The sequence below is a fragment of the Sphingomonas sp. BE138 genome (assembly GCF_031456125.1).
In the GTDB taxonomy this organism is placed as follows: domain Bacteria; phylum Pseudomonadota; class Alphaproteobacteria; order Sphingomonadales; family Sphingomonadaceae; genus Sphingomonas.
Genome location: NZ_JAVDUC010000008.1, coordinates 1 through 54371 on the forward strand (window position 1 = coordinate 1; position 54371 = coordinate 54371).

Consider the following 54371-nt stretch of genomic DNA (forward strand, 5'->3'; position numbering starts at 1 on the left):
ATAGCTTCTATCGACCCCCATGCACCTTGAATGCACAAGACCCGCAGAGCCGCCGCCCACATGTCCCTTCATCTTAACCTACAATGTCAAAGAGCCTGCCGACAACAAACCGGACAACCGATCCTTCCCGCTATCCCTAGCGAAAAAACCGCTGTCCGTCCATGTGGCGACCGCTGCAACCGCTCCGAAAGAGCAGCACCGCTGCGGTGACACGCCCTCTACGGATACCCACCACATCGGTCAACCACTTTTTGCAATTTTATGTCGAGATCGATCGAAAACCGCGGAAATCCGTCATTCTTTATCAGGTCGATCCGACTCCGACCTGTCACAAACCGCGAATCACGCCTGCTGGATGTAGTCGCGCATCGCGCTTGCATCGGCTTCGATGCGGTCGATGCGGTATTTCACCAGGTCGCCGATCGAGACGATCCCGATCAGCACGCCGTGTTCGACGACCGGTAGGTGCCGGATGCGGCGATGGGTCATCAGCGAGAGCGCGGCGAGGACCGAGTCGTCGCGGGTGACGGTCAGCGGCTCGCGCGTCATCAACTCGCCGACCGTTATGCCGAGCAACTGCGCCGCGTCACCCTTCGCCAGCAAGCGGATCACGTCGCGTTCCGAGAAGATGCCGTGGACCGCGCCGCCGTCAACGACGGGAACGGCGCCGATCCGGTGTTCGGCCAGCAATGCGACGACGGTGCCGAGCGGCGTATCGGGCGCGACCGCGATCGTGTCAGAGCCCTTGCGGCCGATGATGGCGGCGATGGTCATGATCCTCTCCCCTGCAATGCGATCGTTGTCGCGGGGCGAGCATCCCATATTCGCCCGCAAAGACAAGCCGATGAAACGACAACGGCCGGCGTTCGCGAACGAACGCCGGCCGTTGGGCGATACGGTGAAGGGGATGGGCCTTATTCGGCCGCGGCAACCTCGGTCGGGGCGGCGCGGACGCGACGGCGGCGCGGCTTGGGCGCCTCCTCGCCAGCCGGCGCGTCGGCGTCGGTGTTCGCACCCAGAGCCGGCGGGAGCCGATCGGCGTCGAACGCGGGGGCGTCGGCCGGGGTGGCTTCCTCGCGGGGCTTGCGCGTACGGCGACGACGCGGCGCCGCCTCCTCGTCGCCCTGCACCGCCGCAACCGGCGCTTCCTCGACCACGGCGACCGGCTGCTGCTCGTCGCTCACGATCGCGGGACGCTCGGCGCGCGGGCGGTCGTCACGCTGCCGCTCGCCACGCGGGCGATCGTCGCGCTGGCGGTTTTCGCGGAAACGTTCCTGGCGCTGCGGCTGCTCGGCCTCGACCGCGCGCGGCTGATCGTCGGCGCGGATCGGCTCGCCCTCGTCGCCATAATCGTCGGCGTCGTCGAAGTTATCGAAATCGTCGCGCTGGCGGCGCATCGGCTGCTGATCGTCGCTGCGACCGCGCTGGTCGGCGAGGACACGGAAATAATGGTCCGCGAACTGCAGGTAATATTCGGTGTTGACCCGATCGCCCGCCATCTGCGCGTCGCGCGCGAGGTTCCGGTACTTTTCGAGCAGCTGGGCGGCATTGCCGCGCGCGCGGCTGTCGATCCGGTTGCCGCTGTCACGCTGCCCGTGACCACCGCCGCCACCCTGACGCTGCTGGCCACCACCACGGCCGCGACGGCGACCGTTCTGACGGTTATTGATCAATTCACTGTCCTCGTCCTGGAACCAAAACCGGCATTCGCTCCCGATGCACGGGTTGCAATCGTTCCCCGGCACCACGACGCCGTTCGCATCGTGGGCCTGCCATGACCGCCGGACCGCAGCGGTTGATGACGAAGGGAGGGCAGGCACGCCATCCAACGCATGTCGGTGAGTTCGCGAGCCCCTGCGCCGTCTCTAGACGCACGGCAGGCGTTCTCAAAGAGAAATGTTGGGGCGCGCGCCGCCAAATTCAACCCGTGACCACGAGGCAACGATCGCGATCTCCCAGATCGCGGCGCACGGCGACCGATAACTCCTGCGCCCGGAACAACTCGGCGGCGGAGCAGCCCTGGGTCGCGCCGATCTCCACGCATGCCACGCCGCCGGGGGCGAGCAGCGCCGGGAGCTGCACGGCGATGCGGCGGTAGTCGTCGAGACCATCGCTACCGGCGAACAGCGCGGCGGCGGGTTCGTAGCGGGCGACCTCGTCGGGGAGCATCGCGCCCGTCTCGATATAGGGCGGGTTGGCCAGGATGACGTCGAAGCGCTCCCCCAATCCCTCCGCCCAGTTGCCGACGGCAAAATGTGCGCGGTCCGCAATGCCGAGCGCGGCGGCGTTCCGGCGCGCATAATCGAGCGCGGCCGGCGAGGCGTCGACGCCCTCCCCGGTCGCCTCGCGCCACTGGTCGAGCGCGGCGAGCAGCAACGTGCCGGGGCCGGTGCCGAGGTCGAGGATGCGGCGCGGACCGGGGGTGCCGGCGAAATGGTCGACCGCCGCCTCGATCAGCGTCTCGCTGTCGGCGCGTGGAATGAGGACGCCCGGGCCGACCTGGAGGTCGATCGTCCAGAAGGCGCGGGTGCCGGTGATATAGGCGACCGGTTCGTGCCGCGCGCGGCGCTCCACGAGGTCGGCGAAGGCGGGCGGCACCGGCTGATCGTCGAGCGTGAGGAGCAGGCGTTCGCGGGGAAGGCCGAGCGCGTGGGCGAGCAGCAGCTCGGCGTCGAGCCGCGCGGTCGGGGAGAAAGCGAAGCGCCGTGCGGCGTCGCGGAGGGCGTCGCGGGGGGTCATGCGCGGCCGGCGAATGTTGCGAATGTTGAGACGATAGCGCGTTGGAGATTCGGGGCGACGGCGGACGAAGTGGTAGAGGTTCTGGCAATAGGCAATTGGTTTTGCCCGTTAGCGCGCGTCTGGCTTACCAAAATGCTGCTGGACCGCATGGTCGCGAATGTTGAGACGCGGGCGCGGCGACTCAACATTCGGAAATGCGCCGCGCGGGGGTGCCTGCGCGGCATGGCGGGCGCGGCGCCGTACCCCGAGGTGAGGGCCCGGACGCTCTGGATTGCTTCGCTGCGCTCGCAATGACGGGAGGGCATATGATCCGCTTAGCAGGAAAAGATTGAGGATAGCGTGAAGCGGGGTGTGTAGGACAGCGCCGCTGTTAGCCTTCCCTTTGTTGGGAAAGGCGCTTGGAGCAACGCCGCGGCGAAGCCGCGTCGTCGTCGGTCGGGTGGCAGGCCACCCGCCGGCCGGCTTTCGCCGAGTCCCGTCGCGGCACGCGACAGGCCGGCTCAAGCCTCGATCGTTGCCAGCCGTTCCGCTTCATCCTCCGCGATCAAGGCCCCGATCAGCTCGTCCATCTCGCCCTGAAGGATCTCCGGGAGCCGGTGGAGGGTCAGGTTGATGCGGTGGTCGGTGACACGGCCCTGCGGGAAATTGTAGGTCCGGATACGCTCCGACCGGTCGCCGGAGCCGACCATCGCCTTGCGCGTCCCCGAGCGTTCCGCCGCCAGCCGTTCCCGCTCCGCCTCGTAGAGCCGGGTCCGCAGCACCTTGAGCGCCTTGGCCTTGTTCTTGTGCTGCGACTTCTCGTCCTGCTGGATCACGACCAGCCCGGTCGGCAGGTGGGTGATCCGCACCGCCGAGTCGGTGGTGTTGACCGACTGGCCGCCGGGGCCGGACGAGCGATAGACGTCGATGCGCAGGTCGCGCGCCTCGTCGATCTGGACGTCGACCTCCTCCGCCTCCGGCAAGACCGCGACCGTCGCGGCGGAGGTGTGGATGCGGCCGCCGCTCTCGGTGACGGGTACGCGCTGGACGCGGTGGACGCCGCTCTCGAACTTCAGCCGAGCGAACACGCCTGGGCCGGTGATGCCGATGACGGCTTCCTTATAGCCGCCGAGCTCGGCCTCCGAGGCGGAGATCAGCTCGACGCGCCAGCCCTGCGTCTCGGCATAGCGTTGATACATGCGCAGCAGGTCGCCCGCGAACAGCGCCGCCTCGTCCCCGCCGGTACCGGCGCGGACCTCGAGCATCGCCGAACGCTGATCGGCGGCGTCGCGCGGGAGCAAGGCCAGCGCGAGCTTGCGGTCGGCCGCCTCCAGCGCGGTGCGGTTGTCGCGAAGCTCCTCCTCGGCCATCGCGCGCAGCTCGGCATCGGCATCGGTCGCCATATAGGCGAGGCTCTCGGCCTCCTGCCGCAGCCGGCGCACTTCGGTCGCGGCCTGTGCGACGGGTTCGAGCTCGGCATATTCCTTCGACACCGCGACGAAGCGGTCGCCGTCGAGATTGCCGGTCGCCATCTGCGCGGCGAGTTCGTCGCGGCGCGCCTCGATCTGGCGGATGCGGTCGATTGAGATGGTGGTCATGCTGACTTCAAAAGATAAACCTCCGGCGCGCCTTGGATGTCGTCCGAAAGCGAGCCGGAGGTGGCACCAAATGCGTCCTGCAAATTCTGCAAGACACGAGCCTTTAGGTCGCGAGTCTCCGCTAGAAGATCCGACACAGGCCTTACCCTGACACGAGCAAAAGCCTCAGGAATAAGGCCATCGCAGTTCACGTTGACCAGCACCGAAGCTCCGGCCTTCTTTGCAACCTCGTACTCCCGCGAAGCCTTCCGCTTGAAGGCCATCGACGCGATTATACCTCTGCGACGTAAGGCGCTTAAGATGCGCGTACCCGCTTCTTCGTCAATTGGACGATCGGGTATAACTACGACCTCGCGCCGCGCCGCCGCCGGTTCCTCCAGCAGCATCGCCAGCCGCTCGACCCCCGCCGCCCAGCCCACGCCCGCGGTTGCCGGACCGCCGAGGCTCTCGACCAGCCCGTCGTAGCGCCCGCCTGCCAGCACCGTGCCCTGCGCACCGAGCCGGTCGGTGACGAACTCGAACGCGGTGTGGCGATAGTAATCGAGCCCGCGCACCAGCCGCTCGTTACGCTGGAAGGCGACGCCCGCCGCCTGCAATCCCTTCTGCACGCTCTCGAAGAACGCGCCGGCCTCGGCGCTCATGAATGCGTCAATGCCCGGGGCGGCGTCGGCGATCGGGCGGTCGCGCGGGTCCTTGCTGTCGAGGATGCGCAGCGGGTTCTTTGCGAGGCGGGTCAGGCTGTCCTCGCTCAGCTCGCCGCGATGCGCCTCGAAATGCGTCACCAGCGCGTCACGCCACGCGTCGCGGGTCGCGGCATCGCCGAGCGTGTTGAGTTGCAGCGTGACGCCATCGGCAACGCGCAGTTCGTGGAGCAACTGGTCGGCGAGCGTCAGCAGCTCCACGTCCGCGGCCGGTTCGGGCGCGCCCAGCACCTCGGCATCGATCTGGTGGAACTGGCGGTAGCGGCCCTTCTGCGGGCGTTCGTAGCGGAACACCGCGCCGCTGGTGACCAGCTTCAGCGGCGCGAACTGCTGCCAGCCGTTGGTGATATAGGCGCGCGCGATTCCGGCGGTGAACTCGGGGCGCAGCGTCAGCAGGTCGTCGCCCTTGTCGGGGAAGGTGTACATCTCCTTGGAGACGACGTCGGTGGTCTCGCCGATCGAGCGCGCGAAGACCTGCGTGTCCTCGAACACCGGCACCTCGACCCGTTCGAAGCAATAGAGCCGGCGGACGCGGTCGAAGGTGTCGAGCACGTGCGCGAAGCGGCGCTGCTCGTCACGGAAGATGTCCTGCGTGCCGCGCACGCGCTGCGGAGTGGGAAAACGGGCCATAAGAAGGTGCGCTATCTAGTCGCGCGCGTCAGGGAGCGCTAGCGGCTGATCGCATGAGCGACGGCGCGCGATGGTGGGGATTGGGACAGCGTGTCGCGCCGCCGCGCTTCGTGCTGTTCGCGGTGGTGCTGGTGGCGGCGGTCGCGCTGCTGTGGGAGCCGCTGGGACGCGGGCGCGCCGCCATGGCGGGGTTCGATGTCGCCGCGTTCGTCTTCCTGGCCAGCATGGCCGGGCTGCCACGCCGCGACAGCCCGGCCATGCTGCGGCGGGTGGCGCAGGACAACGACGCGAACCGCACGCTGCTGCTGGCGATCACCGCCGGGGTGATGCTGGTGATCCTGACCGCGGTCCACGAGGAGTTGCAGGGGCGAGAGAGCGACGCGACGCGGGTGTTGGTGATCGTGACGCTGGCGCTCGCCTGGCTGTTTTCGAACATGATCTATGCCCTGCACTACGCGCACCTGTTCTACATGCCGGGCGACGACGGGCAGGATGCGGGCGGCATCGACTTTCCGGACACCGGCACGCCCGACTATTGGGACTTCGTCTATTTCAGTTTCACGCTGGGGATGACGTTCCAGACCTCCGACGTGACGATCCGGTCGGCCGCGGTGCGGCGGGTGGTGCTGGGGCAGAGCCTGGCCGGGTTCGTCTTCAACATGGGGGTGATCGCGTTCAGCGTGAACGTGCTCGGCGCGGGATGACCGGATAGGGCTGGACGGGGGCCATCGGGGCCGATTAGTCACGACAGTCCCTCTGTCGTACCGGAGCCCTGATGATCCGTCGTCTCGCCTGTGCCGCTCTTCTCGCCTCCGCCAGCCTGTCCCCCACGATCGCGCAAGTTCCCGCCGGCAACAGCGCGCCGCAACCGGTGCCGTTCACCGACACGATCCCGGCACCGCGCGACGTGCGCTTCCCCGGCACGATCAAGCTGAACGTCGACGCCAGCGACCCCTCGCAGGGGATCTTCCGGGTGACCGAGACGATCCCGGTGCCGCAGGCCGGGCATATGGTGCTGCTGTTCCCGAAGTGGCTGCCGGGCGCGCACTCCCCGCGGGGCGAGATCGAGAAGCTGGCCGGGCTGATCGTCACCGCGAACGGCAGGCGCATCGAATGGACGCGCGATCCGGTCGACGTCTTCGCCTTCCACCTCGACGTGCCGGCGGGCGCGAAGACGATCGAGGCGCGGTTCCAGTTCATCTCCGCGACGCAAGGCAATCAGGGGCGCATCGTCATGACGCCGACGATGATCTCGCTCCAGCCCAATTCGGTCAGCCTGTATCCGGCCGGCTATTTCACGCGGCAGATCCCGATCCAGATGACGGTCACATACCCGGACGGCTGGACCGCCGCGGACGCGATCCCGGCGAAGAAGGCCGGCGCGACCTACACCTACGACACCACCAATTACGAGGTGCTGGTCGATTCGCCGGTGCTGGCGGGCCGGTACGGCAAGGTCTGGGCGCTGTCCCCGCGCGTGAACCTCAACGTCTTCGCCGACGACCCCGCCGAGCTGAACGCGACGCCCGAGCAGATCGCGGCGCACCAGCGGCTCGCGGAACAGGCGGTCAAGACGTTCGGCTCGCAGCATTACGATCATTACGAATTCCTGCTGTCGATCACCGACCAGCTCGGCGGGATCGGGCTGGAGCATCACCGCTCGAGCGAGAACGGCGTGACGCCTGGCTATTTCACCAAGTGGAACGACGGCCCGGGCCGCCGCAACCTGCTGCCGCACGAGTTCACGCACAGCTGGGACGGCAAGTTCCGGCGCGGCGCGGACCTGTGGACGCCCGATTTCCGCACGCCGATGCGCAACTCGCTGCTGTGGGTCTATGAAGGGCAGACGCAATTCTGGGGCTATGTGCTCCAGGCGCGCTCGGGGCTGGTCAGCAAGCAGGACACGCTCGACCAATATGCCGCGATCATGGCGCTGTACGACAGCCAGCCCGGCCGCCAGTGGCGGTCGCTGGTCGACACCACCAACGATCCGATCATCTCGGCGCGGCGGCCGAAGGGGTGGACCAGCTGGCAGCGCAGCGAGGATTATTACAACGAGGGCCTGCTCGTCTGGATGGACGTCGATTCGCTGCTGCGCGAGAAGTCGGGCGGCACCAAATCGATCGACGATTTCGCGCGCGCGTTCTTCGGCATCCGCGACGGCGACTGGGGCGAGGTGACTTACACGTTCGACGACGTGGCGAAGACGCTGAACGCCATCGTGCCGTGGGACTGGGCGGGGTATCTGAACCGTCGCCTGACCGAACATGCCGCCGGCGCGCCGATCGAGGGCTTCGCGCGCAACGGCTACCGGCTGGTCTATACCGAGACGCCGACCGCGTCGTTCAAGGCGGTGGAGACCGCGGCCAAGTCGACCAATCTTACCTATTCGGGCGGGATGGTGCTCGACGGGTCGGGCGAGTTGACCGGCGTCACCTGGGACGGTCCGGCGTTCAAGGCGGGCTTCGCGGTCGGCGACCAGATCGTCGCGGTCGACGGGCAGGCGTATAGCGCCGACCGGCTGAAGGCGGCGATCACGGCGGCGAAGGGCACGAAGACGCCGATCGCGCTGACCGTGAAGCAAGGTGAGCGCTACCGCAGTGCAACACTCGACTATCACAATGGCTTGCGTTACCCCCGTCTGCAGAAGGTCGGCACCGGCGATGCGGGGCTCGACCGTCTTCTGGCGCCCCGCTGACGCGGGGCGTTCGCACCTCAAGAGGGGAAGAGCATGCGTATCGATCTGATCCCGGTGGGCAAGGGCCCGCCCGACGACCTGAACGTGGTGATCGAGGTGCCGACCGGCGGCGAACCGGTGAAGTACGAGTTCGACAAGGCCTCCGGCGCCTTGTTCGTCGACCGCATCCTGCACACGCCGATGCGCTATCCGGCGAACTACGGTTTCGTGCCGCACACGCTGTCGCCCGACGGCGATCCGCTCGACGCGCTGGTCGTCGCGCGCTCGCCGTTCATCCCGGGCTGCGTCGTGCGCGCGCGCCCGATCGCGGTGCTGAACCTGGAGGACGAGGCCGGCGGCGACGAGAAGCTGGTGTGCGTGCCGGTCGACTCGACCTTCCCGTATTACGCGAACGTCGGCGAGAAGGACGACCTGCCCGAGATCGTCTTTGCGCAGATCGAGCACTTCTTCACCCACTACAAGGACCTGGAGAAGAAGAAGTGGGTGCGGATCGGCACCTGGGGCGACCGCGAGGAAGCGCGCCGGATCGTGCTGGAAGCGATCGACCGCTACGACGCCGCCCAGGCCGAGGGCGTCGAGCCGCACGACCACGACGTGCCGGGTCGCTGAGGTTACACCATATCGTCCGTAAGGGATGCGTCTGACGTATCGACCGGATCACGCCCTCGCTACTTTTTCCGTCCAAGTACAGGAGAGTAGCGAACATGGCGTACCGGCGTCGTAACGGCAAAGACACGTGGCACTTTTGCACCAATTGTTCCTTGTGGCCGACGAGCGATTACAAGGAACAGCAGAGCAAGCCGACCACCGGCGAATTGTGCAACCAATGTCGGTCGAAGGATAGCGACGGCACCTGCCGTAAGTGACCCATGGGGCGGCGCCTGCACAGCGTCGCTCCATTTGCCGTGTCACCGTCGATCAATGCCCGGCGGTCAGCTTCAGCCCCGCGATGCACGCCACCGCCCCGAGGATCAGCAGCAGTCGGAGCGGCGTCGCCGCCTCGCCGTAGAAGGCAATTCCGATCACCACGGTGCCCAGCGCGCCGATCCCGGTCCAGACCGCGTAAGCGGTGCCCATCGGTATGCTGCGCGAGGCGATCTCCAGCAGCAGCATCGACAGCGAGACCGAGGCCAGGAAGCCGAGCGTCCAGCCGATATGCCGAAAGCCGTCGGCGTTGCGCAGGCAGGTGGTGAACCCGACCTCGAACAGCCCGCCCAGGATCAGCCACAGCCACGCCATCATGCGCTCCCCGCCAGGACGCGCAGCGCATCGCCGTCGACGCGCTGCACCGTCCATTCGTCCTGCGCCACGGCCCCCTTGGCGCGGTAGAAGTCGATCGCGGGCGTGTTCCAGTCGAGCACCCACCATTCGAAGCGCGCATAGCCGCGATCGACCGCGATGCCGGCCAGCGCCTCGAGCAACGCCGCACCGGCGCCCTGTCCGCGCGCCTCCGGCGCGATGTACAGGTCGTCGAGCCAGAGGCCGCGCTTGCCGGTCCACGTCGAGAAGGTGAGGTAGAAGATCGCGAAGCCCACCGCCTGACCGTCCAGATCGGCGATCAGCGCCTCGGCCGCGGGATGCGCGCCGAACAGCGCGTCGTGGAGCGTCGCTTCGGTGGCCTGGACCGCATCGGGCTGCTTCTCGAAGGTGGCGAGATCGCGGACGAAGCCAAGCATGACGGGGACGTCGGCGGGGGTCGCGGGGCGGATCGTAACGGTCATGGGTGGGGGTGTATCGTGTCGGGCGTCGGTCCCCAACCTCTCCTCTTCGTCATTCCCGCGACGGCGGGATTCCAGACGCGCAGGTCTTCGCAAGGGCCGCGCCGTCAGAGGTTCTGGATTCCGCCTTCGCGGGAATGACGATGTGGGTGTGGGTCAGGCCGCCCCCTCCAGCGCGCCTTGCGGCACCGTGCGGCGACGCGCGGCGTAAAGGCAGGCGGCGACGATCACCCCCGCCCCCACCAGCGTCGTCGGCGCGACCATCTCGCCGAAGAACAGCCAGCCGAGCACCGCGGCGTAGACGAACGACGTATATTCGGTCGTCGCCAGGAACCCCGCCTCGGCATGCGCATAGGCCCAGCCGAGCAGGAACAGCGATCCGCTCGCCAGCGCCGCGGCGACCGCGATCTTCCACCAAGCGTCCGGGGGCGGCGTCACCGCCAGCCAGGGCGCGGCGCACAGCAGCAGCGTCGCGGTGACCGCCCACTGCACGAAGGCGATCTCGCGCGGCGCGGCGGCCTGGCTTTGTAGCCGCGCGACGATCAGATTGGCGGCGTAGAGGACCGCCGAGACGAGGATCGCTCCCGCCCCCGCCAACGCCTCCGGTCCGAGTGCCATGCGCGTCTGTCCGGCGAGGATCACCGCCACTCCGCCCAACGCCACGATCGACGCGCCGACCACCCGCGCCCCGACCCGCTCGCCCAGCAGCCACGCGCCGAGCAGGAGGGCCAGCAGCGGCGCGATGTAGGTGAGCGCGATCGCCTGCGCCATCGGCACCCGCGCCAGCCCCCAGAAGAACAGCAGCGCCATCGCGGTGGTGATCGTGCCGCGTGCGACGTGCAGCCCGAGCGCGCGCCTGCCGATCCGCCGCCCGCCGCCAACGCGCCACGCGATCCCGCCGATGACGGTCGACAGCATCGTGCGCCACAGCAGCGCGTTGTAGACGCCCAGCGCGATCACCAGCGACTTCATAAACGCGTCCATGACGGAGAACAGTCCGATCCCGCCCGCGGCAACGCCGAGCGCCAGCGCGGGGGAGAGGTGGCGCGGGATGGTCACCGGATCAGGCGGATGTCGATGCCGAGCGCGGAGTCGATCTCCGCCAGCCGCCGGTCGCTGGTCATCACGGGCAAGGCGTAGCGACGGGCGAGCGCGAGACAGGCCCGGTCGCCCAGCGACGCACCGAGGGCGCGGGTCGGCGCGCGCAGTTGCGCCGCCGCCAGCGCATCCTCCAGATCGAACGGTTCGACCCGCACCTCGTAACCGCGGATGATGGCGAGCACCGCGTCGGCGCTGGCACCACGCTCGACGCCGCGCGCACAGCATTCGGACACGTTGACGGTGGACATCAGGCTGCGCCGGATCACCGCCATCACCTGTTCCGCCCCCGGTTCCCCGAGCATCAACGCCATGACCGCAGAGGCGTCGACGACGACCGTCATTCCTCACCCCAGTCGGCGCGACGCTCCCGCAGGAATTGATCGATGGAATAGCTCTCGCCGAAGATCGCGCGTGCACGCCGTTGCGAGTCGCGTACCGACTGCTCGAACGTCATGATCGACAGGCCGCCTTCCTCGTCCTTCTCGAGGATCAGCGTGTCGCCGTCCTTGATGCCGAACTCGCGCCGCAGGTCGGCCGGGATGACGATCTTGCCGCCGGCAATCACCTTCGCATGATAGGTCATGTCAGGCCCTCCAGGACCTGACATGTAGCACGGGACCTATGCCGCGACCAGCTTCGCCGCGGCGTCGGCTGCCTCGATCTCGGCGGCCTTTGCTTCCACCAGCTTGACGATATGGTCGATCATGTCGGCGTCCTGGACATGGTGGTCGGTGACGCCCGACAGATAGACCATGTGCCGGCCGTTGCCGCCGCCGGTGATGCCGATGTCGGTCTCGCGCGCCTCGCCGGGGCCGTTGACGACGCAGCCGAGCACCGACAGGCTCATCGGGGTGCGGATGTGCTGGAGCCGTTCCTCCAGCGCCTGTACGGTGCGGATCACGTCGAAGCCCTGCCGCGCGCAGCTGGGGCAGCTCACCACGCGCACGCCGCGGTTGCGGATGCCGAGCGCCTTCAGGATCTCGAAGCCGACGCGCACTTCCTCCTCCGGCTCGGCGGACAGCGACACGCGGATCGTGTCGCCGATCCCGAACCACAGCAGCGAGCCGAGCCCGATCGACGACTTCACGGTGCCGCCGATCAGCCCGCCCGCCTCGGTGATGCCGAGGTGCAGGGGGCAGTCGGTCGCCTCGGCCAGCCCCTGATAGGCGGCGACCGCCAGGAAGACGTCCGACGCCTTCACCGCGACCTTGTATTCGTGGAAATCGTGGTCCTGGAGCAGCTTGATATGGTCGAGCGCGGATTCGACCAGCGCCTCCGGGCAGGGCTCGCCGTATTTCTCGAGCAGATCCTTCTCGAGGCTGCCGGCGTTGACGCCGATGCGGATCGCGCAGCCGTTCGCCTTGGCGGCGCGCACCACCTCCGCCACGCGATCGGACGAGCCGATGTTGCCGGGGTTGATGCGCAGGCAGGCCGCCCCCGCGTCGGCGGCTTCCAGCGCGCGCTTGTAGTGGAAATGGATGTCGGCGACGATCGGCACCTTCGCGGCGCGCACGATCTGGCCGAGCGCCGCGGTAGAGGCGACGTCGGGGCAGCTGACGCGGATGATGTCCGCGCCCGCCTCTTCGCAGCGGCGGATCTGGTCGATCGTCGCGGCGGCGTCCTCGGTCGGGGTGTTGGTCATCGTCTGCACGGTGACGGGCGCGTCCCCGCCGACGGGGACGTTGCCGACCATGATCTGGCGGCTGGGACGACGCGCGATATCGCGCCACGGACGGATCGACATGCGTCGCCCTATACGCCGGTCGGATGGCAGTTCAAAGTCGCAGGAAACGACTGACGATGCTAGGCGGCGGCGGATGCAACGGCACTACGGCCTGGACTGGCTCCGCATTGGGGCGTTCGCGATCCTGATCCTCTATCACGTCGGCATGGTGTTCGTACCATGGGACTTTCACGCCAAGCTGCCGGGCGCCTGGTGGGTGGCGGTGCCGATGATGGCGTCGAACCCGTGGCGGCTAGCGCTGCTGTTCCTGGTCTCGGGCTATGCCAGCCGGGCGCTGATGCTGCGCAACAAGGCGCCGTGGCGGTTCGCGCGGCAGCGATCGCTGCGGTTGCTCGTCCCGCTCGTCTTCGGCATCGCGGTGATCGTGCCGGTGCAGCCGTGGGTCGAGCTGCGCGAGAAATACGGCTATGCGATGAGCTTCTGGCACTTCTGGTGCCACGACTATTTCCGGTTCACCACGCTCGGGACACTTTTCCTGCCCGCCTGGAACCACCTTTGGTTCGTCGGGTACCTGTGGGTGTACACATTGGCGCTCGCCGCCGGCGCGGTGCTGATCCCGCGAGCCGTGCGGCGGGGCGCGCAGGCCGGGTTCGCCGCGATGATGCGCGGGCCGGCGCTGCTGGTCGTGCCGATCGGGTGGATGGTGGTCGTCAACTTCGTGCTGTTCCCCGGCGCGCGCGAGACGCATGCGCTGGCGGGCGACTGGGTCGCGCACTTCAGCTACTTCCCGTTCTTCCTGTTCGGCTATGCGCTGGCCTGCGCACCGCACACGCTGGCCGAGCTGGTCAAGCGGTGGCGGACGTCGGCGGCGATCGCGGTGGCGGCCTATGCGCTGGTCGCGGGCATCGAGATCCGCTGGCCCGGCAGCACCATGCCGCATCCATGGGGGATCGTCTTCTCGGCAGCGCGCGCGGTCGAGGCGTGGGCGGCGGTGGCGGCGCTGATCGGCTATGCCGACGGACACTGGAACCGCGACCGGCGGTGGCGGCCAATGCTGACCGAGGCGGTGTTCCCCTTCTACCTGGTCCACCAGTCGATCATCGTGCTGGTGGCGTTCTGGCTCGCGCCGCTGCGGCTGCCGGGTTGGCTGGCGTTCGCGGTGCTGGTCGGCGCGACGGTGGCGGGGTGCTGGGCCTTTTATCTCGTCGGGCGGCGGATCGGGCCGCTGCGGCCGCTGATCGGGCTCAGGCGACATGCGTCGCGGCGGACGCATGTCGATCCGCGGCCGGCGATCGTGTGAGGGGTGCTCACAACCAAGCGCGGGCTCCGGGGCACGTGCTTCGACAGGCTCAGCACGAACGGGCCGGGGGAAGCGAACGGGGTTGGAGACGCGGCGAGCTTACTGACCGAAGGAGCCCGCGCGGTACAGCAGGGTGATCGCGACGCGGCGGTTGCGGGGGTCCTGCGGGTTGTCGGCGATCATCGGCTCGCGGTCCGCCACGCCCTCGATGCGGTTGAAGCGCGCCTCGGGGATGCCGCCCAGCGCCAGACGGCGGCGGGTCGATTCGGCACGGCCCGACGACAGCATCCAGTTGTTCATCGCACGCGGATCGCCGAACGGCAGGCTGTCGGTATAGCCGCGGATCATGATCGGGTTCGGCGTCTCGCGGATTCCCTGCGCGACCAGCCCGATCAGCGCCGAGGCATCGGTGGCGAGCGCGGTCGTCCCCAGCGCGAACATCGAATAATCGGCGTCGTCGACCAGGTCGATGCGCATCCCGTCGGAGGTCATCGAGAAGCGGATGTGCTTGGCCAGCTTCGCCAGCTCGCGGTTGGCCGCGATCTTCTGCATCACCTGCTGGCGCAGCTTGGCGAAGTTCTTCGCATCCTCCTTGGCGATCTGCGACGAGCTGCGCAGCGACCCCTTGGTCCCGAAACCCTTCATCTCGCCGACCGGGTCGGTGGTGACCAGCGCCAGCGCGTGCAGGTCCGACGTGCCCGCCTTGGGCCCGATCTTCTCCTTGGAGGTCAGCGACTCGCCACCGAACATGCCGTTGCCGCCGATCCCGACGCGCTTCTTGTCGATCAGCGTCGGCGCGAAATAATCGGCGATGCCCTTGCGCTGCTTCTCGGTGGTCGCGCCGAGCAGCCACAGCAGGAGGAAGAACGCCATCATCGCGGTCACGAAATCGGCATAGGCGACCTTCCACGCGCCGCCGTGGTGCCCCCCGGCGACCATCGTGATCTTCTTGACGATGACGATCTTGGGCGGCTCGTTCTTGCCGTGCGGTGCCTTGGCCATTTCACTTGGTTCCTTCGGAACAGCGGCACCGGCCCGCTCCCCCACCCGACCGCCCACGATCGTACCCTGATTGGGCGGTCGGGTGGGGGAGCGGGCCGGTGCCGATCATCGGCGTGAGCCGATCGAACATCATTTGCCGCGCAGGCCGTCGAACACCTCGGCGAAGCCGGGCTGGTTCTTGTGGTCGATCCCCGAACGCGCCGCCTCGATCACCAGCGGTTGCGGGTGACCATGGAGCGAGGCGATGATGATCTGCTTGACCACGTGGTAGATCGCCGCGTCGGCCTCCACGACCTGCTTCAGCCGGCCGGCGAACGGATTGACGATGCCATAGGCGAGCAGCACGCCCATGAAGGTGCCGACCAGCGCCGAGCCGATCATGCCGCCGAGCACCGAGGGCGGCTTGTCGATCGAGCCCATCGTCTTCACGATGCCGAGCACCGCCGCGACGATGCCGAGCGCGGGGAGCGAATCGGCGAGGCTCTGGAGCGTGTGCTCGGGGCCCTCCACCTCGTGGTGGTGGGTCTTGATCGCATTCTCCATCACTTCCTCGACCGCATGGACGTCGAGCGTGCCCGAGGAGACGACCACCAGCCGCAGCGTGTCGGCGATCAGGTTGACGAGCGTATGGTCCTTCAGCAGCCTGGGATATTCGGCGAACACCGCCGAGGACTTCGGGTCCTCGACATGCGGCTCGAGCGCGATCGGCCCTTCCATCCGCAGCATCTTCATCAGCTTGCTGACGAGGAAGATGACGTCGAGATAATCCTGCTTCTTGTACTTCGGCCCCTTGAAGACCTTGCCGAGGCCGCCGCCGAGCGCCTTCAGCTCCTTGCCCGAATTGCCGATGACCAGCGCGCCGACCGCGGCGCCGCCGATGATGAGCATTTCGTGCGGGATCGCCTCGAAGACGGGCTCGAGGTTGCCGCCGGTGATGGCGAAACCGCCGAACACCATGCCGAGGAGGATGACGAGGCCGATGGCCGGGAACATGGCACTTTTCCCCAAATGCTGGCGGGATGATTCTTCGGGGGAGTGGTTAACCCGGCAGCGGTGGAGAAGTGGTTACCGGGGAGGGCGTTATGTGCGGTTTACCGGTCGCGAGGTGGTGTGGCCTACCAACCCGTTTCTCCTGCGCTTGGGCGGTCGGTCGACTGACGCGCCATATCGGCTGGGATCGACCGACGTTTAGGTAAGCGACCCAAGATCGCTCCCGCCGTCATTCCCGCGCAGGCGTGAATCCAGACACGCTTTGCCCGCTCATAGAGCCGCAACGGCGGAGGTTCTGGATCCCCGCCTGCGCGGGGATGACGAAACCGCCGTGGAAGGTGAATATCGAGCGGTCCTGGAAACGGATCAGCGCAGGTAGCTGAAGAGCGACAGCTGCGACAGTTTCGAGAAGCTCGATTGCGTCGCGTTGAGGATCGTCATCGTCTTGGCGAATTCCGCCGCCACCGCGGTCATGTCGGTGTCCTCCAGCGACGAGCGCAGCTCCTCGCGGTCGGCCGAGACATTCTCCTGCAACGTCTGTTGCAGGTCGACGCGTGCGGCGCGCGCACCGACCGACGCCTGGACGATCGACACCTGATCGGTGGCGGCGTTGACCTTGTCGAGCATGTTACGCGCCGACTCGCCGGTGGCGTCGCCCTGTTGCAGCGCGGTGGCGAGCTGGGTGAGGATTTGGAGCGTGTCGCCGGCCGGGCCCTGGAAGATCCGTGCCGCGGTCTCGGTCGGCTGGATCGACATGTTGTCGGCGATCGGCACCTCCGACAACGACGGCGCGGTGTTGTAGGTGAAGGTGCCGTCGTCCTTCCTGGTGATGGCGGCCTCGCCGGTCGCGCTGCCGAACAGCGCGCGGCCGTTCGAATCGTTGACGTTGCCGAGCCCCATCAGCGTATCGACGACCGCCTTCAGCTCGTCGCCGATCACCTTGCGGTCCTGGACGCTGAGCGACCCGTTGCCGGCGCGTACCGTCAGTTCGGTCGCGCGCTGCATCTGCTCGGTGATCGAGTTCAGCGTCGTATCGGCCTGCGACAGCAGCGACGACGACATGTTCATGTTCGAGGTATAGGCCTCGGCATCGATGCTCTTGCGCTGGAACTCGGCGAGCTGCTGCCCGACCGCGACGTTCTCGGACGGCGAGGTGAACTTCTTGCCGGTCGCCAGCTGGGTCTGGAGCTTGACCGCGTTCGACATCAGCGATCCCATCCGCGCCGCGGACCGATCGAACATGAGGCTGCTGGAGATCTGCATCGCGCGTTACCTGATCTCGAGGATCGACTGGAAGGTTTCCTTGGCGACCTGGATGACGCGGCTGGACGCCTGATACGCCTGCTGGAACTTCAGCAGGTCGACCGCCTCGTTATCCAGGTTCACGCCGGTCAGCTCGGAGCGCGTGGTGATCGCGCCGTCGCGGATCGTGGTCTGCGCATCGGCGACCAGCCGCCGCTGCTTGAGCGTGGCGGCATTGTCGGTGACCAGCGACTGGACGCGACCCTCGAACCCGACGCTGCTGCGCTTGGCGCCGAGCGCGGCGAGGTTCGAGGCGTCGCGCGTGCCCTTGTCGCGCCCCGCCGCGGCGATCCCGTCGCCGCTGGCCAGCGCGACGGTGAACACGGTCGGGTCGGTGGCGCTGGCGGTGAAGAAATCCTTGCCGTCGTCGCCCTTCAGATCGTCGCCGGCGGCCTGTTGCGCGTTCACCGTCTCGACCAGATCCGTGGCGATGCGGCCGAGCGCGTCGCGGTTCGACGCGATGCGCTGCGCCCCCTCGACCATGCCAGCGAGCGTGCCGCCGTCGGGATCGAACAGGGTCGGCGCGCCGGTCGGCGGACGGACGGCGAGTGCGACATTGTTGCCGGTGCGGCCGTACGCGACTTCGCTGGCGTCGCGCGGATCGACGAGCACCGGGCCGTTGGGGCCGGTAGCGCGCACGGTCGCGCGGCCGACGTCGTCGATCTTCACGTCGATGTCGGTCAGCGCGCTCATCTGCTGGAGCAGGTCGTCGCGCTGGTCGAGCAGCCCGGCCATCGCCGAGGTGCCGGGCGCGGTGCGCACCAGCCCCTGGTTGACCTTCAGCACCGCCTGGTTGAGCCGCGTCAGCTCGGCGGCGGCCTGCCCGGCCTGCCCGTCGAGCTCGGCGGCGGCATCGTCGAGCGCGCGCGCGGTGACGCCGAACGCGTCGGCGACCGAGGTGCCCGCGCTGAGCATTCCCGCACGCAGCGCGGTGGAGGTCGGATCGGCCTGAAGCGCGGTGCCCGCGGCGAAGAAGGCGGTCATGCGCGACGACAGCCCGCCGCTGGCGAGCGCGGTTTCGACCCGCTCCAGCCAGACCGACCCCGCCTCGGTCCGCGACAGGTCCGACGAAGCGGTCCGCAGCGACTGGTCGGCATAGGCATTGCCGGAGCGCAGGATGTTGAACGCCGACGCGCCCATGCCGTTCGGCGAGGAGGTATTATAGCCGGTGCCGCCGCTGATCTCGCGGATGCTGGGGGTGCGCCGCACGTAGGACGCGTTGCCGGCATTGGCGATGTTCTCCGACGTCGTCGTCAGCGCCGTCTGATACGTGCGCACGCCCGAAGCGCCAATGGAGAGCAGGTCAGCCATGCCGACAGGGTGGCACGATTCGGGTTAAGATCGGGTTTATGCCCCCGCCTGCCCGTTTGCGGCGAGGAAGGGCCGGGCCCGTCGAAGCCTCGTGTCGAAGGGCACGCGCCACCACGGCGGCTTCGAGACGGGTCAGGGTTTCGCGCCGGGGGCCGTCCCCGCATCCCCCAGCGCCGGTTGCGCCTGCGCCAGGAACTTGCTCATCGCCGCACCGATGCCCAGCGGGTGGTGTTCGGCCATGTTCTGGACGACCTTCTGGTCGCTCATGTCGCGGAACGTCTCCATCGCCTTGCTGTCGATCAGCGGGTCGGCGAGCTTTGCGGCGCGCATCGACTTCAGCATCATGCCGGTGAAGACAGATTCGAACTGCTGCGCGGCCTTGTCGAGGTTCTGCTTCGTGGCCTGGCGCGACAGGCCGGTGTCGAGCCCGGTCTGGCCGGTGATGCTGCCGTTGATCGCGTCGGTCATCACAGCACCACCAGCTCGGCCTTGAGCGCGCCGGCTTCCTTCAGCGCCTCCAGGATCGCGACGAGGTCGGCCGGGGACGCGCCGATCGCGTTCACCGCCTTCACCACGTCGGCCAGCTTCGGGCCGGGCGAGAGCAGGAACATCGGCTTCTTCTCCTCGGTGACCTGGACGTTGGAGCGGTTCTCCAGCGCGGTCTGGCCGCCGCTGAGCGGGGCGGGCTGGCTGACGCGCTGGCTCTCGTCGATGCGCACCGTCAGCTTGCCGTGCGTCACCGCCGCCGCGCCGAGCCGGACCGCGGAGTTGATGACGACGGTGCCGGTGCGGGCGTTGACGATCACCCTGGCGGGCGGCTCCGCCGAATCGACGCTGAGATTCTCGATCTCGCTCATCAGCATCGCGCGGACGTCGGCGCCGACCGGCGCGCGCACCGCCACCGAGACCGCATCGGTCGCCTGCGCGGTGCCGAAGCCGAGCTTGCGGTTGATCGCCGCCGCGACGTTCTGCGCGGTGGTGAAGTCGGCGCGCGCGAGGTTGTAGGTGAGGAACGGCGTGTCGGCGAAGCCGGTCGCGACCGCGCGCTCCACCGTGGCCCCTTCGGGGATGCGGCCCGTGGAGGGGATGTTGACGACGATCTTCGACCCGTCCGCGCCCTCCGCGCCGAGCCCGCCGACCGCGAGATTGCCCTGCGCCATCGCATAGACCTGCCCGTCCGCGCCCAGGAGCGGGGTGAGCACCAGCGCGCCGCCGCGGAGCGACTTGGCCTTGCCCATCGAGGCGACGGTGATGTCGATCTTCTGCCCGGGCTTGGCGAAGGGCGGCAGGTCGGCGGTGATGAGCACGACCGCGGCGTTCTTCAGCCCCGGGTTGGCGCCGGCGGGCAGCTGCAGCCCGAAGCGCGAGGCGACCGCCTTCACCGACTGCACCGTATATTCGAGATTGTCGTCGCCGGTGCCCGGCAACCCGACGACCACACCGTAACCGGTCAGCTGGTTCGAGCGGATGCCCTGGAAACCGCCGAGATCCTTGATCCGGTCGGCGTGGGCGGGAAACGACACCAGCAGCGCGATCAGCGCGATGAACAGCGTGCGCAGCATCAGAACGGGCTCACCACCTGGAAGAAGCGGGACAGCCAGCCCTGGCGGCTGGCGCGGGCGACGTCGCCCTTGCCGGTATAGGCGATCTGCGCGTCGGCGACGCGCGTCGAGGGCACGCGATTGTCGCGGTCGACGTCGGCGAACCGGACGATGCCCTTGATCTGCACGAATTCGTCGCCGCGGTTCAGCGTCACGCGCTTCTGCCCGCGCACCAGCATCGTGCCGTTGGGATAGACCTCCGCGACCGTCACCGAGACCTCGCCGGAAAGCGAATTGGCCTGGTCGGCGCTGCCGGTGCCGTTGAAGCCGCGCCGCCCGTCCATCCCGACGTCGCTGGGGCTCAGCAAGCCGCCCAGCGGACCGGAGGTAGGCGGCGTGAGCCCGAACGATCCCTTCGAATCGATCTTCGACGCCGACGACTTGGAGGCGGCGGTGCGCTCGACCAGCACGATCGTCAGCGGATCGCCGACGCGGCGCGCGCGCCACCCCTCGTACAGCGCGGCATAGCCGTCCGAGGCCTGGAAGATCGATCCGTTCGCGACCGGGGCGGTCGGCACCGGGGCCAGCGGCTCGACCCGCGCGGCGCTGAAATCCTCGGCCGGCTTCTTCTTGAGCAGCTTGCCGAACACGCTGGCGTGCGCGGGGGCGGGCACCAGCGCGACCGCGGCGGCGGCACCGAGCATGCCGCCCACGAGCATGCGAATTCGGCGAAGGGAAGAGGCAGTCGTCATGATCCGCGTCATGACAGATTTTGGTTAACGTATTTCAGCATGTCGTCGGTGGCGGAGATCATCTTCGAATTGACCTCGTACGCGCGCTGCGTCTCGATCATGTCGACGAGTTCCTCGACGACGTTCACATTGCTCGCCTCCAGCGTGCCCTGCCGCACGCGCCCGCGCCCGTCCTCGCCGGGCACGCCCATGTTGGCCGCGCCGCTCGACGCGGTCTCGAGCAGGAAATTGTCGCCGTTCGATTCGAGCCCGGCGGCATTGGGGAAGCTGGCCACCTGGATCTGCCCCAGGTTCTGCCCCTCCGCCTGCCCCGGCACGGTGGCGGTGACGGTGCCGTCCATGCCGATCGTGATCTGCGTCGCATTCTGCGGCACGGTGATGCCCGGCATCACCTGATACCCCTGGCTGGTGATCAGCAATCCTTCGGGCGAGCGCGAGAAATTGCCGGCGCGGGTGTAGCCGAGCTGCCCGCCGGGCATCTGCACCTGGAAATAGCCGTTGCCGTCGAGCGCGAGGTCGAGGCTGTTGCCGGTCTGGTTCATCGATCCTTGCGTCTCGGTGCGCGACGTACCCTGCACGCGCACGCCGGTGCCGAGGTTCAGCCCGGTGGCATATTGCGTCTCACCGGTCGACTGCGCGCCCGGCGCGGTCACGACCTGATACGACAGCGTCTCGAACGCGGCGCGGTCGCGCTTGAAGCCGGTGGTGGCGACGTTGGCGAGGTTGTTCGAGATGACGCGCATCCGGGTGTCCTGGGCGTCCAGTCCGGTGCGCGCGATGTGCATGGCGGCGGTGGTCATCGGTCAGGTCCTTCCTCAACCCGGCAGGCGCATCACCGATGCGCTCGATTCGTCCATGGAGCGGGCCTCCTTCAACAGGTTGGCCTGCACTTCGTAGCTGCGCTGGTTCTCGATCATGTCGACCAGCGCCTGGGTCATGTTGACGTTGGAGCCTTCCAGCGCGCCGCTGGTGACCCCGGCGTCGAGATCGGCGGGCATCGCGCCGCCGCCGCGCACGCGCATCAAATTGTCGAGCCCCTTCACGGCATCGCTGCCCTTGCTGGAGACGACCTTCAGCCGGTCGACGACGGTGGTCTGCCCGGTCTTGTCGCCCTGCGGCACGATCGAGATCGAGCCGTCGCTGCCAATCGAGATCGAATCGTACGGCGGGATCGTGATCGGGCCGCCCTGCCCCATGACGATGAAGCCATCGCCGGTCTGGAGCGCGCCCGAGGCGGCGACCGTCAGGTCGCCGCGACGCGTGTACGCCTCCGACCCGTCCGAGGCCTGCACCGCCAGCCATTTGTCGGCATCGCCCAGCGCGACGTCGAGCGGGCGCCCGGTCTGCTGGATGACGCCCGGCGCGCGATCGGCGTCGCGCACCTCCTCCGAGGTCGGCTGGCGCGCCGACAGTTGCGACGATCCGTCGGACAGGATGATCCGCTCGAACACCACCCGGTCGGCGCGAAAGCCGGTGGTGGAGGCGTTCGCCATGTTGTTGGCGATCGCGGCCTGCGACTGCATGTGCGCGCGCAGGCCGGTCGCCGCGGTATAGACCAGCTTGTCCACTTACATCCTCTCCGACGGACCGACGGCTCAGCTTAGGCGCGGATGTTGAAGATCGACTGCGACACCTGCGTCGCGGTATCGAGCGCCTTCGAGTTCGCCTGGAAGTTGCGCTGCGCCGCGATCAGGTTGACCAGCTCTTCGGTGATGTCGACGTTCGAGCCTTCGAGCTGGCCCGACTTCAGGCTGCCGAAACCCTCCGCGGCGGCGAAGCCGAGCGTCGCCTTCCCCGAGATACCGGTCGCCTGCCAATAGTTGCTGCCCGCCTGGCGCAGCCCGGTCGGCGCGGAGAACTTCGCGATCGCCACCTTGCCGAGCGGCACGATGTCCGAGTTGGAATAGCTGGCCTTGATGATGCCGGCGTCGTCGACGGTGATGCCGACCAGCTGGCCGACCGCGACACCGTCCTGCACGCGGTTGCTGACCGCCGCCGCCGCCGCGGTCTGCGTCGAGCCGGTCAGGTCGAGCTTGATGCCCTGCGCCGCGGCGCCCGACACCGGGATGAAGTCCTCGAACGTGATCGACGTCGGGGCCACCAGCGCGCCCTTGGTATCATAGGTCTGCGTGACCGGGCCCGGCTGCGTCCCGCCCTTCGGAGTCAGCATCTGGTCGCCGACGAAGGTGAAGACCTGCCACGTTCCCGTGTTCGGCGGCGTACCCGCGGGTTCGCCTTCCTTGGTGCGGACGTAATAGCTGGTCATCGTCATCGGATTGCCGTTCGCGTCGTAGATGCGCGTCGCGACCGAGTTGTTGTAGGTCGAGGTGTCGGTGCGCTTGAAGGCGGCGGGATCCTTGACCGTCGCGGTCGACGGGATCTGCACCTTGGTGGCGACGTTCTTGGTCGCCGAGGGCGAGCCGCTGGTCGGCTGGATCTGCAGGTTGGTCAGCGACTTGTCGCCGGTCGCGGTGACGTTGCCGTCGTTGTCGACCGGATAGACCATCAGGTAGCTGCCCTGCGCGTCGATCACGTTGCGGCTGTCGTCGACGGTGAAGGCGCCGGTGCGGGTGTAGTTGACCTGGTCCGACAGGCCGGTCGACTTCACGACGAAGAAGCCTTCGCCCAGGATCTGCATGTCGAGCGCGCTCTTGGTCTGGTTCGACGAACCGTCCGAGAATTGCTGCACCGTGCCCTTCACCGACACGCCCGAGCCGACCATCTTGCGCGGATCGGTCGACACGTTCGACGAGATGACGTCGGCGAACGCGGTGCGGCTCTTCTTGAACCCGTTGGTGGAGACGTTGGCCAGGTTGTGGCTGATGACCGACATGTCGGTCTGCATGGCCTGAAGGCCCGAAAGCGAGGTGAAGAAGGACATGGGGTGTGCTCCTGGGGGTAATCGGGTGAAAGGGGTGGATCAGGCGACCTTGCGGACCGCGGCGGGATCGACCTTGCCGAGGCCGGTGACGTTGAGGACCGGCTCGCCGCCGGCGACCAGGCTGACGGTCTCGACCGGCGCCCAGACGAGCGGCTTGGCCTCGACGATCGTGCTGCCGTTCGCGGCTTCGACGGTGACGGTGTAGGGGCCGTTCTCGACCTTGTTGCCGGCGGCGTCCTTGCCGTCCCACGTGAAGTCGACGGTGCCGGCGTCCTGTTTGCCGAGCTGGATGTTCTTGACCGCCATCCCGTTTTTGTCGGTGATCGTGACGTCGACGTCGCTGGCCGAATTGGCCAGCTCCACCCCGCCCATGATGCCGCCGGCGGTCCGCTCGTACGCGGTCTTGCCCTCGGTCAGGACGGTGCGCCCCACGAAGCTCATCGCATCGCCGGCGGTGGTGGTGCCGAGCCGGCTGGCGATCCCGGCCAGCGTGCTGCTCATCTCGCTGATCCCGGCGACCTGCGAGAAGGTCGCCATCTGCGCGACCATCTGCGTATTGTCCTGCGGGTTGAACGGATCCTGATATTGCAGCTGCGCGGTCATCAGGCGCACGAAGTCCTTCTGCCCCAGCGACGACTGGCCGGTGGTGGCGGTGGCGTTCGTCTTCGGCTTGGCCTGCGCGAGGCCGGCGGCGGCGTAGATCGCGTCCTGCGCGGCCTTGTCGGTAGCGGAGATGGCGGTGGTCATGGTCAGCGGCCCATCTTGAGGGTGTCGAGGATCAGCGTCTTGGCGGTCTGCATGACCTCGACGTTGTTCTGGTAGCTGCGCGCGGTCTCCATCATGTCGACCAGCTCGCGCGATTCATCGACCGCCGCGTCGAAGACGTTGCCGTCCTTGTCGGCCAGCGGATGGTTCGGATCGTAGCGCTTGGTCGGCTTCTCGCCGGCGGTGACGATCTGCTGCACGTCGACGGTCGACAGGCCCGACGCCTGGTCGAAGCTGGTGCGGAACACCGGCTTCATCGTCTTGTAGGCGCCCTCCTCGGTACCGGCCACGCCGCCGGCGTTGGCAAGGTTCGAGGCGGTGGTGTTCATGCGCGTCAGCTGCGCCGACATCGCGCGCCCGGCGACCTGGAAGATCGACATCGACGGGTTCGACATGCCTTATTCTCCCTTCAGCGCGCGGGTGATCTGGCCGATGCGCCCGTTCAGGAACGCCAGCGTGCTCTGATACTGGACGGCGTTCTCGGCGAAGGCGGTCTGCTCGGTGGACAGTTCGACGGTGTTGCCGTCCATCGACGGGTTGGTGGGGACGCGGTATTTCAGCGCGTCTCCGATGCCGCCGCCCGGCTGCCCCTCGACCGCGTTCAGCGCGGCCTTGAAGTCGATGTCGCGCGCCTTGAAGTTGGGCGTCGACGCATTGGCGATGTTCGACGCCAGCACGCCCATGCGCTGGGCACGCACCTCCAGCGCGGCGGCGTGAACTCCGAACAATCCATCGGCCATCGGGCCCAACTCCTTGCAGTGCACGACAGGTGCACGAGGCTAGTCAGCAAAGGGCGTGCCAAATGCCCGCAAGGGCCGCACGGCCCGCCGTTCGCCGGTGAAGCGGCAAGGGTTTGCCGGTTGCCGGCAATCGCGGTTGCCGCCCGGGCGCGTGCCGCTGCCGCCACACAGCGCGCGAGTCACTTGGCCCGCCGCTTGCAAACCGGGTGGGCATGACCCCCACGTTGTTCTTCGACCCCGTCGCGCTGGCGATCGTGCTGGGCGGCACGTTGCTGGCGACGGCGCTGCGCACCCCGCTGCGCGATCTCGGCTGCGCGCTGCTGGCGCTGCGTGCGCTGCCGCGCCGCCGCTTCCGCGCGGAAAGCCGGCTGGAGCAGATCGTCGCGCTCGCCCGCATCGCGCAGCGCCACGGCGTCCACGCGCTCGACCGCAGCGTGATCCGCGATGCCGACATCGCCGCGGCAATCGCGCTGATCGTCGACGGCGCGCACGCGCCCGCGGTGGTCGCCGCGCTGGACACCGCGCGCCGCCAGCGCGCCGAACGCCACCGGCTGACCATCGAATGCTGGACCGCGATGGCGGAGACCGCGCCCGCGATGGGAATGGTCGGCACGCTGATCGGCCTCGTCGCGATGTTCACGCGGATGAGCGATCCGCAGGCGATCGGCGCGGCGATGGCGGTGGCACTGCTGGCGACGCTGTATGGCGCGCTGCTCGCCAATTTGGTCGCGATGCCGATCGCGGCGCGGCTGCGCACCGCGGCACGCGCCGAACTGATCGAACGCGAGCGGCTGGTCGCGCCGCTTGCCGAGCTTGCCGAGCGCGAGGCGCCGCGCGCGCGCCCTGTGCGGCTGCATGAGCCGGAGGCGCCGGTCGCACCGGTCGAACAGGACGAGGCGGCATGAGCGCCGACCGGACGAGCGACGGGGCGCTGCTGGACGTGGCGCCGGGGCGGCCGCTGTGGCTGGTGACGCTGGCCGACCTCGCGCTGCTGCTGGTCGGGTTCTTCGTGCTGCTCCAGGCCAATCAGACGCTGTCGCCGCGCGAGCTGGCGCGCGGGATCGCGCAAGGGTTCGGGGTGGAACCCGCGCCCGCCGCGATGCCGGTCGCCAGCCACGGCGTCGCGGATTTCGCCCCCGGCTCGGCCGCGCTGCCGCAGCGCCCCGACGCGCTCCTCGGCTGGGCGAAGGGCGAGCTGCGCGATCCGCGCGTGCGGCTGACCGTCACCGGCGGCACCGACGGGAGCGCGCAGGACGTCGACCCCGCCTCGCACAGTGCCACGGTCCTCGCCGCCGACCGAGCGCGCGCGGTCGCCGCCGCGCTGGTCGCCGCCGGCGTGCCGGACGCGCGGCTGCTGCTGTCCACCACCCCGGCGCGCGGGCCGCGCGCGGTGGTCGTCACGCTCGCCTTCGCCGGCGAAACCCCGAACAAAGGAACCGCCCGATGATCGCCCTGCTCGCCGCCGCCGCGCTCAGTTTCCAGGATACCGCCGCGCTCGACCGCGCGGTCGCCGCCTTTACCGCGCGCCCGATCGGCAGCGAGGGCGGCGCGCGCGCGCCGGTCGACCCGCGGCTGCGGCTCGCGACCTGTTCGATGGTCGCGCTGTCCTGGCGCACCGATGCGCATGACGCGGTCGTCGTCGCCTGCGCCGAGCCGGCATGGCGGGTGTTCGTCCCCGTCATCGCAGCCCCACGCGCCGCCACCGCCGCCCCCGCGGTGGTGCGCGCCGGCGCGGTCGCGCCGGTGCCGCGTGCCGAGCCGGTGATCCGGCGCGGCGATCCCGTGACGATCGAGGCGGGCTCCGACGGCTTTTCGATCACGCGCGAGGGCGTGGCGATGGCGGATGCCGCACCCGGCGGCCGGGTGATGATCCGCGTCGCCGATGCGGTGCGCCCGGTGCAGGCGGTGGCGGTCGACGCGGGCCGCGCGACCCTGCCGGGTTGGCCGGAATAAAAAAGTGCTAAAGCCGCACCTCATTTGGTCGTTTCTGCCGGTGTCAGCGGAAACCCACAGGTGTGGACATGGTGGAATCATTAGGATCAGCGACGGCGCGGGCGGGGTTATCCTCCGTCTCGACCGTCCAGCGGACGACGAAGGCCGCAGCCGTCGCGGACGCGGCGCCGGTCGCAAAGGCGGCGGGCCCGGATGCGACGCAGGCGCCCGGCGCGATGGCGAGCGCGATGGCGTCCGCCCCACCGGTCAACGCCGACCGCGTGCAGCAGATCAAGACCGCGCTCGCCAACGGTACCTTCCCGCTGTCGCCCTCCACGATCGCGGACCAGTTCATCGCGCTTCGCTACGATTGGATGTCACAGAATGAACCGGCGTGATGCCCTGGTCCGCGTCATCGACATGCTCCATGCCGAGATCGCGGCGCTGAAGAGCAACGACATGAACGCGCTGGAGCGCGCCACGTCGAACAAGCTGCGTGCGATCGAGGAATTGCAGCAGCTGGGCGACGGCCCGGCCACGCCGGAGCTGCGCGGGCTGGTCGAGGAGGCGGACCGGCTCAACGACACCTGCCGGATCTATGTGAACCTGATGGCGGCAAATGTTCGCCGCCGCCTGCAACTTCTTTCCGGTCAGGGCGGCAACGCCTATGGCCGCGGACCGGCCGCCGCCTACGCCTGACCGGCATCACCGCTGACACCGACACGCCCCGGCCCCACCGCCGGGGCGTTGTGATTCCGGGGTTTCGCCCGCCCATCCCCCTTCGTCATTCCCGCGGAGGCGGGAATCCAGACGCGCAGGTCTTCGCGAGAGCCGCACAGGTCAGAGGTTCTGGATCCCCGCCTGCGCGGGGATGACGGGTGAAAGCGGGCATAACGGACAGAGTGGCACGCGCCTTGCTTCATTGCCGGGCATGACGGTTTCCGCGATCACCTCTGCTACCCAGCGCGTCACGTCCGCGATCCAGCGCGCGGCGCAGCGCACCGGCGTCGACTTCGATTACCTGATGGGTCAGGCGCGGCTGGAGAGCGGGCTGAACGCCAATGCGCGCTCGGGCACCTCCTCGGCGACCGGGCTGTACCAGTTCCTCGACCAGAGCTGGCTGGCGGTCGTCAAGCAGCACGGCGGCGAGCATGGGCTCGGCTGGGCGGCGGACAGCATCCAGAAGTCGGGCGGGCGTTACGTGGTGAGCGGCGGCAACCGCGAGGCGATCCTCGGCTTGCGCAACAACCCCGAGATCTCCGCGCTGATGGCCGCCGAGCATGCCAGCGACAACAAGGGCGCGATCGAAGCGGTCACGGGGCGCGAGGCGACCGGTACCGACCTGTACATGGCGCACTTCCTGGGCATCGGCGGCGCGCGCACCTTCCTGTCGGCGATGCAGAGCAATCCGGATCGCAGCGCCGCCGCCGTCTTCCCCTCCGCCGCCCGCGCGAACCGCAGCGTCTTCTACGAGCGCGACGGCTCGGCGCGGTCGCTGTCCGAGGTCTATCAGCGCTTCGCCGACAAGCTGGGCAACAATTCGGACGCCGCCGCCACCGCCAAGGCGAACAACCAATGGCAGTTCGCCGCGCAGGCGCTGGCGATGGGCGAGGATGCCACCGTCGTCACCGGCACCGGGCAGAGCGCGACCGACGCGCTCGACTGGGCCAGGTCGGCCTTGAACGCGCGCGGCACGGGCGGCAGCCTGCTGCGACCGTCGCCCGATAATGCGCGGCTCGCCTATATGATGCTCGCCGGGCTGGGGCGCTAAAAGATGAAGATCCTCGCCGCCGCGCGCCAGGGTGCGCTCCCCGCCGCGATCCTGCTGCTCGTCGTCCTGATGGTCGTGCCGATCCCGGCCTTCATGCTCGACGTGTTCTTCATCATGAACATCACGATCAGCCTGGCGGTGCTGATGGTCGCGCTGAACGCCGAAAAGCCGCTCGACTTCTCGTCGTTCCCGACCGTGCTGCTGTTCGCGACGCTGTTCCGGCTCGGCCTGAACGTCGCCTCGACGCGCATCGTGCTGGTCCACGGCCACACCGGATCGGCGGCGGCGGGGCATGTCATTGAGGCGTTCGGATCGTTCGTGATCGGCGGCGACTATGTCGTCGGCCTGTTCGTCTTCGCGATCATCGTCATCATCAACCTGATCGTCGTCACCAAGGGCGCGGGCCGCGTGTCCGAAGTGTCGGCGCGCTTCACGCTCGACGCGCTGCCCGGCAAGCAGATGGCGATCGACGCCGACCTGAACGCGGGCCTGATCACGCCGGACGAGGCCAAGAAGCGCCGCGTCGATGTGGCGACCGAGGCCGAATTCTACGGCTCGATGGACGGTTCGTCGAAGTTCGTGAAGGGCGACGCGGTCGCCGGCCTGCTGATCCTGGCCGCGAACATCGTCGGCGGCCTCATCCTCGGCCCGGTCAGCCATTCGCTGACGATCGCCAAGGCCGCGCAGACCTATACGATGCTCGCGATCGGCGACGCGCTGGTCGCGCAGGTGCCGGCGCTGCTGCTGTCGATCGCCGCCGCCGCCATCGTCACCCGCGTGAAGTCCGAAAAGGACCTGGCCGGCCAGATCGGCAGCCAGTTCGGCTCGGCGCGCACCTGGACCCCGGTCGCGGTGATCCTGGTGCTGCTGGGCGTGCTGCCGGGGATGCCGCACTTCGTCATCCTGCCGCTGGCCGGTGCCGCCGGGTTCGCGGCGTGGAAGCTGCACCAGATCGCCAAGCGCCCCGCCTTCGTCGAGCCGCCCGCCCCGGTCGAGGCGCCCGATCCCTCCAAGATCGGCTGGGACGAAGTGTCGGAGACGATGCTGGTCAACCTCGACATCGGCTATGGCCTGGTGCCGCTGGTCGACGAGCGTCGCGGCGCGCCGCTGATGGGCCGCATCACCGGCGTGCGCCGCCAGCTGTCGAAGGAGCTCGGCTTCGTCGTCCCGCAGGTGCGAGTCCGCGACGACATCAACCTGCCGCCCTACACCTATCGCGTGATGCTGGGCGGCGTGTGCGTCGGCGAGGATCAGGTGTCGCCCGACGAGATGCTGGCGCTCGACACCGGCCAGGGCTTCGGCGAGCTGATCGGCAAGAAGGCCAAGGACCCGACCTTCGGGCTCGACGCGACCTGGATCTCGCCGGGCGACGCCGATGTCGCGACCGGCCAGGGCTATCTGGTGGTCGATTCGGGTACCGTGATCGCCACGCACCTGAACCATGCGCTGGGCGCCAATGCCGGCGACCTGCTGGGCGCCGACGAGGTGCAGTCGCTGCTGGACGAACTGAAGGAGCGCGCGCCGCAACTGGTCGCCGCACTGGCCCCGCTGCCGCTCACCTCCTTGGCGACCGTCCTGAAGGGGCTGTTGGCCGAAGGCATCCAGCTGCGCGAATTCCGTCGCATCGCCGCCGCGATCTCGATCGCCGCGCAGCGCACCGGCGATCCGGGCGAGATCATCGAGCTGATCCGCCCCGAGCTCGGCTCGCTCATCATCGCCAAGCTGGCGGGCGTGCGCGAACCGCTGCGCGTGATGACGCTGGAGGGCGGGCTGGAGCAATTGCTCGGCCAAGCCGCGCGGCAGGATCCCGGCCGCCACGTCATCGAACCCGAACTCGGCCGTCGCATCGTCGACGCGCTGCAAGCCGCGGCGCAGCCGCTGATCGCGGAAGCCCGGCCGTTCGCGCTGGTCGTCCAGCCCGCGATCCGCGTCGCCGTCCGCAAACTCGTCCGCACCGTTCTACCGGATACGCCCGTCATGAGCTTCTTCGAAGTCCCAGAGGACAAGGCCGTCGAGGTCGTCGCGATCATCGGCGGCCAGCCGCAGCAGCAGGCGCTGGCGGCATGAGCGCCGAGCCGATGCCGCAGGCGTTCGCCGCCGCGCAGCCCGTCTCCGCGGGGCTCGACGGCGCGCCGCTCACCTACCGGCCGCGCCCGCGCGCGCGCGACGAGAATGCGCTGGTGCGCGAGCACCTCCCGCTCGTCCGGCGGCTGGCGTGGCACGTCCACGGCAGCGTCTCGACCGCGATCGAGGTCGAGGACCTGGTGCAGGTCGGGCTGGTCGCGCTGGTCGAGGCGGTCGCCGCGTTCGAGGATCGCGGGCAGGTGACGCTGAAGCAATATCTGGTCACGCGCCTGCGCGGCGCGATGATCGACGAGCTGCGCCGCCACGCCGCGATGACGCGCGGTGCGATCCGCCGGAAGCGCGAATATGCGCGCGCGGTCAACCAGCTGAGCCACGCCTATGGCCGCGCGCCGACCGAGCGCGAACTGGCCGAGCGGCTGGAGGTGACGCCGGAGAAGCTGCGCACCGAATATGCCGCCGCCGACGCGGTGAAGTACGAATCGATCGACGAGGTCTATGCCGACGACCAGCCATGGTTCGCCAGCAACGAGCCCGACGCCTTCGCGCAGCTTTCCGAGGCGCAGACCCGCGACCGGCTGATCGCCGCGATCTCCGGCTTGCCCGAGCGCGAGCAGCTGGTGATCCAATTGTATCACGTCGAGGAGCTGAACCTGGAGGAGATCGGCCAGGTGCTGAACATCGGCGCGGCGCGCGTCTGCCAGATCAAGAGCGCGGCGCATGCGAAGTTGAAGAAGGCGATGGCGCACCGCTGACACCGCGCGCCATCGTCCGGCTTCCGACCGGCCCGGCTGTTCGCAGCCGGGCCGGTTTTTTTCGTGCCCGGGGCGCGCGGTGGCGCGTTGGAGCGGCTCGAGCAGAGGAGAGCGATGCGATGACCGAGCCCCGCAGCCACCCCGCGCTGAGCGAAAACCAGCGCGATCCCGACGCCGGCGCCGAGCCCGACGACCTGCCCGCGGGCGAGCCGGAGGACAACCCGGACGACCTGACGGTCGCGGGGGAGGAATAGCGGGCATATCTGGGCTCGCGGTCACACCCTTGATCCGTTCGTGCCGAGCCTGTCGAAGCGCGTGCTCCTAGCCGGCTTACCTCAAGGCGCGCGCCCCGGAACACGTGCTTCGACAAGCTCAGCACGAATGGAGATGGCGTGGCTGCGCCAGGCTGGCCTCGTGGCTGCCAATGGTTGCGACCAGCGCTGTCGCCCCTGCGCAGGCGGGCCCATGTCTACCGCGTCGCGCACCGACGCCGCACAAATGCCGACAGATCTGTACCGAGGTTTGGTCAGGACGACACAGCGATGAACCCCTGCCTGCGCAGGGGCGACGGCGTGTGGAAACAACGATCCCGCCGCCGCGCGCGCAAACGAAAACCCCCGCCAGCCTGCGGCTGACGGGGGTCTTCTTGTCCGGCACCGGCCCCGCTCTGATCGGGGGCGAGAGGCCGGTGGTCGGCTGCCGGACTTAGCCGAGCAGCTTCATCACGCCCTGCTGCGACTGGTTGGCCTGCGCCAGCATCGCGGTCGAGGCCTGGCCGAGGATCTGCGCCTTGGCGAGCGCGGTGGTCTCGGTCGAGAAGTCGGCGTCCTCGATACGGCTCTTGGCGTCCGACAGGTTGGTCGCGGTGGTGGTCAGGTTGTTGACCGTCGATTCCAGCCGGTTCTGCGCCGCACCCATCGTGCCGCGAGCAGCCGAGATCTTGTCGAGCGCCGTGTCGATGACTCCCATCGCGGCCGACGCACCGGTCTGCGAAGCGATCGAGATCGCCGAAGTGCTGCCCGCCGTCAGGCCGGCTTTCGCGGCACCCGCGCCGGCCACCGTAATGCCGACACCGTTTTGGGCTTCAAGCGTCACCTGGCCACGCGCGATCGCGGCGGTCGCCGGAGCGGTGGTGATGTCCAGCGCCTCGTTCTGCTTTTCACCGACCTTAGCATTCGACAGCAGGCTGTCGGTGTTGGTGATCGAGATGTTGCTGCCGTCCTTGCTCGTCAGCACCAGCTTGTTGTTGCTGTCGGTGCTCGCGACGATGTTGCTGCCTGAACCAAGTGTCGTGTTGATCTTAGCCGCAAGCGAATTTGCATCCTTTTCGGCCGCCGTCATGACGATGTCAGTGGTGCCAATGACGAATTTCTTGCCGGTTTCAAGCGTACCAACGTCGACGGTCATCTTGTTCTTGGCAGTCGCAACAACGTTTGACGTGGCGGTGGTTGCATTTACTGCATCCGCAATAGCTTTAGCATCCTTTGCGAGGGTGGTGGTGACAATACCTTGACCGTTGATCGTGATCGGCTCAGCGTTTGCGGCGGCGAAAGCGGAGTCGTTGACCGTGCCCCCCTTCGATTGCGCGGCCAAGCCCAGCGTTGAAGCGCGAGTGTCAGTCAGGGCCATCGAGATCGTCTGATCAGCGTTGATGCCGGTCTGCAACTTGACATTGTCCGCGCTGCCGTCGAGCAGGTTGACGCCGTTGAACGAGGTCGTCTTGGCGACGTTGTTGATCTCGGCGGTGAGCTGGGTCATTTCCGACTGGAGCGCGGTGCGGTCCGAGTCCTTCAGCGTACCGTTGGCCGACTGGGTGGCCAGTTCCTTCATGCGGGTCAGCATGTTGGTGACTTCGCCCATCGCGCCTTCGGCGGTCTGCGCCAGGCTGATGCCGTCGTTGGCGTTGCGGACGGCCATCGCCATGCTCTTCGTCTGGCTCGCCATGCGGTTGGCGATCGCCAGGCCGGCGGCGTCGTCCTTGGCCGAGTTGATGCGCTTGCCGGTCGACAGGCGCTCCATCGAGGTCGACAGCGCCTTGCTCGCCATCGTCGAGGCATTGGTGGCGCGCATCGCCGAGGTGTTGGTGTTGATCACGGTCATGGGAATGTCTCCATCTACCGGCCCGTCCCGCCGCCCCCGAATGAGCAGGTGGCCGTGCCGTCACCGCATCAAACGGCTGCCCGCGCCGGACCTTTAGCGCTTTTTCGCAAGCCCTTTTTCGACAGGCCCCACCCGCCCCCCGTCCCATACGTGCACATGCCCACGGGCGCGGGGACGCGCGCGCGGGCCACGCACGTGCCCCCCGCGCGCCCGGAAAATACCTGCCGGCAAGGCGGCAATTATACCGCGCGTTAACCACTCGAGTCGCATCACGGCATCACTGATTCGAGGGATTTCATCGCCATGCGTTCGATCATGCCGACAGCCACCGTGGAGCGCGCGCACCTGACGCTCGTGTCCTCGCTGCGCGCGCAGGGCTTTGCGGTGCAGGCCCCGGCCGCCCGGCCGCAGCCGAACGTCACCTATCTGGTCGCCGAGGGCGAGGCGGTGCCCGCCCCGGCCCGCACGCTGATCGTCGGCAACGCCGGGCGCGAGGTCATCCCGTTCCGCGACGGCCAGCCGGCGCGCATCGCCTACGGCCACGAGGATGCGACGGTCGGCAACGCCTTCGCCCGTGCGCTGGTCGGCGGACCGGAGCTGCCGACCGCCGCCGACCCCGAATCGCTCGCGCTGCTGGCGCTGGCCGAGCGCGTCGCGCAGGCCGACATCACCGTGCTGATCAACGGTCCGACCGGCACCGGCAAGGAAGTGCTGGCGCGCACGATTCACCTGAACTCGGCGCGCCGCGACGGCCCGTTCGTCGCGATCAACTGCGCCGCGCTGCCCGAGACGATGCTGGAGGCGATGCTGTTCGGGCACCAGAAGGGCGCGTTCACCGGCGCGTCGTCGGGCGGCGAGGGTTTCTTTCGCGCCGCCAACGGCGGCACCTTGCTGCTCGACGAGATCGCGGAGATGCCGCTCAACCTCCAGGCCAAGCTGCTGCGCGTGCTCCAGGAGCGCGAGGTGGTGCCGATCGGCGCGACCATGCCGCAGGCGGTCGACGTCCGGGTCGTCGCCTGCGCCAACCGCGACCTGCAGGCCGAAGTGGCCGCGGGCCGGTTCCGCGCCGACCTCTACTACCGCCTGTCGGTGTTCCCGCTGTCGACCCGCGCGCTGGCGGACCGGCCGCAGGACATTCCCGCGCTCGCCGCGACGATGATCCTGCGCCACGCCGGCAACCGTCCGACGGTGCCGTGGCCGAGCGACGAGGCGATCGCCGCGCTGGTCGCGCACGACTGGCCCGGCAACGTCCGCGAGCTGGAGAACGTCATCCAGCGTGCGCTCCTCTTCGCGAACGGCGACACGATCGAGGCGAGCCATATCGTGTTCGACCGCCCCACCGCCCCGCGCGGCGCGCCGGTCAGCGACGACGCGACGCTCGGGCAGGTCGTGCAGTTCAGCGAGTTCGCCGCGATCCGCGAGACGCTGGCGGCGTGCGGCGGCAGCCGGATCGAGACCGCCAGGCGGCTCGGCATTTCCGAGCGCACGCTGCGCTATCGCCTCGCCAAGGCGCGCGAGCAGGGTGACGACCTCGCCGCCGGCACCGGCCGGGCGCTGTCGGCATGAGCGGCATCGGAGGGGTCGGCGGCGTCGACCGGGTGATGGCGCTGCGCGCGCAGATCCTGGAACGCAACGCCGCGCTGAACCGCACCAGCGGCGCCGCGTCCGCGGCCCCGGCGCCGGTCACCGGCGGCGCGGGCAACGCCGCCAGCTTCGCCGACACGATGCAGTCGGCGATCGCCAAGGTGAACGACGGCCAGCAGAAGGCCTCGGCGCTGTCGGAGCAGTATGAACGCGGCGAGACGATCGACATCGCCAAGGTCATGCTCGCCCGCCAGGAAGCGTCGGTCGGCTTCGAGGCCACGCTTCAGGTCCGCAACAAAATCCTGTCCGCGTACAAGGACATCATGAGCATGCCGGTCTGATATGAGCAACGCTCTCACCCCGCAGAACCCCGTGCCGGTCACCCTGGTGCCGGAGAAGTTCGCCAACCCGCTGCGCCAGATCCAGGGCGTGATGGCGCAGCCGGCGGTGCGCCGCGCCGGGCCGATGGCGCTGATGGTCGGGCTGATCGGCGCGGCCGGGCTCGCCTGGTCGGCGCTGTCGACCCCGCCGCAGAAGACGCTGTTCGCCGGGCTGCCCGACGCGGACAAGGCCGCGGTCACCACCGCGCTGTCGGCCGCCAACATCCCCAGCCATATCGACGATTCGGCGGGCACGCTGACCGTCAACGAGGAGGATTATTCCAAGGCGCGGCTGCTGCTCGCCGGGCAGGGCCTGCCGAAAGCGGCGCCGGGCGGCTATGCGATCCTCGACGAACTGCCGATGGGCGTCAGCCGCGCGGTCGAGGGCGAGCGGTTGCGCCAGGCGCGCGAGACCGAACTGGCGCGCTCGATCCAGGAGATCGACGCGGTCGCTGAGGCGCGCGTCCATCTCGCGATGCCCGAGGCGAGCGTGTTCGTGCGCGACAATGCCGCGCCGTCCGCCTCCGTCGTCATCAAGTTGCAGGGGGGCCGCTCGCTCAGCGACGCGCAGGTGCGCTCGATCGTCAACCTCGTCGCCTCGTCGGTGCCGGGGCTGAAACCCGATGCGGTCACCGTCGTCGACCAGATGGGCGGCCTGCTCACCAAGTCGGGCGACGGATCCGACAGCGCCAACGACAAGCGCATCGAGTTCCAGCGCCGCGTCGAGGACAAGTATCGCCAGCAACTGCTCCAGCTGCTGACTCCGCTGGTCGGCGCGGGCAATTTCACCGCCGAGGTGCAGGCCGACGTCAACCTGGACGAGACCAGCGCGACCCGCGAAAGCTACGACAAGGAAGGCCGGCTGCGCGCCGAGACCGGCAACTGGACCGGCAACCTGGGCAATGCGCAGACGCCCGCGGGCATCCCCGGCGCGCTCAGCAACACGCCGCCGCCCGCCTCGCAGCTGTCGACGCCGCAGCCGGCGACCGGCAATCCGGGTACGCCCCAACCGGCGGCGGGCGCCCCCGCGCCCGATCCCGCCAAGCAGTCCGACGCGTTCCAGCGCGCCTACGACCTCAACAAGGAAGTCTCCGTCACGCGCGCCGCGCCCGGCAATATCAAGCGGCTGTCGGTCGCGGTGCTGCTGCGCGATCCCGACAAGGGCAAGCGCACCGCGATGGAGATCCAGCAGATCAACGATCTGGTGAAGAGCGCGGTCGGCTTCGACCAGGCGCGCAACGACAATGTGACGGTCATCAGCCGCAAGTTCGCCGACGCGACCGCCGACGCCGCGGCCGGACCGAAGTGGTACGACAATGCGCTGGTCCCGATGCTCGCGCGCAACCTGACCGCGGTGGTCATCGCGCTGCTGGTGCTGCTGCTGGGCGTGCGTCCGATCGCCAAGGCGCTGATGAAGAAGCGCGAGGATGCGACCCCGGCGAAGGACGCCGCCGCCCTCCCCGACGGCACGAAGGCGGACGGCGCCGATGCCATCGACGGCGAGGCCACGACCGGGCCGGACGGCAAGCCGCTCGAGCAGATCGCGGTGCAGGCGCCGGTCAGCCTCGACCAGATCGAGACCAGCCAGAGCTACGAGGAGCGGATCGACGCGGTGCGCGGCTTCACCCGCGACAACCCGGCGCGCGCCGCACTCGCCGTGCGTGACATGCTGGGCGCGGACGCCAAGCCGTGAGCGAGGCCGCTGCCCCCCGCACCTTCACCGGCGTCGAGCGCGCCGCGGTGCTGATGATGCTGTTCGGCGAGGAGGAAGCCGCCGCGATCCTGCAGAAGCTGGATCCGGAGGAGGTCCGCAAGCTGGGCAGCGCGATGTTCGCAGTCGCCGACGTCAGCGAGGAGGAAGTCGAGCTGGTGCTCGACGATTTCGTCGGCAAGGCGCGCGAGCGTACCGGCATCACCTTCAACCCCGGCCCGAAGGTCGAGGCGGTGATGACGCGCGCGCTGGGCCGCGACAAGGCCGAGAGCGTGCTGGCGCAGATCACGCCCGCCGAGGCGGTGTGCGAGATCGACCTGCTCGACTGGCTCGACGCCAAGGAGATCGCCGCGATGCTCGACAAGGAGCATCCGCAGATCTGCGCGATCATGATCGCCAACCTCGATCCCGCGGTCGGCAGCCAGGTGCTCGAACTGCTGCCCGAGATCGTGCAGCCCGACATCCTGCACCGCATCGCGCGGCTGGGGCCGATCACGCCGGACGCGGTCGAGACGCTGCGCACGCTGATCGCCACGCGCACCGGCGGCGGCAGCGGGACCGGCGGCGGCGCGTCCTCCACCGCGCTGCAACTGGGCGGCGCGCGCGAGGCGGCGAAGATCCTGCAGGGCGCGCGCAAGTCGACCGAACAGCGTGTCATGCCCAAGCTGCTCAAGATGGACCGCGACATCGCGCGGCAGATCGAGGAGGCGATGTTCGTCTTCGACAACCTGCTGGAACTGGACGACAAGGGGCTGGGCACGCTCATCCGCAACATCGACGGCGACACGCTGGCGCGCGCGCTCAAGGGCGTCGACGAGGCGGCGCGCAACCGCATGCTCGGCTGCATGTCCGCACGCGCGGCGGCGGGCATCCGCGACGACATGGAGGCGCGCGGACCGATGAAGCTGAGCGAGGTGCTCGAGGCGCAGAAGGCGATCATCCAGATCGCGCGCAATTTGGCCAAGGACGGCACGATCAACCTGGGGGCAGGCGACGACGATTATGTCTGACGCGGAATTCGTCATCGGCATGCCGTCGCGCGCCGACGCGGCGGCGCTCTCGCGCACGCGCCAACGCTCCGACATCGCGCCCGGCTTCACCCCGGCGGACCTGATCGCGCGCATCGAACAGGCGTTCGGCGCGCGGCCCCCCGCGCCCGAGCCGGAGCCGCCGGTCCACGCCGCGGCCGACCCGACCGGCGACCAGCCGCGCCATTTCTCCCCCGCCGACGCGGAGGCGAACCCGACCGAGGGCTGGGACATGCTCGACGCCGATGCGCCGATCCCGGCGTGCGTCGAGCAGATCGAGGCGGCACGGATCGCAGGCTATCACGAGGGGCTGGCCGACGCCGCGCTCGCCGCCGATGCGGTGGTGTCGCGCGAGCGCGAACTGCTCGAATCCGTCGCCGCCGCGATGAAGGTCGGCGGCGCGATCGACCGCGTCGCGCTCGCCGAGGCGCTGCGCCGCACCGTCACGATGCTGGTCACGCAGCTGGTCGGCGAGATCGGCGTCTCCGCTCCCCTGCTCGCCGCGCGCGTCGAGGCCGCGACCGAGCTGCTCGCCGATGCCAGCGAATCGGCGATGCTGCGCGTGAACCCCGAGGATTTGCCGCTGCTCGAAGGCCGCGTCCCCGGCACCGTCTTCCCGGTCGGCGACGAGGCGGTCGCGCGCGGCAGCTTCGTGATGGAAGCCGCCTCGACGATCGTCGAGGATGGCCCGGCGATGTGGCTCGACCAGCTGGCGACCGCGATCGAGCGTGCGGCGGTGCCCGCGTGCTGACGCAATTCGCGGCGGATTATCTCGGCACGCTGGCGATGGCGGGCGCGCGGCCGAAGGCGCGCGTGTCGGGCCGGCTGTCCTCCTACGACGGCCTGCTGATGGAAGCGGTCGGGCTGTCGCTGCCGGTCGGCACCGTGTGCCGGATCGGCGCGGACGGATCGCAGCAGGTCGAGGCGGAGGTGATCGGCTTCCGCAACGGCCGCACGCTGATGATGAACCTCGGCGGCCCGGCCGCCTTGCTCCCCAACGCCCCCGTCCGCCCGCTCGGCCCCCCGGGCGAGGCGGAGGTCGGCGCGGCGATGCTGGGGCGCGTCGTCGACGGCGCGGGCAACCCGATCGACGGCCTCGGGCCGATCCGCGGCGCGGGGCGCTGGCCGCTCGCCGGCCATATGCAGTCGCCGCTCGACCGCGGGCGCGTGCTGGCGCCCATGGACGTGGGCGTCCGCGCGATCAACGGACTGCTCACCGTCGGCCAGGGCCAGCGCGTCGGGATCATGGCCGGCTCCGGCGTCGGCAAGTCGGTGCTGCTCGGCATGATGGTGCGCGCCGCGCAGGCCGATGTCGTCGTCATCGGGCTGATCGGCGAGCGCAGCCGCGAGGTCGCCGACTTCCTGGAGACCAAGGTCGCGGGTGCGGCGCGCCAGCGCTCGGTCGTGGTCGCGGTGCCCGCCAACCACTCGCCGGTGCTGCGCATCCGCGGCGCGCTGCGCGCCACCGCCATCGCCGAGGCGTTCCGCGCCGAGGGCAAGAGCGTGCTGCTCATCATCGATTCGCTCACCCGCGTCGCGCACGCCGGGCGCGAGATCGGGCTGGCGCTGGGCGAGCCGGCGTCGGCGCGCGGCTATCCGCCGTCCGCGATCGCGATGCTCCCCAACCTGCTGGAGCGCGCCGGGTCGGACGTGAACACCGGCGGGTCGATCACCGGCATCTATACCGTGCTGGCGGACGGCGACGACGGCAACGATCCGGTCGTCGATTCAGCGCGCTCGATCCTCGACGGCCATATCGTGCTCAGCCGCGCGATGGCCGAGCGTGCGGTGTACCCGGCGATCGACATCTCCAAGTCGATCAGCCGCGTGATGAACGACATCGTCCCGCGCGAGCATCAGCAGGCCGCCCGCATCCTTCGCCGGCACCTGGCGACCTATGAGGAGAACCGCGACCTCGTGCTGATGGGCGCCTATCGCAGCGGCAGCGACCCGGCCATCGACGCCGCGATCGCCTATCAGCCCGCGATCATGGAATTCGTGCGCCAGGACACGCACCAGATGGTGTCGCTCGCCGATGCCGAGATGGAGCTGACCGGCGTCTTCGGCGATGCCTGATGCCAAGCGGCTCAAACGCCTGCACCGGGTCCGCACGCTCCAATTGGGGCTGGCGCGCGCCGACGAGGCCCGCACGCAGGCGCAGCTGACCCGCGAGACGCAACTGGCGCAGCGCATCGCGCAACTGGCGGGCGCCGTCGCCCCCGCGCCCGCGAGCTTCGCCGGCGCGGTGAATCTCGCCGCCGCCGCGCATTTCCGCGACCGGCTGCACCGCTCGGCGGAAGCGGCGCAGAACCGCGTCCGCATGGCCGAGGCGCAGGTCGCGCGCAGCGCCGAGGCGACCCGCGGCGCCCGCCGCGACCAGAGCGCGGTCGAGAAACTGATCGATCGCCAGCACGCCGCCGACCTGCGCGCCGAGATGAAGGCGCTCGAAGATGCGCCCGCGCGCCCCAAGCGGTGAGGCCGGGGGCGGTAGCGCCTCCCGCTAGGATCTCGTCGGTACGCCTGACGTCGCTCCGGCGCGTCGCGGCTCCTGCCTGCCCGACGTCAGGCGATCCCGGCCTGCGTGGCAACGACCTCTGACCCGACACGATCGACCGCGCGAGAATGACCCCAATTGAGCGCGTTACGATCACCTCCGCGACCCGACACGCGCCTGCTTCTACCCGCCGTCCGAAAACGGCACGCGGCTTGCAGGTACGTTCGTTGACCTCGTTCACGAAAGCGGCCTCACCTTGACCACGATCGCAAGCCTCCTGTTGACGACGGCGCCGGGCGCGATGCTGCCGGGCGCGGCACCCGCGGCGCCGGGCGCGGGCGGTGCAGTGGGCGACTTCCTGAAGCTGGTCATGCCCGGCTGCGGCAACGGCATCGCCGCCGGCCCGACCGGCGAGCGTGCGCGGCAGGATCTTGCCGCCACCGGCACCGGCTTGCCGCTGGCCGATACCGCGGCACCGACCGGCGAGGCGGCGCTCGCCTGGCTCGCCGACGCGACCGGCGTCACGGTTCCGCCCGCGCCGGTTGCCCCTGCTCCGGTCGCTTCTGCTCCGGTCGCTTCTGCCCCTGTCGCGCCCGCCGCGGCAGGCCTTGCCGCGGCCGCGCCCGCCGCTGTGGCCGGTCACGCATCCGCGCCGGCACCCGTCGATACACCCGCGACATCCCCCGCTCCTCTACCCGCGGCGCCGTTGCCGGTCGGCGGGGTCACCGGCGAAATGGCGCAGGTCGCTCCGATGCCGGCGGGCCCCACGTCCGGCGCGCCGCTGTCCAAGGACGCCTCGCAGCCCGGCACCGTCCGCTCCGCCCCGCCGCACCTGCGCATCGTCCAGTCGGACGTGCCGGTGCAGCTGCCGCTCGGCGACGCGACTCCCGAGATCGAAACCCCCGCCCCGACGGACGACGACGGGCACGACGCCAAGCCCACGCCGGCGGCACCCGACCTGCCGGTGTCGCCGGCAACGGTCGCGACGGATTCCGCCACGGCAACGACGCAGCCGGAGCCGCAACCGCGATCCGATCCCCAGGCGCAGGCCCACTCCCCCTCGCCGTCGCCGTCGCCGTCGCCGTTGCCGTTGCCGTTGCCGTTGCCATCGCCTGCCCTCCATGCCCCCGCGCCGCTCACGGCCGCCCGCTCCGCTGCCGCCTCGGCATCGCCCGCGGTCGGCACCGTTGCGTCCGGCCCGGCGCCGTCGACCGGTACGCTCGCTCCGGACGCGGGCGCCGTCGTTGCTCCCGACGCGGCGGAGCGTTCCGACGCGGTAGCGACGCCCGCACGCCCTGCCGCCGCGCCGGCGGCGGTCTCGCCGCCGCAACCCGCCCCGCTGCCGACGACCCAGGCCGTCCCCGCACCGGCGGATGCGTCGCCCGCCGATCCGAGCCCGGTCGCAGCCCGCGCCGCCGAAGCGCCGCGCGACACCGCATCGCCGCAAGCCGCGACACCGTTCCCCGACTCGGCCGATCGTCGCACCGCGCGCGCCACCGGACCGGCGCTCCCGCCGGCCGGACAACCCCTTGGCGCCGCCCCCGCGGCGATGGCGGTGCCGACACCCGACGCACCGGCGGTTCCGAGCGATCCGCGGACCGTGCCGAGCACCCGTCCCCGCGATCCGGTACCGGCGTCGGACCGTCCGCTGACGCTGTCGACCGACGCGGCCGCTGCGCTCGTCGCGCCTTCCGCAACCGCCGACCTCGCGGCGCCGCATCCGCCCGGGGCGGCGCCCGTTGCCGCCGCACCGCCCGCCGCGGCTCCTGCCGCCGCGGCCCCCGCCACCACGACCGCGCCCCTCCCCGCCGCCACGGCGAGCGCCGACGCCGCGCCAGCCGCTTCGGTGGCCGCGGCACCGCTCGCCGGCACGCAGGCCGCTCCCGCCGCGCCGCTCCCGCGGTCGACCCGCATGGCCGACCGGCAGCCCGCCGCAACCCCGGCCGGCGCGGGAACAGCGTCGATCACGATGCGCCCCGCAACCGCGACCCCGATCGCAACCGCGGCGTCGCCGGCGGTCGCCGCCGCGCCCGCATCGGACACCCGCGCTCCTATTTCGGGCGCGGTCGCGGCACCCGCGCTCCCCGAAGCCGCGCCGGTGATCGCCAGTGCGGCCCCCGCGCGCGTCGATGCGCCGCTGGCTGCCCCGGTCGCGGTGCCAGCGGACACCGGGGCGTCGCGTGACGCCCCCCGCCCGGTCGCAGCGCCCGCTCCGGTCGTCGCCGAACCGCCCGCCCCGGTGGCCGGCCCGGTCATCGCCAGCGCCGCGCGCACCTTCGCCGAGGCGATCCACCGTGCGGTCACCGCCGACGACCGCGCGCGTCCCGCCGACGCCGCCGCGCCGCTCGGCGCACCGCAGGCGACCGCCGCCGTCACCGCTGCCGCGGTCACCGCGACCGGGCAGGCGCAGCAGCAGACGCTCGACATGCGCCAGCCGCACTGGCCGTCCGCGATGATCCAGCACATCGAAAAGCTGCGCGACATGGCCGACGCCAACGACATGCGCATCCGCGTCGTTCCCGACGCGCTGGGCGCGATCGACGTCGCGCTTCGCCGCGAGGGCGACACCGTGCAGGTGCAGCTGACCGCCGAGCAGCCGCAGACCCGCGCGATGCTCGCCGATGCGCAGCCGCGACTGATCGAAATGGCCGAAGCGCGCGGGCTGAAGCTCCAGCACGGCCAGCCCGGCACCGGCACCGGCACGCCGCACGGCGACCGCCAGCCGCCCCAGCAGCAGCGCGCCGCACCGCTTCCCGCAGCTCCCGTGTCGGCGCGCCGCGCCGAGGCGGCGGACGCCGACGACACCGACCAGCGAATCGCTTGATTGAGGAACCGACAAGATGAGTGATGCTCCGGCCGCCGAGGCGGCGCCCAAGAAGAAGGGCAAGATGAAGATGATCGTGATCGGCGTCGTGGGCGCCGTCGTCCTGCTGGGCGGCGGCGTCGGCGCCGGCCTGTATGCCGCCGGATCGGGCGGCGGCGGGGCCGAAAAGGCCGCGGCGCACGAGGATCCGGACAAGCCCAAGCTGGTCCCCAAGAGCGAACAGAAGCACGCCGGCGAGGGTGCCGAGGGCGAGGGTGGCGAAGGCGGCCATGGCGGCGGCGAGGCGAAGGCCGAGGGCGAGGGCGAAGGCGAAGGCGGCGGCGAAGCGCACGGTGCGCCGACCCCCGAGGGCCACGGCGGCGAGCCCTATGCCTCGAACTATTTCGCGATGGAGAAGGAGTTCACCTCCAACCTCCAGGATTCGGTGCATTTCATCCAGATCGGGCTGGCCGTGTCGACGCCGTACGACGACAAGGTCATCACGAACCTGAAGACCAACGACATCGCGATTCGCTCGGCGATCCTGCTGACGCTGGGCGACACGCCCGAGGATCAGGTGTTCACCAGCGCCGGCAAGGTGCAGCTCCAGAAACGGCTCGTCGCGACAATCAACCAGGTTCTGCGCGAAAAGGAGGGCTTCGGAGGCATCAGTAACGTCTACTTTACCAATTTCGTGGTTCAGTGAACGTAGATGGTTAACGCACCCGCCTTCCCCGACTCCGGATTCGATGCCGGTACGCCGATCGGCGCCGCCGCCGCATTGGGCGGGGGGGCAGGCGCATCGGCCAAGCTGCATCCGTTCGGCGACCTCCACACGCTCCAGCACCTGTCGGCGCGCGCCGCGCGCGGCGTGCGGCAGGTGTTCGAGGGCTATTGGCGTGCCGAGACGCGCGCCTGGGCCGAGCCGCTCGAGGTGCTGCGGCTGGCCGATTACCGCGCGGCGCGCGGCGACAAGCTGACCGCCTGGGTCCCGCTGTCGATGGACGGGCGCCCGGCGCTGTGCGTGCTCGACAGCCAGTTCGTGGTCGAGGTGATCGACCTGTTCTTCGGCGGCACCGGCGACTGTTCGCCCGTGCTCGCGCTGGAGTTCACCCCCGCGTGCGACGTGATCGTCGCGCGGATCGCCAAGGCGCTGGCCCGCGCGCTGGAGACCGCATGGGAGCCGCTGGCACGCGCACGCTTCGCCGCCGAGCCGTTCGAGCTGGGCGGGAGCATGATCCCCGGCGTCGAGGCCGACGAGGTGGTGATCGCCACCCGCTTCGCGATCGCGCGCGGCGCCGCCAAGCCGGCGTTCGTCGACATCCTCTACCCGGTCGCGACGCTGAAGCCGCACACGGTCGCCTTGACGGGCAAGGTCGTGGCGAAGCCGAACGAGGTCGATGCCGAATGGCGCACGCAGCTGACGCGTGCGGCGATGGGCGTGCGCTTCCCGGTGCGCTCGGTCCTGGCCGAGCCGACGATCACGCTGTCGAAGCTGATGGACCTGAAGGAAGGCGACGTCATCCCGATCAGCTTCGGTGCCGACGTGCCGATCGTGATCGGCGGCGTCGCACTGGGCCTGGGCACCGTCGGCACCTCCAACGGCCGCGCGGCCATCCGCATCTCCAAGTTCGAAGGACCCCTGCAATGAACGACATGACCGGCGGCTTTGCGATCGACGCCGCGGTGGCCGCCAACCTGCGGCTGCTGCAAGGCGTGGACGTGAAGCTCACCGTCGAGATCGGCTCGACCACCCTGTCGCTACGCGAACTGCTGGCGCTGGGCGAATCGAGCGTGATCGAACTGGACCGGCAGGCGGGCGAGCTGCTCGACGTGCTGGTCAACGGCACGCTGATCGGGCGCGGCGAGATCGTGACCGTCGGCGAGCGCTACGGCGTGAAGATGACCGAGCTGGTCTCGCCCGAGAAGCGCGGCTGACGGACGGGAACCAGGCGCGATGATGTGGACCTATATCCTGAAGCTGGTCGTCATGCTCCCGCTGGTCTGCGGGCTGATGATCGGGTGCCTGTACCTGTGGCGCCGTCTTGAATCGCGGATGCCGGGCAAGCCGGCGGCGCGCGGGATCGCGGTGCGCGAGACGATGATGATCTCGCCGGGCGTCAAGCTGGCGGTGGTCGACTTCGAGGGGCGGCGCCTGCTCGTCTCGGTCAATCGTGCCGGGGTCACGCTGGTCGACAAGTCCGACGTGCGCGTGCCGGTGGAGCCTGCCTCGTGAGCGCCGCGCTGGTACGCGCCGCCGCGCCGATCCGGCCCCGCGCGCGCGCCGCGGGCAAGAGGTCGCACCTGATCCTCGCGCTGCTCGCGATCCTGGTCGCGTTGTGCGTCTCGATGCCGGCGCTGGCGCAGAACTTCCCCGCAGCCCAGCAGCCCGCGGTGCAGGGCGCACCCGCCGCACCCGCGCCGGGCGTCGGCGACGCGGTCGACCGTGCGCTCGGCCAGCTGTCGCGCGGCGATGCCGGGGCGCAGGGCAACAACGGCTCGCTGTCGCTGTCCTTGCAGGTCCTCATCATCATGGGGCTGCTCACGGTGCTGCCGGGCATCGTGCTGATGATGACCAGCTTCACGCGCATCATCATCGTGCTGTCGATCCTGCGCCAGGCGATGGGGCTGCAACAGACGCCGCCCAACCAGGTGCTGATCGGGCTGTCGCTGTTCCTCAGCTTCTTCATCATGGCGCCCGCGATCAACCAGATCAACACGACCGCGATCCAGCCCTATTCCGAAGGGCGTATCGGGGGCACCGCGCTGATCCAGACCGCCGCCGCGCCGCTCCACGCCTTCATGGCCAAGCAGACGCGCGTGAAGGACGTGACGATGTTCGCGGAAATGGCGAAGTCGGGTCCGTATGCGACGCCCAAGGACATCCCGTATTCGGTGCTGCTGCCGGCGTTCGTCACCTCCGAACTGAAGACCGCGTTCCAGATCGGCTTCCTGCTGTTCCTGCCGTTCATCGTCATCGACCTGGTGGTGGCGACGGTGCTGATGGCGCTGGGCATGGCGATGCTGAGCCCGACGATCATCTCGCTGCCGTTCAAGCTGCTGCTGTTCGTGCTGGTCGACGGTTGGGCGCTGACGATGGGCAGTCTGGCCAATTCGTTCGCGACGTAACCGCTTCCCACCACCGTCATTCCCGCGGAGGCGGGGGATCCAGAACCTCCGACGTCCCGATACACACGAAAACCTGCGCGTCTGGATTCCCGCCTTCGCGGGAATGACGGCAACAGAAGTGACCGCTCATGCAACCGCTCGTCGACGCCGATTACTTCCTGACCGTCGCCAACCAGACCATGTGGGTGCTGGCGCTGGCCGCCGCGCCGATCCTGATCCCGGCGCTGCTGTCGGGGCTGATCCTCGGCATGGTGCAGGCCGCCACCTCGATCAACGAGCAGACGCTGAGCTTCGTGCCCAAGCTGATCGTGGTGGCGGTGTCGATCATGGTCTTCGGTGCGATGATCCTGGGGTTGCTCAGCGATTTCACGACCGAGATCTTCGCGCGCATCCCGGATCTGGTGCGCTGATGCGCAGCGCGAGCGCGGCCACGTCCGCGCTTCCTGCGCCAGCACGGCCGGCCCCGGCTTCGCCGGGGTTCGACGACGCGGCTTCGCCGCGTCGGGTGCAGAAGGTAGCGGCGCCGCGGCAAAGCCGCGTCGTCGGACGGGCGCCTCGCGCCCGCCGGCCGCGCTTGGCCCTGTGGCGCGCGGCACGCGCGCTCTCGGGCGCTGCGCGATGCTAGGCTTTGGCCTCAGCATCGAGCCGCAGCTCTGGGCGCTGATCTTCGTGATGATCCGCGTCGGGGCGGCGTTCATCGCGGCGCCGGTGTTCGGCAACGTCTCGGTCCCGCTGCCGGTGCGGATCACGCTGTCCGGCGCGGTCGGCGTGCTGGTGCTCGGCACGACCAATATCCAGCCGCCCGCGACGATCTTCGCCCTCGCCACCTTCGTCGCGGTCGCCGCCGAGGCGTTGGTCGGCCTCGCGATCGGGTTCATCGTCCAGATCGCCTTCGCCGCGCCGTTGATCGCGGGCGAGATCATCGGCGGGTCGATGGGGATCGGTTTCGCCAACATGATCGACCCCAATTCGGGTCGCTCCAGCCCCGCGATCGGCCAGTTCCTCTCGATCCTGCTGACGCTCCTCTTCCTCTCGCTGGACGGGCACCTCGTCCTCGTCGACATCGTGGTGAAGAGCTATGCCGCGCTGCCGCCCGGTGCGGCGTGGATGACCGCGGGGCAGCTGCGCGACATCGCCCTGTTCGGCGGCTACGCCTTCCTCGCCGGGCTGCTGCTGGCGCTGCCGGTCGGGTTTCTGCTGCTGTGCCTCAACCTCGTGATGGGGATGGTGTCGCGCTCGGCGCCGTCGCTCAACCTGTTCTCGATTGGGCTGCCCGCCAGCCTGGCGGTCGGCGTCGTCAGCCTGGCGATCGCGCTGCCCGCGATGGGCGATTACATGCAGGTGATCGTCCGTGAGGGCCTCGCCGCCGCGCGCAGCCTGGTGCTCGGCTGATGTCGGAGGGAGGCGACAAGACAGAAGCCCCGACCCAGAAGCGTCGCGACGACGCCAAGGAAAAGGGCGACGTCCTCAAGAGCCGCGATCTCGCGACCGCGTTCGTCGTGCTGGCGGGCATCACGTGGATGATGTTCTTCGGTCCCGCACTGCTCGCCGCGTGCCGCGAGGTGATGGCGGCCAGCTTCAGCTTCGGGCGCGCCGACGTCGAGGATTTCCAGCCGTGGCGCCCGCTGATCCAGGCCGGGTGGAAGCTGGCCGCGCCGCTCGGCACGCTCTTTGCGATCACGATCGCCGCCGCGGTCGCCAGCCAGGCCGGGCTCGGCTCGCTCAGCTTCAACGGCAAGCTGCTGGCGCCCAAGGCATCGCGGATCAATCCCGGGTCGGGCATCAAGCGCATCGTCGGGATGCAGGGCTGGATCGAGCTGGGCAAGTCGCTGATGAAGGTCACGTTGCTCGGCGCGATCGGCGCGTGGATGCTGTGGCAGACCGCGCATTTCAGCTTCGGGCTCGCCTCCTCCAACCTGCCCGTCGCGCTTGCCGGGCTGGGATCGACGCTGACGCACGTCCTGCTCGTCATGGCGATGGGTCTGGTCGCGATCGGCATGATCGACGTGCCGACGCAGATCATGCAGCTGCTGAAGAAGCTGCGCATGACCAAGCAGGAAGTGAAGGACGAGCACAAGGAGAGCGAGGGCAACCCCGAGATGAAGGGGCATCTGCGCATGAAGCAGCGGGAGATGCTCCAGGGCGGGATGCACAAGGCGCTCGACCAGGCGCACGTCGTGCTGACCAACCCGACGCACTTCGCGGTCGCCCTGCGCTACGACCGCGGGCGCGACGAGGTGCCGGTGGTGGTGGCCAAGGGGCGCGGTGCGCTGGCGCTCGCGATCCGGCAGGCGGCGAAGGACCGCGCGCTGCCGGTGCTCGAATATCCGGCGCTCGCGCGTGCGGTCTATTACACCAGCCGCGAGGGGCAGGAGGTGCGCGACGACCTCTATCTCGCGATCGCCACCGTGCTCGCCTTCGTCTTCGGCCTCAATGCGCAGGCCGGGGGGACGCAGCCGGCGATCGAGGTGCCGGATACCGCACGCTTCGACGAAAATGGCGTCCGTCAGCAGTAAAGAATCGCACGAGCCGGCCGTTTAGGAGAGCATCATGGCGACGATCACCAGCAGCACCAGCAGCACCGCGACGACGACCACCAAGTCGTCGACGACGACGTCGGCCACCGCCACCAAGGGTGCGGCGTCGGTCAACAAGTCGACCGCGAACGCGATCCTGACCTCGCTCGGCTCAGGCTCGGGGGTCGATACCGACACGCTGGTCGGCCAGCTGGTCGACGCGCAGTTCGCCGCCAAGCGCGCGCAGATCACCGCCAAGACCGAGAAGCTGACCGCGCAGATCTCCGACGCCGCGACGCTCAAGAGCTTCGTCAGCGACTTCGCCAAGGCGGTCGACACGCTGGTGACCGGCGGCACGCTCGCCACGCAGCCCAACGTCAGCAACGCGCAGGTCGCGGGCGCCACCGCGATCTCGGGCGCGCCGATGTCGGCCAGCGCCTCGGCGACCGTGAAGGTCGACCGGCTCGCCACCGTGCAGACCGTGACCAGCGGCAAGCTGGCGAAAACGGACGCGTTCGGCACCGGCACGCTGACGCTGAAGATCGGCACCGCGACCTATGACGCGGGCGGCAAGATGACCGATCTGGCGGTCGGCAAGGCGGGCGACGGCAGCGACCTGTCGTTCGACATCGCGATCGCCCCGCCCAACGACACGCCCGCCGCGATCGCCGCGGCGATCAATGCCAAGAACACCGGGGTCACCGCCTCGGTCATCACCGACGCCGATGGCGGCGCGTTCCTGGCGCTGAAGGGGCAGACCGGCACCGCGCAGGCGTTTTCGCTGACCGGCAGCGGCGGCACGCTCGATACGCTGAGCATCGGCAAGGACGCGACCGCAACCTCGAAGATGGCGGTCGTCGGCCAGTCCGGCAACGCCAAGCTGTCGGTCGACGGCGTCACGGTGGAACGGTCGAGCAACGAGATCAGCGACCTGGTGCCGGGCGTGAAACTGACGCTGGCGGGCACCGGCACGACGACGCTGACCGGCACGCGTCCCGACGCAGCGCTGACCAACGCGGTCAAGGATTTCGTCGAGACGTTCAACCAGCTGCTGACCGAGGTCCGCAAGCAGACCAACGCGGTCGACGGCAGCCTGCGCGCCGACCCGGCCGCCAAGCAATTGCTGCGCAACCTTCAGGGGTTCGCCAGCAAGACGCTGCTCCCCGACGCAGCGGTCGGCACGCCGTCGACGCTGGCCGGGATCGGAATCCGCACCAACAAGACCGACGGGTCGATGGAGATCGACGACGCGGCGCTGACCAAGGCGATGAAGGACACGCCCGACGCGATCCAGGCGATGTTCACGCCCAACAGCTTCGGCGCGACCGGGATCAACGCCGCGATGCAGTCGCTGAAACTGTCGTCGGGCAGTTCGCTCTACGGCCTGGGCGCCACCGACCTGAAGCTGCGCAAGGCGCAGGACGAGCTGACCAAGGAAAGCGCAAAGGTCGACGATCAGGCGACGCGCTTCCAGACGCGGCTGACGCAGCAATATGCCAGCATGAACTCGCGCGTGTCCGCCTACAAGCAGACGCAGTCGTTCATGAAGCAGCAGATCGACGGCTGGTACAAGTCGAACTGAGCGGGGAAGACGACAGATCATGGCCTATGCTTCCTCCCTGCTGCGCGACCCGGCGCGCACGTACCGCGAGATCGATCTCGCCGGGCGCACCGCCGCGGCGGACGGCCCGGCGCTGGTCCAGCTGCTCTACGAGGAGCTGACGCAGGCGTTGCGCGTCGCCGCCTGGGCGGCCGACCACAAGCAGTTCGCCACCCGCAGCGAGCGCGTGACCCGCGCCACTGCGATCCTCTTCGCGCTGGAGGCGAACCTCGATTTCGAGAAGGGCGGCGACGTGTCGCGCGCGCTGGCGCGCTTCTACGGCGGGTGCCGGCGGCAGGTGATCGAGGCGAGCATCGGGACCGACGGCGCGCCGTTCCGCGCGGTCGCCGCCGAGCTGGAGGAGATCGCCGGCGCCTGGCGGCAGGCGCGCGCGGCGTAACTCCTGCCGCTCCGTAACGGCCGTCATCCGATCACCGTCGTTCCCGCGCGCGCGGGAATGCCGGAGCGGGGTCGGGCCAGTCAGCCCCGGAACCAGTGGCGCTGGACGAACCAGATGACGATTCCCGCCGCGATCAGCGCGCAGGCACCGGCGATCGCGTCAAACGCCCATGGCTCCTCGGCATAGGGCAACCCTTTGACGTTCATGCCGTACAGCCCGGTCAGGAAGGTCAGCGGCAGGAAGACCATCGCGACCATCGCGATGACCAGGCTGCGCTGGTCGAGCTGTTCGGCGCGCAGGTCGGTCAGTGCCTCATGCATCAGCGCGGCGCGCTCGCGGATCGCCTCCACTTCCTCGGCCATGCGCGCGGCACGGTCGGCGGCGGCGGAGAGGTGGGCGCGGTCGTCCTCGGCGAGCCAGTCGCCCGGCAGGGTCGCCAGCCGTTCCAGTGCGGCGCGCTGCGGGCTCAGGAACCGACGGTAATTGATGGCCTCGGTGCGCATCTGCGTGACGTTTCGACGCAGTTCGAACACGCGATGTGGGCTTAATTTCTGTTCGCAGTCGTCCAGCCCGTCGCCCAGGTCGGCGACGACCGGATCGAGGTCTTCGGTGATCGCGGTGGCGACGGCCGAGATGAGGTCGCCGGGATCGCGCAGCTCGCCATGCGTCATCTGCTCCTCGACGCGCGGCAGCACCACCAGCCGCTTGCGCGACACGGTGATGACGCGGCCCTTGGTCGCCCACATGCGGATCGAGGCGAGCACGTCCGACGCATCGAGCGGCTCGTCGCTGCGCCCGCGCAGGTTGACGAACGCGCCCTGCCCGATCTTGTCGGCGCGCGGGCGGGTCTCGGCGGCGGTCAGCTGGTCGACGGTGAAGGCGTCCAGCCCGACCCGGTCGCGCAGCCACGCCTGCGCCTGTTGCGCGTTGGTGGCCAGGTGCACCCAGACGAAGGCGGCGTCGCCGGTCAGCGCCTCCTCGGGCGTGACGCGCTGCGCCTGTCCCTCCGCGGTCACGCGCCATCCGAAACCGCTCATCGCCGCATCCCGATATCCACGGTCAGTCCCTCGCCAGCCGCGGGCGGTGCGTCGCAGCGCTCACGCTGCGCATCGGCGCGGGCGCGGTCGAGGATCGCGAGCGGCACGTCGGCGCGGTGCGTCACGCGGTCGGCGGCGGCGAGCCAGCGCGCCTGTCGGAGCGTGAGGTCGTCCGGATCGCCGGAGGCGAGTTCGAGCCGCACCACGCCGCCTGGCGCCTGCCCGGCCAGCACCGCCGCCGCCGCGTCGCGGCCGTCGTAATCGCCGAGCGGGTCGAGCGCGGCACCGGGCGCCAGCGCCGCACCGATCGCGCGCCGCCGCGCGCCGCCATCGGGCAGCGCCGCGCGCAACCGCGCCCGCGCGCCGTGCAGCGCCTCGGCCAGCCGCCCGAGCGAGGCGGGGAGCACCGCCTCCAGCCGCTGCCGGACCGCCGCCGCCAGCCCGGCGGACACGCCGCCGGTGCCGATCGCGACCAGCACCGGCATCCGGTCGACGATCGCCGGCAGCGTGAAGTCGCACAATTCGGGACGGTCGACCGCGTTGACCAGCACGCCGCGTGCCTTCAGCCGCGCGACCGCCGCATCGTCATCGGCGACGATCGCGAGGCGTGCGTGCGGGTCGTCCTCGCCGACGACCAGCGCGCCGGCGCGTTCGAGCAGCCGGCGCTTGGGCTCCGCGGCCTCGCCGTCGCCGACGAGGATGACCGGGCGGCCGTCCAGGCGGACGAAGAGCGGGAGGCTGTGGAGGGTCATCGTCATGCCCCCGCTGTCACGCTTGCCAAGGCCGATGGACGACGGCGGGCGGCGCACGAGATGCGGAACCGCCCGCCGACCGGGCCCCGGCCTTCGCCGGGGTGGCGGGAGGGGGTGGAAGTGACGGGCCGACCTACAGCCACTCGGGCACGCGCTCCGCGGCGAGGATCGTCTCGGCGGCGATGCGATCGGCGACCACCGCATATCGGTCGCCGTCGACCAGCACCTCGGGCACCAGCGCACGGCTGTTGTAGGTCGAGGCCATCGTCGCGCCGTACGCACCGGCGGTGCGCAGCACGGCGAGGTCGCCGCCCTGCACCGCGTCCATCTCGCGCGCCATCGCGAAGGTGTCGCCGGTCTCGCACACCGGCCCGGCGACGTTCGCGGTCATCCGCTTGCCGCTCGGGATCACCGCATCGACATCATGCCACGCGTCGTACAGCGCCGGGCGCGCGAGGTCGTTCATCGCGGCGTCGACGATCACATACGGGTGGACGACCCCCGGCTTCACCCAGATCACGCGCGTCAGCAGCACGCCGGCATTGCCCGAGATCACGCGGCCGGGCTCGAACATCAACTGGACGCCCCAGCCCTTCGTGACGCGTTCGACCATCGCGCCATATTCCGCCGGGGTGCGCGGATCGTCGCCGGCCTTGTAGCGGACGCCCAACCCGCCGCCGAGATCGACGCGCGCCACCTGGTGGCCGGCGGCGCGCAGTTCGTCGACCAGCGCCTTCACGCGCCGGTACGCCGCCTCCAGCGGAGCGAGGTCGAACAGCTGGCTGCCGATATGGATCGCGACGCCCTGCATCGACAGGCCGGGGAGCGCGGACAGGCGCGCGTACATCGCCGGCGCCTGATCGAT

The 54371-nt window shown here is 69.5% G+C and carries 58 protein-coding genes and 2 pseudogenes (1 of these 60 running past the window's edge); 31 read left to right on the top strand and 29 right to left on the bottom strand.

Features of this window, described 5'->3' with window-relative positions; translation table 11 throughout:
- Positions 1-342: 342 nt before the first annotated feature.
- The 5 genes from J2Y58_RS11410 to hisS form a co-directional block, all read right to left on the bottom strand.
- Positions 343-774 (bottom strand): CBS domain-containing protein, encoded by a 432-nt coding sequence (locus tag J2Y58_RS11410; RefSeq protein WP_310103085.1) that lies wholly within the window; start codon positions 772-774, stop codon positions 343-345.
- A gap of 140 nt (positions 775-914) precedes the next feature.
- Complete coding sequence (locus J2Y58_RS11415; RefSeq protein WP_310103088.1) at positions 915-1673, bottom strand: DUF4167 domain-containing protein; 759 nt, start codon at positions 1671-1673, stop codon at positions 915-917.
- A gap of 247 nt (positions 1674-1920) precedes the next feature.
- Positions 1921-2739: a peptide chain release factor N(5)-glutamine methyltransferase gene (prmC, locus tag J2Y58_RS11420; protein ID WP_310103091.1), complete on the bottom strand. Its 819-nt coding sequence runs from the start codon at positions 2737-2739 to the stop codon at positions 1921-1923.
- Positions 2740-3239: 500 nt separating this feature from the next.
- Positions 3240-4316 (bottom strand): peptide chain release factor 1, encoded by a 1077-nt coding sequence (gene prfA, locus J2Y58_RS11425; protein WP_310103094.1) that lies wholly within the window; start codon positions 4314-4316, stop codon positions 3240-3242.
- Positions 4313-5647, bottom strand: a complete 1335-nt coding sequence (hisS, locus tag J2Y58_RS11430) for a histidine--tRNA ligase (RefSeq protein WP_310103096.1) — start codon at positions 5645-5647, stop codon at positions 4313-4315. The genes prfA and hisS overlap by 4 nt, the downstream gene beginning before the upstream one ends.
- Before the next feature lie 53 nt (positions 5648-5700).
- On the opposite strand from hisS, the gene J2Y58_RS11435 reads away from it, so the two are divergent.
- From J2Y58_RS11435 to ppa, 3 genes are all read left to right on the top strand, one after another.
- The gene (locus tag J2Y58_RS11435; protein ID WP_310103097.1) at positions 5701-6351 is read left to right on the top strand and encodes a DUF1345 domain-containing protein; all 651 of its coding nucleotides are present in this window, start codon (positions 5701-5703) and stop codon (positions 6349-6351) included.
- Positions 6352-6422: 71 nt separating this feature from the next.
- Positions 6423-8345, top strand: coding sequence for a peptidase M61 (locus J2Y58_RS11440; RefSeq protein WP_310103098.1), 1923 nt, complete (start codon positions 6423-6425; stop codon positions 8343-8345).
- A 33-nt stretch (positions 8346-8378) separates the two neighbouring features.
- Complete coding sequence (gene ppa, locus J2Y58_RS11445) at positions 8379-8954, top strand: inorganic diphosphatase (RefSeq protein WP_310103100.1); 576 nt, start codon at positions 8379-8381, stop codon at positions 8952-8954.
- A gap of 309 nt (positions 8955-9263) precedes the next feature.
- Here ppa and J2Y58_RS11450 read toward each other — a convergent pair whose 3' ends face one another.
- From J2Y58_RS11450 to ispG, 6 genes are all read right to left on the bottom strand, one after another.
- Positions 9264-9584, bottom strand: coding sequence for a multidrug efflux SMR transporter (locus tag J2Y58_RS11450; protein ID WP_310103104.1), 321 nt, complete (start codon positions 9582-9584; stop codon positions 9264-9266).
- Positions 9584-10066 (bottom strand): GNAT family N-acetyltransferase, encoded by a 483-nt coding sequence (locus J2Y58_RS11455; protein WP_310103107.1) that lies wholly within the window; start codon positions 10064-10066, stop codon positions 9584-9586. The genes J2Y58_RS11450 and J2Y58_RS11455 overlap by 1 nt, the downstream gene beginning before the upstream one ends.
- A 153-nt stretch (positions 10067-10219) precedes the next feature.
- A complete protein-coding gene (locus tag J2Y58_RS11460) occupies positions 10220-11122 on the bottom strand; it encodes a DMT family transporter (RefSeq protein ID WP_310103110.1) in 903 nt (300 codons plus the stop codon).
- The gene (locus J2Y58_RS11465; RefSeq protein ID WP_310103115.1) at positions 11119-11505 is read right to left on the bottom strand and encodes a type II toxin-antitoxin system VapC family toxin; all 387 of its coding nucleotides are present in this window, start codon (positions 11503-11505) and stop codon (positions 11119-11121) included. The genes J2Y58_RS11460 and J2Y58_RS11465 overlap by 4 nt, the downstream gene beginning before the upstream one ends.
- Entirely contained in the window at positions 11502-11747 is a 246-nt protein-coding gene (locus J2Y58_RS11470) for an AbrB/MazE/SpoVT family DNA-binding domain-containing protein (RefSeq protein ID WP_310103119.1), read from the bottom strand. The genes J2Y58_RS11465 and J2Y58_RS11470 overlap by 4 nt, the downstream gene beginning before the upstream one ends.
- Before the next feature lie 36 nt (positions 11748-11783).
- Entirely contained in the window at positions 11784-12908 is a 1125-nt protein-coding gene (ispG, locus tag J2Y58_RS11475) for a flavodoxin-dependent (E)-4-hydroxy-3-methylbut-2-enyl-diphosphate synthase (protein ID WP_310103122.1), read from the bottom strand.
- 73 nt (positions 12909-12981) lie between these two features.
- On the opposite strand from ispG, the gene J2Y58_RS11480 reads away from it, so the two are divergent.
- The gene (locus J2Y58_RS11480; protein ID WP_310103127.1) at positions 12982-14148 is read left to right on the top strand and encodes an acyltransferase family protein; all 1167 of its coding nucleotides are present in this window, start codon (positions 12982-12984) and stop codon (positions 14146-14148) included.
- 99 nt (positions 14149-14247) lie between these two features.
- Here the strand turns inward: J2Y58_RS11480 and J2Y58_RS11485 are convergent, their stop codons facing one another.
- The 13 genes from J2Y58_RS11485 to J2Y58_RS11545 all read right to left on the bottom strand — a co-directional run bounded on the left by J2Y58_RS11485 (position 14248) and on the right by J2Y58_RS11545 (position 25432).
- Entirely contained in the window at positions 14248-15150 is a 903-nt protein-coding gene (locus tag J2Y58_RS11485) for a flagellar motor protein MotB (protein WP_310103130.1), read from the bottom strand.
- A 129-nt stretch (positions 15151-15279) separates the two neighbouring features.
- A complete protein-coding gene (gene motA, locus J2Y58_RS11490; protein ID WP_310103133.1) occupies positions 15280-16143 on the bottom strand; it encodes a flagellar motor stator protein MotA in 864 nt (287 codons plus the stop codon).
- Positions 16144-16506: 363 nt separating this feature from the next.
- Positions 16507-17403 (bottom strand): flagellin, encoded by an 897-nt coding sequence (locus J2Y58_RS11495; RefSeq protein ID WP_310103134.1) that lies wholly within the window; start codon positions 17401-17403, stop codon positions 16507-16509.
- 6 nt (positions 17404-17409) lie between these two features.
- Positions 17410-18753 (bottom strand): flagellar hook-associated protein FlgK, encoded by a 1344-nt coding sequence (gene flgK / locus J2Y58_RS11500; protein WP_310103137.1) that lies wholly within the window; start codon positions 18751-18753, stop codon positions 17410-17412.
- Between the two features lie 132 nt (positions 18754-18885).
- Positions 18886-19221: a rod-binding protein gene (locus J2Y58_RS11505; protein WP_310103139.1), complete on the bottom strand. Its 336-nt coding sequence runs from the start codon at positions 19219-19221 to the stop codon at positions 18886-18888.
- Positions 19221-20315, bottom strand: a complete 1095-nt coding sequence (locus J2Y58_RS11510; protein WP_310103141.1) for a flagellar basal body P-ring protein FlgI — start codon at positions 20313-20315, stop codon at positions 19221-19223. Before J2Y58_RS11510 ends, J2Y58_RS11505 begins: the two co-directional genes overlap by 1 nt.
- Positions 20315-21013, bottom strand: a complete 699-nt coding sequence (locus J2Y58_RS11515) for a flagellar basal body L-ring protein FlgH (protein ID WP_310103144.1) — start codon at positions 21011-21013, stop codon at positions 20315-20317. Before J2Y58_RS11515 ends, J2Y58_RS11510 begins: the two co-directional genes overlap by 1 nt.
- A gap of 41 nt (positions 21014-21054) precedes the next feature.
- The gene (flgG, locus tag J2Y58_RS11520; RefSeq protein ID WP_310103147.1) at positions 21055-21846 is read right to left on the bottom strand and encodes a flagellar basal-body rod protein FlgG; all 792 of its coding nucleotides are present in this window, start codon (positions 21844-21846) and stop codon (positions 21055-21057) included.
- A 15-nt stretch (positions 21847-21861) separates the two neighbouring features.
- Positions 21862-22614 carry a flagellar basal body rod protein FlgF gene (locus J2Y58_RS11525; RefSeq protein ID WP_310103151.1) on the bottom strand — a complete coding sequence of 251 codons (753 nt, stop codon included), beginning with the start codon at positions 22612-22614 and terminating at the stop codon, positions 21862-21864.
- 32 nt (positions 22615-22646) lie between these two features.
- Positions 22647-23927, bottom strand: a complete 1281-nt coding sequence (locus tag J2Y58_RS11530) for a flagellar hook protein FlgE (protein WP_310103153.1) — start codon at positions 23925-23927, stop codon at positions 22647-22649.
- A gap of 39 nt (positions 23928-23966) precedes the next feature.
- Positions 23967-24674: a flagellar hook assembly protein FlgD gene (locus J2Y58_RS11535; RefSeq protein ID WP_310103156.1), complete on the bottom strand. Its 708-nt coding sequence runs from the start codon at positions 24672-24674 to the stop codon at positions 23967-23969.
- A 2-nt stretch (positions 24675-24676) separates the two neighbouring features.
- Complete coding sequence (gene flgC / locus J2Y58_RS11540) at positions 24677-25087, bottom strand: flagellar basal body rod protein FlgC (protein WP_310103161.1); 411 nt, start codon at positions 25085-25087, stop codon at positions 24677-24679.
- A gap of 3 nt (positions 25088-25090) precedes the next feature.
- The gene (locus tag J2Y58_RS11545) at positions 25091-25432 is read right to left on the bottom strand and encodes a flagellar basal body protein (protein WP_310103163.1); all 342 of its coding nucleotides are present in this window, start codon (positions 25430-25432) and stop codon (positions 25091-25093) included.
- A 212-nt stretch (positions 25433-25644) separates the two neighbouring features.
- Between J2Y58_RS11545 and J2Y58_RS11550 the strand changes: the two genes are divergently transcribed.
- From J2Y58_RS11550 to J2Y58_RS11590, 9 genes are all read left to right on the top strand, one after another.
- A complete protein-coding gene (locus J2Y58_RS11550) occupies positions 25645-26337 on the top strand; it encodes a MotA/TolQ/ExbB proton channel family protein (protein WP_310103165.1) in 693 nt (230 codons plus the stop codon).
- Positions 26334-26879 (top strand): OmpA family protein, encoded by a 546-nt coding sequence (locus tag J2Y58_RS11555; protein WP_310103167.1) that lies wholly within the window; start codon positions 26334-26336, stop codon positions 26877-26879. Before J2Y58_RS11550 ends, J2Y58_RS11555 begins: the two co-directional genes overlap by 4 nt.
- Entirely contained in the window at positions 26876-27385 is a 510-nt protein-coding gene (locus tag J2Y58_RS11560) for a flagella basal body P-ring formation protein FlgA (protein ID WP_310103169.1), read from the top strand. The genes J2Y58_RS11555 and J2Y58_RS11560 overlap by 4 nt, the downstream gene beginning before the upstream one ends.
- A 68-nt stretch (positions 27386-27453) precedes the next feature.
- Entirely contained in the window at positions 27454-27762 is a 309-nt protein-coding gene (gene flgM, locus J2Y58_RS11565) for a flagellar biosynthesis anti-sigma factor FlgM (RefSeq protein ID WP_310103174.1), read from the top strand.
- Complete coding sequence (locus J2Y58_RS11570; protein ID WP_310103177.1) at positions 27749-28063, top strand: flagellar protein FlgN; 315 nt, start codon at positions 27749-27751, stop codon at positions 28061-28063. The genes flgM and J2Y58_RS11570 overlap by 14 nt, the downstream gene beginning before the upstream one ends.
- Positions 28064-28295: 232 nt before the next feature.
- On the top strand, positions 28296-29135 hold the full coding sequence (locus J2Y58_RS11575) for a transglycosylase SLT domain-containing protein (protein WP_310103179.1): 840 nt from the start codon (positions 28296-28298) through the stop codon (positions 29133-29135).
- A gap of 3 nt (positions 29136-29138) precedes the next feature.
- Positions 29139-31202: a flagellar biosynthesis protein FlhA gene (gene flhA, locus J2Y58_RS11580; RefSeq protein WP_310103181.1), complete on the top strand. Its 2064-nt coding sequence runs from the start codon at positions 29139-29141 to the stop codon at positions 31200-31202.
- A complete protein-coding gene (locus J2Y58_RS11585) occupies positions 31199-31972 on the top strand; it encodes a FliA/WhiG family RNA polymerase sigma factor (protein WP_310103184.1) in 774 nt (257 codons plus the stop codon). Before flhA ends, J2Y58_RS11585 begins: the two co-directional genes overlap by 4 nt.
- Before the next feature lie 119 nt (positions 31973-32091).
- Entirely contained in the window at positions 32092-32226 is a 135-nt protein-coding gene (locus J2Y58_RS11590; RefSeq protein WP_310103187.1) for a hypothetical protein, read from the top strand.
- 451 nt (positions 32227-32677) lie between these two features.
- On the opposite strand, the pseudogene J2Y58_RS11595 reads toward J2Y58_RS11590, so the two are convergent.
- Both J2Y58_RS11595 and J2Y58_RS11600 read right to left on the bottom strand, forming a co-directional pair.
- Positions 32678-32938: pseudogene (locus tag J2Y58_RS11595) on the bottom strand (flagellin); the annotation flags it as partial.
- Between the two features lie 726 nt (positions 32939-33664).
- Positions 33665-34072: pseudogene (locus J2Y58_RS11600) on the bottom strand (flagellin protein FlaA); the annotation flags it as partial.
- Positions 34073-34375: 303 nt separating this feature from the next.
- Between J2Y58_RS11600 and J2Y58_RS11605 the strand changes: the two are divergent.
- From J2Y58_RS11605 to J2Y58_RS11690, 18 genes are all read left to right on the top strand, one after another.
- On the top strand, positions 34376-35638 hold the full coding sequence (locus J2Y58_RS11605) for a sigma 54-interacting transcriptional regulator (RefSeq protein WP_310103190.1): 1263 nt from the start codon (positions 34376-34378) through the stop codon (positions 35636-35638).
- Positions 35635-35997 carry a flagellar hook-basal body complex protein FliE gene (fliE, locus tag J2Y58_RS11610; RefSeq protein WP_310103192.1) on the top strand — a complete coding sequence of 121 codons (363 nt, stop codon included), beginning with the start codon at positions 35635-35637 and terminating at the stop codon, positions 35995-35997. Before J2Y58_RS11605 ends, fliE begins: the two co-directional genes overlap by 4 nt.
- Position 35998: 1 nt before the next feature.
- Positions 35999-37729 carry a flagellar basal-body MS-ring/collar protein FliF gene (fliF, locus tag J2Y58_RS11615; RefSeq protein WP_310103195.1) on the top strand — a complete coding sequence of 577 codons (1731 nt, stop codon included), beginning with the start codon at positions 35999-36001 and terminating at the stop codon, positions 37727-37729.
- Entirely contained in the window at positions 37726-38757 is a 1032-nt protein-coding gene (gene fliG, locus J2Y58_RS11620) for a flagellar motor switch protein FliG (RefSeq protein WP_310103198.1), read from the top strand. The genes fliF and fliG overlap by 4 nt, the downstream gene beginning before the upstream one ends.
- Positions 38750-39526 carry a flagellar biosynthesis protein FliH gene (locus J2Y58_RS11625; RefSeq protein WP_310103201.1) on the top strand — a complete coding sequence of 259 codons (777 nt, stop codon included), beginning with the start codon at positions 38750-38752 and terminating at the stop codon, positions 39524-39526. Before fliG ends, J2Y58_RS11625 begins: the two co-directional genes overlap by 8 nt.
- Positions 39527-39561: 35 nt before the next feature.
- Entirely contained in the window at positions 39562-40851 is a 1290-nt protein-coding gene (locus tag J2Y58_RS11630) for a FliI/YscN family ATPase (protein ID WP_405053099.1), read from the top strand.
- Positions 40844-41251, top strand: coding sequence for a hypothetical protein (locus tag J2Y58_RS11635; RefSeq protein WP_310103206.1), 408 nt, complete (start codon positions 40844-40846; stop codon positions 41249-41251). Before J2Y58_RS11630 ends, J2Y58_RS11635 begins: the two co-directional genes overlap by 8 nt.
- Before the next feature lie 274 nt (positions 41252-41525).
- On the top strand, positions 41526-44093 hold the full coding sequence (locus tag J2Y58_RS11640; protein WP_310103209.1) for a flagellar hook-length control protein FliK: 2568 nt from the start codon (positions 41526-41528) through the stop codon (positions 44091-44093).
- Positions 44094-44109: 16 nt separating this feature from the next.
- Positions 44110-44778 (top strand): flagellar basal body-associated FliL family protein, encoded by a 669-nt coding sequence (fliL, locus tag J2Y58_RS11645; protein WP_310103212.1) that lies wholly within the window; start codon positions 44110-44112, stop codon positions 44776-44778.
- A 6-nt stretch (positions 44779-44784) separates the two neighbouring features.
- Positions 44785-45723, top strand: a complete 939-nt coding sequence (locus tag J2Y58_RS11650) for a flagellar motor switch protein FliM (protein WP_310103214.1) — start codon at positions 44785-44787, stop codon at positions 45721-45723.
- Positions 45720-46010, top strand: coding sequence for a flagellar motor switch protein FliN (gene fliN / locus J2Y58_RS11655; protein WP_028967502.1), 291 nt, complete (start codon positions 45720-45722; stop codon positions 46008-46010). The genes J2Y58_RS11650 and fliN overlap by 4 nt, the downstream gene beginning before the upstream one ends.
- A gap of 19 nt (positions 46011-46029) precedes the next feature.
- Positions 46030-46308 carry a flagellar biosynthetic protein FliO gene (locus J2Y58_RS11660; RefSeq protein WP_310103219.1) on the top strand — a complete coding sequence of 93 codons (279 nt, stop codon included), beginning with the start codon at positions 46030-46032 and terminating at the stop codon, positions 46306-46308.
- The gene (fliP, locus tag J2Y58_RS11665; protein WP_405053095.1) at positions 46305-47201 is read left to right on the top strand and encodes a flagellar type III secretion system pore protein FliP; all 897 of its coding nucleotides are present in this window, start codon (positions 46305-46307) and stop codon (positions 47199-47201) included. Before J2Y58_RS11660 ends, fliP begins: the two co-directional genes overlap by 4 nt.
- 128 nt (positions 47202-47329) lie before the next feature.
- Positions 47330-47611 carry a flagellar biosynthesis protein FliQ gene (fliQ, locus tag J2Y58_RS11670; RefSeq protein ID WP_183945550.1) on the top strand — a complete coding sequence of 94 codons (282 nt, stop codon included), beginning with the start codon at positions 47330-47332 and terminating at the stop codon, positions 47609-47611.
- A gap of 208 nt (positions 47612-47819) precedes the next feature.
- The gene (fliR, locus tag J2Y58_RS11675; RefSeq protein WP_310103223.1) at positions 47820-48593 is read left to right on the top strand and encodes a flagellar biosynthetic protein FliR; all 774 of its coding nucleotides are present in this window, start codon (positions 47820-47822) and stop codon (positions 48591-48593) included.
- The gene (locus J2Y58_RS11680) at positions 48593-49717 is read left to right on the top strand and encodes a flagellar type III secretion system protein FlhB (RefSeq protein ID WP_310103226.1); all 1125 of its coding nucleotides are present in this window, start codon (positions 48593-48595) and stop codon (positions 49715-49717) included. The genes fliR and J2Y58_RS11680 overlap by 1 nt, the downstream gene beginning before the upstream one ends.
- Positions 49718-49751: 34 nt before the next feature.
- Positions 49752-51299, top strand: a complete 1548-nt coding sequence (gene fliD / locus J2Y58_RS11685; protein WP_310103230.1) for a flagellar filament capping protein FliD — start codon at positions 49752-49754, stop codon at positions 51297-51299.
- A gap of 19 nt (positions 51300-51318) precedes the next feature.
- Positions 51319-51717, top strand: coding sequence for a flagellar protein FliS (locus tag J2Y58_RS11690; protein ID WP_310103232.1), 399 nt, complete (start codon positions 51319-51321; stop codon positions 51715-51717).
- Positions 51718-51797: 80 nt separating this feature from the next.
- On the opposite strand, the gene J2Y58_RS11695 is transcribed toward J2Y58_RS11690, so the two are convergent.
- The 3 genes from J2Y58_RS11695 to lysA all read right to left on the bottom strand — a co-directional run.
- The gene (locus J2Y58_RS11695; RefSeq protein ID WP_310103235.1) at positions 51798-52754 is read right to left on the bottom strand and encodes a zinc transporter ZntB; all 957 of its coding nucleotides are present in this window, start codon (positions 52752-52754) and stop codon (positions 51798-51800) included.
- Positions 52751-53506, bottom strand: a complete 756-nt coding sequence (locus tag J2Y58_RS11700; RefSeq protein ID WP_310103512.1) for an NAD(P)-dependent oxidoreductase — start codon at positions 53504-53506, stop codon at positions 52751-52753. Before J2Y58_RS11700 ends, J2Y58_RS11695 begins: the two co-directional genes overlap by 4 nt.
- 133 nt (positions 53507-53639) lie before the next feature.
- Positions 53640-54371: the 3' portion of a diaminopimelate decarboxylase gene (gene lysA, locus J2Y58_RS11705; protein ID WP_310103238.1), read on the bottom strand. The gene runs 525 nt beyond the window's last position; only the last 732 of its 1257 coding nucleotides appear in the window; the start codon falls outside the window, past its right edge — the gene reads right to left on this strand; its stop codon occupies positions 53640-53642.

What these genes read in the sequence shown, in the direction of transcription:
- flgK (WP_310103137.1), bottom strand. Translation starts at nt 18,753, where the DNA reads ATGGCTGACCTGCTCTCCATTGGCGCTTCGGGCGTGCGCACGTATCAG.
- J2Y58_RS11505 (WP_310103139.1), bottom strand. Translation starts at nt 19,221, where the DNA reads ATGACCGACGCGATCAACGGCAGCATCACCGGCCAGACCGGGCTCGAC.
- J2Y58_RS11660 (WP_310103219.1), top strand. Translation starts at nt 46,030, where the DNA reads ATGATGTGGACCTATATCCTGAAGCTGGTCGTCATGCTCCCGCTGGTC.
- fliF (WP_310103195.1), top strand. Translation starts at nt 35,999, where the DNA reads ATGAGCAACGCTCTCACCCCGCAGAACCCCGTGCCGGTCACCCTGGTG.
- hisS (WP_310103096.1), bottom strand. Translation starts at nt 5,647, where the DNA reads ATGGCCCGTTTTCCCACTCCGCAGCGCGTGCGCGGCACGCAGGACATC.
- J2Y58_RS11485 (WP_310103130.1), bottom strand. Translation starts at nt 15,150, where the DNA reads ATGGCCAAGGCACCGCACGGCAAGAACGAGCCGCCCAAGATCGTCATC.
- J2Y58_RS11575 (WP_310103179.1), top strand. Translation starts at nt 28,296, where the DNA reads ATGACGGTTTCCGCGATCACCTCTGCTACCCAGCGCGTCACGTCCGCG.
- J2Y58_RS11650 (WP_310103214.1), top strand. Translation starts at nt 44,785, where the DNA reads ATGGTTAACGCACCCGCCTTCCCCGACTCCGGATTCGATGCCGGTACG.
- J2Y58_RS11435 (WP_310103097.1), top strand. Translation starts at nt 5,701, where the DNA reads ATGAGCGACGGCGCGCGATGGTGGGGATTGGGACAGCGTGTCGCGCCG.
- fliQ (WP_183945550.1), top strand. Translation starts at nt 47,330, where the DNA reads ATGCAACCGCTCGTCGACGCCGATTACTTCCTGACCGTCGCCAACCAG.
- J2Y58_RS11555 (WP_310103167.1), top strand. Translation starts at nt 26,334, where the DNA reads ATGAGCGCCGACCGGACGAGCGACGGGGCGCTGCTGGACGTGGCGCCG.
- fliR (WP_310103223.1), top strand. Translation starts at nt 47,820, where the DNA reads ATGCTAGGCTTTGGCCTCAGCATCGAGCCGCAGCTCTGGGCGCTGATC.
- flhA (WP_310103181.1), top strand. Translation starts at nt 29,139, where the DNA reads ATGAAGATCCTCGCCGCCGCGCGCCAGGGTGCGCTCCCCGCCGCGATC.
- J2Y58_RS11455 (WP_310103107.1), bottom strand. Translation starts at nt 10,066, where the DNA reads ATGACCGTTACGATCCGCCCCGCGACCCCCGCCGACGTCCCCGTCATG.
- prmC (WP_310103091.1), bottom strand. Translation starts at nt 2,739, where the DNA reads ATGACCCCCCGCGACGCCCTCCGCGACGCCGCACGGCGCTTCGCTTTC.
- J2Y58_RS11495 (WP_310103134.1), bottom strand. Translation starts at nt 17,403, where the DNA reads ATGCAGATCTCCAGCAGCCTCATGTTCGATCGGTCCGCGGCGCGGATG.
- J2Y58_RS11530 (WP_310103153.1), bottom strand. Translation starts at nt 23,927, where the DNA reads ATGTCCTTCTTCACCTCGCTTTCGGGCCTTCAGGCCATGCAGACCGAC.
- J2Y58_RS11625 (WP_310103201.1), top strand. Translation starts at nt 38,750, where the DNA reads ATGTCTGACGCGGAATTCGTCATCGGCATGCCGTCGCGCGCCGACGCG.
- fliN (WP_028967502.1), top strand. Translation starts at nt 45,720, where the DNA reads ATGAACGACATGACCGGCGGCTTTGCGATCGACGCCGCGGTGGCCGCC.
- J2Y58_RS11535 (WP_310103156.1), bottom strand. Translation starts at nt 24,674, where the DNA reads ATGACCACCGCCATCTCCGCTACCGACAAGGCCGCGCAGGACGCGATC.
- J2Y58_RS11550 (WP_310103165.1), top strand. Translation starts at nt 25,645, where the DNA reads ATGACCCCCACGTTGTTCTTCGACCCCGTCGCGCTGGCGATCGTGCTG.
- flgG (WP_310103147.1), bottom strand. Translation starts at nt 21,846, where the DNA reads ATGACCACCGCCGCCATGCACATCGCGCGCACCGGACTGGACGCCCAG.
- ispG (WP_310103122.1), bottom strand. Translation starts at nt 12,908, where the DNA reads ATGTCGATCCGTCCGTGGCGCGATATCGCGCGTCGTCCCAGCCGCCAG.
- J2Y58_RS11700 (WP_310103512.1), bottom strand. Translation starts at nt 53,506, where the DNA reads ATGACCCTCCACAGCCTCCCGCTCTTCGTCCGCCTGGACGGCCGCCCG.
- J2Y58_RS11560 (WP_310103169.1), top strand. Translation starts at nt 26,876, where the DNA reads ATGATCGCCCTGCTCGCCGCCGCCGCGCTCAGTTTCCAGGATACCGCC.
- J2Y58_RS11680 (WP_310103226.1), top strand. Translation starts at nt 48,593, where the DNA reads ATGTCGGAGGGAGGCGACAAGACAGAAGCCCCGACCCAGAAGCGTCGC.
- J2Y58_RS11570 (WP_310103177.1), top strand. Translation starts at nt 27,749, where the DNA reads ATGAACCGGCGTGATGCCCTGGTCCGCGTCATCGACATGCTCCATGCC.
- fliL (WP_310103212.1), top strand. Translation starts at nt 44,110, where the DNA reads ATGAGTGATGCTCCGGCCGCCGAGGCGGCGCCCAAGAAGAAGGGCAAG.
- fliD (WP_310103230.1), top strand. Translation starts at nt 49,752, where the DNA reads ATGGCGACGATCACCAGCAGCACCAGCAGCACCGCGACGACGACCACC.
- J2Y58_RS11450 (WP_310103104.1), bottom strand. Translation starts at nt 9,584, where the DNA reads ATGGCGTGGCTGTGGCTGATCCTGGGCGGGCTGTTCGAGGTCGGGTTC.
- J2Y58_RS11515 (WP_310103144.1), bottom strand. Translation starts at nt 21,013, where the DNA reads ATGCTCGTGGGCGGCATGCTCGGTGCCGCCGCCGCGGTCGCGCTGGTG.
- J2Y58_RS11470 (WP_310103119.1), bottom strand. Translation starts at nt 11,747, where the DNA reads ATGACCTATCATGCGAAGGTGATTGCCGGCGGCAAGATCGTCATCCCG.
- J2Y58_RS11585 (WP_310103184.1), top strand. Translation starts at nt 31,199, where the DNA reads ATGAGCGCCGAGCCGATGCCGCAGGCGTTCGCCGCCGCGCAGCCCGTC.
- J2Y58_RS11635 (WP_310103206.1), top strand. Translation starts at nt 40,844, where the DNA reads ATGCCTGATGCCAAGCGGCTCAAACGCCTGCACCGGGTCCGCACGCTC.
- J2Y58_RS11465 (WP_310103115.1), bottom strand. Translation starts at nt 11,505, where the DNA reads ATGACGGTCGTCGTCGACGCCTCTGCGGTCATGGCGTTGATGCTCGGG.
- prfA (WP_310103094.1), bottom strand. Translation starts at nt 4,316, where the DNA reads ATGACCACCATCTCAATCGACCGCATCCGCCAGATCGAGGCGCGCCGC.
- flgM (WP_310103174.1), top strand. Translation starts at nt 27,454, where the DNA reads ATGGTGGAATCATTAGGATCAGCGACGGCGCGGGCGGGGTTATCCTCC.
- J2Y58_RS11545 (WP_310103163.1), bottom strand. Translation starts at nt 25,432, where the DNA reads ATGGCCGATGGATTGTTCGGAGTTCACGCCGCCGCGCTGGAGGTGCGT.
- fliE (WP_310103192.1), top strand. Translation starts at nt 35,635, where the DNA reads ATGAGCGGCATCGGAGGGGTCGGCGGCGTCGACCGGGTGATGGCGCTG.
- J2Y58_RS11510 (WP_310103141.1), bottom strand. Translation starts at nt 20,315, where the DNA reads ATGCTGCGCACGCTGTTCATCGCGCTGATCGCGCTGCTGGTGTCGTTT.
- J2Y58_RS11605 (WP_310103190.1), top strand. Translation starts at nt 34,376, where the DNA reads ATGCGTTCGATCATGCCGACAGCCACCGTGGAGCGCGCGCACCTGACG.
- J2Y58_RS11480 (WP_310103127.1), top strand. Translation starts at nt 12,982, where the DNA reads ATGCAACGGCACTACGGCCTGGACTGGCTCCGCATTGGGGCGTTCGCG.
- J2Y58_RS11590 (WP_310103187.1), top strand. Translation starts at nt 32,092, where the DNA reads ATGACCGAGCCCCGCAGCCACCCCGCGCTGAGCGAAAACCAGCGCGAT.
- J2Y58_RS11690 (WP_310103232.1), top strand. Translation starts at nt 51,319, where the DNA reads ATGGCCTATGCTTCCTCCCTGCTGCGCGACCCGGCGCGCACGTACCGC.
- J2Y58_RS11410 (WP_310103085.1), bottom strand. Translation starts at nt 774, where the DNA reads ATGACCATCGCCGCCATCATCGGCCGCAAGGGCTCTGACACGATCGCG.
- J2Y58_RS11440 (WP_310103098.1), top strand. Translation starts at nt 6,423, where the DNA reads ATGATCCGTCGTCTCGCCTGTGCCGCTCTTCTCGCCTCCGCCAGCCTG.
- J2Y58_RS11630 (WP_405053099.1), top strand. Translation starts at nt 39,562, where the DNA reads ATGGCGGGCGCGCGGCCGAAGGCGCGCGTGTCGGGCCGGCTGTCCTCC.
- motA (WP_310103133.1), bottom strand. Translation starts at nt 16,143, where the DNA reads ATGTTCCCGGCCATCGGCCTCGTCATCCTCCTCGGCATGGTGTTCGGC.
- ppa (WP_310103100.1), top strand. Translation starts at nt 8,379, where the DNA reads ATGCGTATCGATCTGATCCCGGTGGGCAAGGGCCCGCCCGACGACCTG.
- flgC (WP_310103161.1), bottom strand. Translation starts at nt 25,087, where the DNA reads ATGTCGAACCCGTCGATGTCGATCTTCCAGGTCGCCGGGCGCGCGATG.
- J2Y58_RS11695 (WP_310103235.1), bottom strand. Translation starts at nt 52,754, where the DNA reads ATGAGCGGTTTCGGATGGCGCGTGACCGCGGAGGGACAGGCGCAGCGC.